Origin of the sequence: uncultured Methylovirgula sp. (genome assembly GCF_947646745.1) — a bacterium.
Taxonomy (GTDB): domain Bacteria; phylum Pseudomonadota; class Alphaproteobacteria; order Rhizobiales; family Beijerinckiaceae; genus Methylovirgula.
In genome coordinates, this window is record NZ_CANSHK010000031.1 from 1 (window position 1) to 41,790 (window position 41,790).

Sequence of the window (41,790 nt, forward strand, 5' to 3'; positions counted from 1 at the left end):
CCGCGCCAAGACGGCGATCAATGAACTTTTGAGAGATTGATGCCGCAGCCAAAGCATCGGACCGAAAAGTGCGAAGCGGTTTTCGGAATAAATCCGCTGTGATTTAAGAAAGTAAAGGTGTTGAGCAATTGATATGAGCATCCACCGCTCCGACCTCTCCTTTCTCTATCGCTCGGACGAAGGCGAGATCGGTGTCGCGACCTGGTGGCGCGGCGCATTGATCCTCGCGACTATTTTCGCAGTGCTGACGCTCGGCTGGGTCGCGATCGAGCCCTATGCCGACAAGAGTCTCGCCACAACGGTCGTGAGCACGATCGTCGTGCTGACCGCCAATCTCTATCGCCTGGCGTATGGCTTCATTTGCCTGATGCTGCTGATCAGCCTTTATAATCTCAGCGCCAAACGGTGGCGCAATCTCGGCCGGCCGTCGAGCTTCGCCGGGATTCTGCCGGTAGCCCTCGCGATCGCCGGCGCATTGAATTGGCTCGAGCCGCGCGTTGGCGGGGCACTGCCGCACGCGCTCATCATCGTGGCCGACGTCCTTCTGGTCGTCATCTTTCTTTGGACGCTGGGAGAGCTCGGCGGTTTGCGCGCCTACTTCGGTCCGCTGCGGCGTTGAGCGACCGTCCCAATCGCTAAGATCCGGTTTGAGGCTGACCCCAGGTGACGCGGCGACGCGAAAGATCCGGCGCGGGGATTTCTCAAAGTCGCACCGGCACCGAAGCCGCCGGCCAATGCGGTCGCGGCTCTCCGTGCGCCCTATTTTCCAGCGGCGATCCGCATCGTCCGCGCCGCATGGCGCGCAAACCGATTGGCGAAGCTGAGATCCTGACCTGAGCCGGATTTCCAAGGGCGGACGGTTTCCTGTAGAATGAGCGGTCCGCCATTCATCGTCTCGCAATGTCCAGTTCCAGCAAAGCCGTCGATCTCTGCCGCGCGCTCATCCGCTGCCCGTCGGTTACGCCCGAGGACGGCGGCGCGCTCGGCATCCTCGAAGACCGTCTGAAGGCCGCCGGCTTTAGCACGCACCGGCTGCGCTTCTCTGAGCCGGGCACGCCCGATATCGACAATCTTTACGCGCGAATCGGCAGCGGCGCGCCTTGCCTCGTCTTCGCCGGCCACACCGATGTCGTGCCGCCGGGCGACACGGCTGCCTGGCGTTTCGATCCGTTTTCAGGAGAGATCGCCGATGGCGCGCTCTGGGGCCGTGGCGCCAGCGACATGAAAGGCGGCATCGCCGCCTTCGCTGCCGCGGCGCTCGATTATGTCGCTGCCAATCCGGGCTTCAAAGGCTCGATCGGGCTGCTTATCACGGGCGACGAGGAAGGCCCCGCCGTCAACGGCACGGTGAAGCTCCTCGAATGGGCGGCCGCGCAGGGCGAGCATTTCGATCATTGCCTCGTGGGCGAGCCGACCAATGTCGAAGCGCTCGGCGATACGATCAAGATCGGCCGGCGTGGCTCGCTCACCGGGACGCTGCAAGTCCACGGCACGCAAGGCCACGTCGCCTATCCGCAGCGTGCCGACAATCCCATCCCGCACCTGCTGCGCCTGCTGACCGCGCTGATCGAGACGCCGCTCGACGCGGGCTCGGCGCGCTTCGACCCGAGCCATCTTGAAATCCTGAGCGTCGATGTCGGCAATCCGGCGACTAATATCATTCCGGCCTCGGCGCGGGCGCGCTTCAACATCCGCTTCAATGATCGTTGGACGCCGCAGACGCTGCAGGACGAAATCAAGCGGCGCTGCGCCGGCGCGGATAGCGGCCGCACCGATCTGAGCTTCGATCCCTGCAATGCCTTGGCCTTCGTGACCGAGGCCGACCATTTCACCGATCTCGTCGTCGAGGCGATCGCCGCGCACACCGGCCGGATCGCGCATTTTTCGACCTCCGGCGGCACCTCCGACGCGCGCTTCATCCGCGCCTATTGCCCGGTCATCGAATTCGGCCTCGTCGGCGCGACGATGCATAAGGTCGACGAGTGCGTGCCGCTCGCCGATATCGATCGGCTCACGACGATCTATCGGGAGATTTTGACGCGTTATTTCGCTTAGAGCGGGATGCGAAAAAGTGTCAGCCGTTTTCCGCAAAAAATCCCGCTCTAAACTATGAGAATCGATCACGTTTATGATTTCGGGTCGATCCGATCCGAAATCATCGTGATCTAAAGCCTAAAGCTTTCGCCGAGATAGAAGCGGCGCACGTCGGCATTGGCGACGATCTCTTCGGGCCGGCCTTCGGTCAAGATACCGCCGCTGTGGACGATATAGGCGCGGTCGATCAGATCGAGCGTCTCGCGCACATTATGGTCGGTGATCAGCACGCCGATGCCGCGCCGCTTCAGATGCTGAACGAGCTGGCGGATGTCGCCGATGGCAATCGGATCGATGCCGGCGAAAGGCTCGTCGAGCAGCATGAAGGATGGATGGCCGGCGAGCGAGCGGGCGATTTCGCAGCGCCGGCGCTCGCCACCGGAGAGGGCGATCGCCGGCAATTTGCGCAGCCGCGCGATGTCGAATTCCTCAAGCAGGGCTTCCAGTTCGTCGGCGCGCTTGGCCTTATCCGGTTGAGTGATTTCGAGAACCGCGCGGATGTTCTCTTCGACGGAGAGGCCGCGGAAGATCGACGGCTCTTGCGGCAAATAGCCGATGCCGAGGCGGGCGCGGCGGTACATCGGCAGCGATGTCACGTCGTAGTCATCGAGCATGATCATGCCGGAATCGGGCCGGATGAGACCGGTGACCATGTAAAACAGCGTCGTCTTGCCGGCGCCGTTTGGCCCGAGCAGGCCGACGGCCTCGCCGCGATGGACGCGCAAGCTCACGTCTTTGATGATCTGGCGTTTGCGATAGGACTTGCTGAGCGATTGGACGATCAGCGATCCACCCGGCTGGCCCGCCTCGTCCACGGCGCCATCGCCGGGCGCCGGTCGTGCCTCGACGGGCTGGCCGGGCGCGGCGGCCGCTTTGGGCCGTGCTGTGGGACGCGGTGATGCCTTGCCTGGTAAAGCCGGGCGGCCATCGTGCAGCACCGGCGCAGGCGGCTCGGACAGTTTCGTCCCCCAGTCTTCGAGATCCTGCGGCAGCCATTCGGGCCCCAGCGCCTCTTGCGCCTCGGCGCCTTCGGCACTCTCGAAAAGCCAAGCCTCGGCGCTTTGCGGGCGCTCGCCGGCGCCGCTCTGCCGACGGCCGAAAAGACCGCGCAGCCATGTCATGACGCCCGCCCCTTGTTGCAATTGGCTGGACGGCGTTGCCGTGGCCATATCGGAAGCATTGGCGCGAAAGTCGCCCTCCGAACCTCTTGTCATCGCGCCGCAGACTCCGACCGGCGCGCGCTCGACCGATGCGTTTTTTTCGGCTTTGGCTCCTCGCCCGTCGTGTTGCCGCCGCTGCTGTTGCTGTTGTCGTTGTCCGGAATGAACAGGCTGCGTACGTGCCCGGTGACGACCGCCTGCGTCGTCTTCAGATCATAGACGATATGGTCGCCGAGGGTAACGTTCGGCCCCTGGGTCAGGCTCACATTGCCGTCAAGATAAACCTTGTCGAGGGATTTTTCATAGATGCCGGAATCGCCCGTCGCGACCTGATCCTTGGAGATCAATGTCACCGGTCCCACCGCTTCCATGCGCCGCACGCGGTCCGACGAGGACGCCTTGGGGGCGTTCGGCGCGTTTTTCTGCTTCGGGGTCAGAAAGACCGTGAGCTTCGGTGTTTTGAGGACGGTGTCGCCGCGCGTCGCCACCACATGGCCGGTGTAAACGAGCTTCTGCTCCTTGTCGTAATAATCAAGCTGACCCGCGACGATGTTGATCGGCGTCTGATCGCTGCTGGCGCCGGCCGCGGAGACACCGTTTGGCGCAACAGCGCAGAACCACAAAAGACCGAGGGGCGCGGCGAGCCAGACTTGGCTGCGGCGCGAATGTGACGGCTTCGTCATGGCTGCGCCTCCGCAGGAGGCGTCGCACCGGTATTGGCGTCGCTCGGGTCGATAAGCGAATGCACATGGCCGAGGAAGGAGATTTTATGACCATTGTCCGAAATCGTCATGTGGTCGGCATTGACCACGCTGCCGCCGGACAGGAGAAGTTTCACCGGCGTATCGGTAATCATCTTGCCCGACGCGAAGTCCATCTCGGCCTTTTGGGTAAACATGTCATAGCCGGCATCGTCATTCTTGATTCGCACATTGTGGTTCAGCCAGACATAATTGCGGGTGCTATCATAGATGCCGGACAGCGAGGTAATGCGCGCCGTCGTGCGATCGTCGAGCCCGACTTTGGCATCGACACCGGCAAGATTGACGATCGACGGATTCAAGATGTCCTGCGTGCCCGATGCGCCGGTGAGTTCGAAAGGGGCACCGTTCTGGCGGATGCCCCGCATTTTCGGCGTTGAAAGCGTGACCACGGTGCCTTTCAGGCCGACGGCCGTGCTTGAAAGATTTTTTTGGAGCTGGCGGAACGGATTGAAGAAAATCAGGAAGCCGACGGCGAGAACGACGAGCGTGCATCCGGCGATGATGAAATGGCGCAGGTAGCGCACAAAGACGGAATGCCAGCGCGCGTGACGCACCGCATGGCGCGCCGTTCCGGCCTTCAGGTCGAGCCGGCTCGCCCCAGGCGCGCGCGTGAGATCCGTCATCCGCAAATCCATAACCAGAGGGTAAGCGGCAATTTTGCCGAATTCGCGACCCCTCCCAGGCGCGGCGGCGCGGCGGGAGAACTCATCACAAATCTTATCCTATTCTATCCTATGGCATGGCTATGGCGCCACGCCCTTTCACGTCCTGTGAGGGCTTTGATCAGCCTTTTGAGGGCGCTATCCGAACCCAGGGCTTGCACCGGTAAGGCGCTATTCGTGCGAAAAAATATCCGAATCGGGCCAGCCGGCGAGATCGAGCCTGGCACGCGTCGGCAAAAACTCGAAACAGGCCGAAGCCAGCCCGGTACGGTTCTCCCGCGCCAGCATGGCGTCGAGTTTGCCGCGCAGGGCGTGGAGATGCAGCACATCGGACGCGGCGTAGGCGAGCTGAGCCTCGCTCAAGCTCTCCGCCGCCCAATCCGAGGATTGCTGCTGCTTCGACAATTCGACGCCCAAAAGCTCGCGCACGAGGTCCTTGAGGCCGTGCCGGTCCGTATAGGTACGGGCCAGTTTCGAGGCGATCTTGGTGCAATAAAGCGGCGCTGCCATCACGCCGAAGGCGCGATAGAGCACGGCGATGTCGAACCGGGCATAATGGAAAATCTTGGTGACGTTGGGATCAGCCAGCAGGCGCACGAGATTCGGCGCCGCAGTCTGCCCGGCGGCGATCTGGACAACCTCCGCGGAGCCATTGCCGCGCGAAAGCTGCACCACGCAGAGCCGGTCGCGATAAGGCACGAGACCGAGCGTCTCGGTATCGATCGCAACGCTGTCGCCGAAGGAGAGGCCGTCGGGCAGATCGCCCTTGTGGAAGTTGATCGTCATCAGGCCGGGCAAATCAAAAGGGTCTGCGCCGGGTAGCATCCGGCGGCGCGCTTAGCAAGCGCGGCGGCTCATCCCGTCTCGGCCGCGCTTTCGTGCCAGCGCCGCAATGCCCAACGCGACAAAGCCGCGAGCGCGACATAAATCGCGATGCCGGTCAATGCGACGAGGGCAAGAGCCGCGAACATGCGCGGGATGTTCAGTCGATAGCCGGCCTCGACGATGCGGAAGGCCAGGCCGGTTCGACCGCCCTGCGTCCCGGCGGTCAATTCGGCGGCGATGGCGCCGATCAACGCCAAGCCACCGCCGATCCGCAGCCCGGCAAGAAAGAGCGGCAGCGCGGCAGGCATTTTCAGCAGCCACAGGGTTTGCCCGGGTGTCGCGCCGTAGAGCGCGAAGAGATCACTCAGATTGCGCCCCGCCGAAGCGAGGCCTAGGGCGGTATTGGCGAGAATCGGAAAGAAGGCGACCAGAAAGGCGCAGAGCAGCACCGCCACCGGCGGCGTGCAATAGATCAGCAGCAGCGGCGCAATGGCGATGATCGGCGTCACCTGCAGGATCACCGCGAAGGGCAGAAAGGCACGCTCCAGCCAGCGCCATTGCGTAAACAGGATAGCGATAACCACCCCGCCGAAGGTCGCGGCGAGCAGGCCTTCAAGCGTGATCGACAAAGTCACCCATAGCGCCGGCAGCAGTGTCGCCCGATCGGCGATGAGCGTCGCGCCGATGCAGCTCGGCGCCGGCAGGATATAAGGCGGAATATGCCCATGACGGACAATCGCTTCCCAGACGAGCAAAAAGCCGAGGAAGGCGAGCACGGGCGGCACGGCGCGCCGCAAAGCCTTCATGGTTGGGCCTCCGTCACCTGCGCCAACGCCTTCGCAACGCGGCTGCAATGTTCGAGATAAGCGGCGCTTGCGCGCGGCTCCGGAGCCTGGCGAAAGCCCGGATCGATGGCGATCGCGCCGGCGATGCGCCCCGGCTGCGCCGCCATCACCACAATGCGGCTGGCAAGATAGACGGCCTCATAGATCGAATGAGTCACGAAAACGACCGTCGTGCCGAGCTCTTTCTTCAAGCGCAGTAAATCGTCGTTCAAGCGGAAGCGGCCGATCTCATCGATCGCGGCGAACGGCTCGTCCATCAAGAGAAGCTTCGGCCGCGAGACCAGCGCCCGCGCGATCGAAACGCGCATCTGCATGCCGCCCGACAATTCGCGCGGATAGGCCTTGGCAAAGGGCGCGAGGCCGACGAGCGCCAGCGCCGCCTCGCTACGCTTGGCGATCTCCGCCCGAGGAAGCTTCTGCAGGCGCAGCGGCAAGCGCACGTTGGCGCCGACATCGGCCCAGGGCATCAGCGTCGCCGCCTGGAACACGAAACCGATCTCGCCCGGGCGCCAGACCGCGCCTTCGATCGCGCCCGACGAAGGCCGCTCGAGCCCGGCGATCAACCGCAGCAGCGTCGATTTCCCGCAGCCCGAGGGGCCGAGCAGCGTCAGCAATTCGCCGTCGCGGACGACGAGGTCGATGCCTTCGAGCGCGCGGGTACCGCTCGGATAGATCTTCGTGAGGCTCTTGAGCGCGACGAGCGTTTCGCTCATGGCTTCGGGCGCAGGCTAAGCCCGACGCCATGATCGACGAAGGTGAGCGTATAGGCGCGCTTGTAATCGAGGTCCGGCTTGAACAATTTCGCCGCCGCCATCTGTTTGAAGAAGGCCGCCATCCGCGCGTCGGTCATCGCGCCGATGCCGCGTTTCAGCGCGTCGCCGGAATCGACGATGCCATATTTGCGCATCGCGGCGATCGAATAGGCGATCTGGCCATCGGTGATATCGGGATTGTCCTCCCGGATCAGCGCATTGGCCTTGGCATTGTCGCCATAGAGGTAATGATACCAGCCGATGATCGAGGCCTCGACGAAGCGGCGGACGAGATCGGGATTTTTTTCGATCATAGCGCGGCGCGTCTCGATCGTCGTCGAATAGGATTGATAGCCGTAGTCGGCAGCGAGGAAGACATTTGGCGTGAAGCCGCCCTGCTGCGCAATCGCATAAGGCTCGGAAGTCACATAGCCCTGCTCGATCGAGTTCTTGTCGGCGAGGAAGGGCGCCGAATTGAACGTGTAGATCTTCACTTTGTCTTCACTGAAGCCATAGCTCAGCTTCAGCCATTGATAAACGGTCACGAGGCCGTCATTGCCGATGAAAGCCGTCGCCTTAGGCAGATCCCTGAAATGATCGTAGCCGGCGTGCGGGTGCGACATCAGGATGAAGGGATCCTTCTGGAACATCGCCGCGACGGCGACGATCGGCACGTTTTCGGCGACCGAGTCGAAAGCCTGGATCATGTTCGCGCCCATGTCGAAATCGATCCGTCCGGCGGCGAGCAGCAAGCGGTTGTTGCTTTGCGGGCCACCTTGCAAGATCGTCACGTCGAGGCCGTATTTGCGATAGGTGCCGTCGGCGAGGGCCTGGTAGAAACCGCCGTGCTCGGCCTCGGCACGCCAATTGGTGCCGAAGGTGACTTTATCGAGCGCCAGCGCGGGCGCGGCGAAGCCCAGAAGCGCGCCGAGCGCCGCAAAAAATCGCATCATGTCTAAACTGCCGCGGCCGCCCCTCTGCCCGATGCCTATTTCACCCGTGGGGCGCCGCGACGCAAGGGCTTGCCCCGCGCCCGGCCTTCGGGCCTATTACGGCAAACGCAGCTCAAGGCGGGCCGAGGAAAAAATGCTGCCAACGCGATTTTGGGCGGAAATGACCTGGCGCGATTTCCAATCGCCGGGGATCGAGGAGGCCATCGCCGTGCTGCCCGTCGCCGCCGTCGAGCAGCACGGACCGCACCTGCCGCTCGGCGTCGATCTTCTCCTGATGCAGGGCTATATCGAACGCGTCGTCGCCCGGCTGCCGGACGAATTGCCGGTTTTGTTCCTGCCGATCCAGGCCATCGGCACCTCGACCGAACATGAGGATTTTCCCGGCACATTGAGCCTTTCGGCAGCGAGCCTCATCGCCGTGCTCGGCGAGATCGGCACGAGCGTCGCTCGCGCCGGGCTCGGCAAGCTGGTGCTGCTCAATTCGCATGGCGGCAACGTGCCTCTGCTCGACCTCGTCGCGCAGGATCTGCGGGCCCAGCACGGGCTTCTGGTGGCGAAGGCGACTTGGCATCGTTTCGGCTATCCGGACGGTCTCTTTTCCGAAGACGAGCTCAAACACGGCATCCACGCCGGCGATGTCGAGACCTCGCTGATGCTGAGCTTCCGGCCCGAGCTCGTCCGCGACGCCGAGCGCGAGAATTTCACCTCGGCGGCAGCAGCGATCGAGAGCGATTTCACCTGGCTGCGCACCGGCCGCCCGACCGGCTTCGGCTGGATGGCGCAGGATCTTTCCGCCTCCGGCGCGATGGGCAATGCCACCGCCGCCACGGCGGAAAAGGGCGAAGCCTCGGCCGATTACGGCGTCACCGCCTTCATCGAGCTGCTGCAGGACGTCGAGGCCTTCGACCTCGACCGGCTGCGCGATGGGCCGGAGTCCGACTGAGCCTCAAAGCTTGCCGTAGACGACGCGGGTGCCGCAGATGATGTCGTGCAGGCCGGTCTTCTCGCGCGTCCAGCCGATCATCAGAAATCCGATGTAGAGCGTCAAGCCGTCGAGGATGTAGCCGGCCCAGCGGGCAAACGCGAGCCAAGGACCGACGGGCTCGCCGGTCAGGGTGATGAGGTGGAGCCCGAGCAGGCGCTTGCCCGGCGTCGCCTGCCAAGCGCCGCTGTTGAAAGAGACGTTGTAACCGATCGTCACGGCGAGACCGACCAGGCCGGCGATCCAGAACAGCACGATATAGCCCGGCGGAAGCGGCTCGCCGGTCGCGAGCGGCTGAAGCTTTCCCACGACGCCGCTGACAACCACGACCACGCCCACGATACCCCCAGCGATGGCGGCAAAAAACTCGAGGACGATGACGTCGATGATATAGGCCAAGAGCCGGATCCAGAAACCGGCATATTGGACGCTTGCAAGCGCGGCCGCGCCTTGCTGCGGCGGCGGGGCCGGCAGCAAGGGCGCGAAGGCCGCAACATCGGCGAGCCGCGTCCACACCGTCGCGCCGACTTCGGCGACATTGGTATCGCCGCCGATCTGGCGCTTGGCGATCATATCCTTGAGCGTATAGCCGGTGAACGGTCCTTCGGCCTGCACCGGGCCCTGCACATACCAGTTCGATTCGAACGGGTGCTTCGGCGGTTGCGGCGGCAGCATGTCGGACGCCATGAACGTCTCCTCGAGGCTTGGCCGCCTGATTAGCCGGCGACGGCGGCGCGAAGTCAACGCCCGGCAGGGTTGCCATGATACATTGCACTAATGCGACACGGCCCGACGGGATGGCACACTCTGCCCACTTGGCGGGGTGCGCCGCCAAGCTGAGCGAGGCGCCTGGCGCAATCGCGATGCACGCTCCGGCATGCTTAAGAGAACGTGAACGATGCGGTGCGCAAGCGCGACTTGTTCATGGCAAGTGTCCTTGGCGAGCGCTCTTGGCAAGCGCTCTTGGCAAGCGCGAGCAGCGCACGCAGCGCGGCGCGCCGCATCGGACGTGTGCATGAGCACGCGCCGGCATTTCTTGGCGCTGCGGGTGAAAAAGTTCTTGTAAAGCGCGCGAATCCTCTTATTTGTCTCCTTGCCCAAATCGCACGTGCCTGTGGTCGTGTGTCGATCGGCGGGGATCCGGACAAGAGGCCGGTTAACCGCCGCTAAAAATCGGCAGCCGGAGGCGAACCGGCGAACCCCGCCAAACGGGGGACGCGACTTAAAGCAACGACGGACCGGGCTTTTTCGTCTCTGCCAGCTTCCAAACCTGGCTTACCGAAGAGGCTTGTCTTTCTTGCCGGGCGTGCGGAGGGGAGTCCATCCCATCTCCAAGCGAAGGCCATGAAGGTTTCAAACGGCAGTTTTGCCGTGCGAGCCGGCATAGCCGACGGCGCAGCATCTGGCTTTCCGCAGCACGCGTATCCGCGCGTCTCGGCGGCCAGCGATGACGGGAGCGGTGAACGGCGGCGTCTCCACAATGCGCCGGAATCCACCTTCGTCATCATCCCAAGCTTGTTTCGCTTCTGCGCGGGCAACCGCGCTTCGAGGGGATGCCGCGATGACCGATCGTATCCTTGAATTCCTGCGTAACCGACGTGAAGACGGGCCGTGCCTCGTGCTCGATCTCGACGTGGTGCGCGACAATTACACCGCCTTCAGCAAGGCCCTGCCCGACACGCGCATCTTCTATGCCGTGAAGGCGAACCCCGACGCGCAGGTGCTCTCGCTCCTGGCGAGCCTCGGCTCGTGCTTCGACACGGCCTCCGTGGTCGAGATCGAGCAAGTGCTCGCGGCCGGCGCGACGCCCGACCGGATCAGCTTCGGCAACACGATCAAGAAGGAGCGTGACATCGCCCGCGCCTATGCGCTGGGCGTGCGCCTCTTCGCGGTCGATTCAGAAGCCGAGGTCGAGAAGATCGCCCGTGCCGCCCCCGGCGCCAAGGTCTTCTGCCGCATTCTCTGCGACGGCAACGGCGCCGAATGGCCGCTGTCGCGCAAGTTCGGCTGCGTGCCGGAGATGGCGGCGCGGGTGCTCGAGCACGCGCATCGGCTGGGCCTCAACGCCTACGGCCTGTCGTTCCATGTCGGCTCGCAGCAGCGCAACCCGAAGAGCTGGGACGCGGCGCTGAAGGCCTCGGCGACGATCTTCCGCGATCTGGCGGAGCGCGGCATCGCGTTGCAGATGGTCAACCTCGGCGGCGGCTTCCCGACGAAATATCTGAAGGACGTGCCGGCGGTGAAGGCCTATGGCCAAGCGATCTTCCGGGCTTTGCGCAAGCACTTCGGCAACCGCATTCCCGAGACGATCATCGAGCCGGGCCGCGGCATGGTCGGCAATGCCGGCATGATCGAGGCCGAGGTCGTGCTGATCTCGAAGAAAGCGGACGACGACAAGACGCGCTGGGTCTATCTCGACATCGGCAAGTTCAACGGGCTGGCCGAAACCATGGATGAGATGATCCGCTATCCGATCCGCACCGCCTTCGACGACGATGCGATGGAGCCGTGCGTCATCGCGGGACCCTCCTGCGATTCCGTCGATGTGCTCTACGAAAAGGAGCCTTACCCGCTCCCGCTTAGCCTGGAGATCGGCGCCAAAGTGCTGATCGAAGGAACAGGCGCTTATACGACGACTTATTCGTCGGTCGGCTTCAATGGTTTCCCGCCTTTGAAGTCCTACGTCATCTGAGACGTTACCTGGGCGGAGAGCGATCTCCGCCCTTTTTGCTGGCATCGCGCCCGATGCGATCCGGGCCTAGGCCTCAGGTGCGGCAAGCAGAGCCGCCCGCGGCCGGGCGCCGCGTTCCGGCGCGCCGTCGGCAAGATGGAAGAACCGCGGCCGCACAAACAGGAATTTGAGGCGCGTGTTGCGCAGCAGCGCATGCAGCAGCAAGGGCCCGGTGACGCCCGCGAAGGTGACGAGCGTCGCGGCAAGGCCGATGTCCTTGATGACCCCCGTATGGACGATGGCCGTGCGCGTTGCCGCCATCGGCAGGAAGAACGCCAGATAGATGACGATCGAATTGCGGCCGCAATAGCGCAACCATTGCGTGCCGGCGCGTCCCGAGAGCAAGACCGCGCCGACCACGACCGCACTTGCGCCGGCAAAGCCCGCGATGAGACTCACGAGCGGCATGGCGGCGACGTTCGGATAGGCGGGAAAGGGTGCCGGCACGAAGGTGGCGAGCGCCTCCACCACCGCCCAGAGGGCGAGTCCGAGCGTTGCCGGCTTTTGATGGGCGCCCACCCAGGCGGCGAGCGCGAACACACGATCTGAGAACATGTAGCCCGCATAGAAATAGACGTAGCGCGAGCAGAATTCGTCGACGACGGTCGAGCCGGTGTTGACGCGCGCCGTCTCGAGCAGACAGGCGGCGACGAAGACGAGCGGCCAGGGCACCTTCCGCAATATTTTCGTCGTCAGGAAGAAGATCGGCAGCAGATAGATGAACCAGAGCGTCCCGAGCGGCTCGACAAGGCCAAAAGCGAATTCGCGCGCCACCGCCGCGGGCCCGGACGGACCGTCCTTGAGCGCGACCTGGATCGCCAGCCACAAGACGAAAAAATAAGCGAAATGGATGACCTTGCGGTCGATGAAGGTGAGCCAATCGCGGCCGATCGTGCGCGGCAGGAAAAGCCCGGCGATCAGGAAGAAATCCGGCATGCGGAACGGTTTGGCGAAGGTGACGAGCGTATGCAGAAAGCCGGTGCCGCCCATCGCATTGCCGGTGCCGATGGTCGAATGCATCATCACCACCATGATGATGCAGAAGCCTTTGGCGTAATCGACCCAAGCGACGCGTTCCTTGACGCGTTCCTTGACGGCGCCTGTCTGCAGCTCCTGTCCCATTCTCGCCCACAGCCCTCGCGCGTATTAAGCGAGCTGTTCCAAATCGATATAAAATGATCGATTGAACGCTCCCACTTACCCGAACGGGCAACATCCATACCGCGCGGGGATCGCGAGCGCCGCAAAAGGGCGCAAGGCCTTCAGAGGTGTTCGGTCTCGCTCAGCGTCATCCGCAATTCGAAGCTCTTGAATTGCGAAAAGATGCGCCAGATCCAGTCGCGCAGGGCGGCGCGCAGCACGATCGACATATCGGGCGGCGGCGCCAGCATGAAGCGCGAGAGCGAAAAGCCGGGCAGCTCGATCGTCGCGCACAGCACCGGGTCGAGCTTGCCGATGCGAAAGCTGCGCAAAGTCTGCGGCGCGCCCGGCTCGGCGGCAGGCTCCTGGCTCGTCGCTTCGTTTTTCACCACGATCACCTGAAGGTCGGGATAGCGCGCCTCGATCCGCGCGACGACCTCGGCGGCGCGGGGCGGCCCGTCATCGACATAGAGAAGGATCGGCTCGACGCCGCGCGCCCGCGCCTCGGCAATGAAGCCCGTGTTATCGACGAGCGTGAAGAAACCTTCGAGCGCGCGGTGCCAAAGATCGATGATCTTCGGCACGCCGTCGTCGGCGAGGAGCGGATCGATCAACGCCATCTGGCCCTGGATCGTATTGAGATCGGCGATGACGACCTCTTCGGGAAACCGGGTGGCGAAATCCGGCTCGTGCGCGTCCGTGTCGAAGCCGCGGAAGGCGCGTCGGCTGGCGAGGAAATAATCGCCGAGAAGGCGCGCCACCGTCGTCTTGCCGACACGCCCGGAAAGCGAACAGACGATATAGACAAAAGTCCTGGCGGTCATTGCAAGGAGACCGCCGGATCGGGCCGCAGCGCCGCAGCGGCGAAGGTCAGGCCCGACCGTTCACGAGATCGAGCAGGCGGATGCGGTTGAACTCGTCCGCGTTCTTGTTTTGCCATGTACGCACGTAGCCACGCAGAGTAAAGGAATGGTTCGCCGGATCCCCCGATGCGGTCTTGTCGGCGACGAAGGTCGACAGAGGCGTGCCCGCGAGCTCAACCTGCTCATAGGCCATGGCGTTGAGCTTGGGAATGGTCACCTCGCTCGCGTTCTTCACCTTGCCGAAATAGGTCTGCAGCGTCGCCGGGTCCCAATCGAAGAAAGTCGAATCGTTGACGTAGTTCTTGACAAGGAAATAATGCGCATCGGTGACAAAGGGCGCCGTCTCGTTGATCTCCGACAGCGAAGCAATCGACGGCCCCAGGATGTGAAAGAGGACGAAATTGAAGTCGCCGGCTTTCGCCGCTTCGAGAAAGCCGACGTCGCGCAGCGCCGCAAGGCTCGAAGCCAAGGCCCCGGCGCGGGTGTCGATCAGCGTCACCTTCACTTGTGATGTGTTGAGCGTATCGAGAATGCGCATCTGGTCGGGCGTCTGGTTGATGTCGACGACCTCGGTGATCCCCGGATGGAAACGCTGCAGCGTGCCGCGCGGCGTCTCGGTATCGAAGGCACGCACGATGACATTATGGCTCGCGAGGTAATCGAGAAGCGCGCGCGCGACCGTCGTCTTGCCGACGCCGCCCTTGTCCGCTCCGACCATGATCAGCGTTGGCTTCATCTGATTGTGCCCCATCCCCGTTGTCCGCGCAGAGGTCTGCGCCTGCGATGCGGATTTCGGCGGCGCGGATTGCTCTGTCCGGGCCGCCGCTTTCACATGTTTGATGTCGCGAGCCATGCGTCCGATATAGCGCACTTTCGCGGGGGCGCAAAACAGAGTGTAATTTTAGTTAATGGCGTAGCTTCCGCGGCTTAGCCGATGCCTGAGGCCAATCCTTATCTGTCCTCGCGGGCAGCAAAAGTGGCGCCGTTCGGGGCCTTGGCGATCAAGGTGTCGATCCGGTCGCGTTCGCGGCTGAAGAGGGTCAGCATCTTGCCGTCGAATTCGCGCGTCTGGGCGAGGCGGACCCGCATCGGATCGACGAAATGGCCGTTGATCAAAACTTCATAATGCAGATGCGGGCCGGTCGCGAGGCCGCTCTCGCCCAGATAGCCGATCACCTGGCCCTGATGCACGCGCGCCCCGTCCGCAATGCCGCGGGCGAAGCCGGACATGTGATTATAGGTCGTCATATAACCGTTGGCATGCTGGATGACGACGCGCCGGCCATAGCCCGAATCCCAGCCGGCTGAAACGATGACGCCATTACCGGCGGAAAAGATCGGCGTACCGATCGGCGCCGCCCAATCGACGCCGCTGTGCAGCCGCGTATAGCCGAGGATCGGATGAAAGCGCATGCCATAAGGCGAGGTCATGCGCGCCCCGACAATCGGCGTGCGGATCAGGAATTTGCGCGAAGACTTGCCGTGCGGGTCGTAGAAATCGACCTGACCGTCGTCCGGCGTCTGGAAGCGGTAATAGCGGAAGGTTTCGTTGCGGGCGACGATCGAGGCATAGAGCAGTTCGTTGCGATGCTCGCCTTCTTCGCCGTTGTCGTAGAAGGCTTCGAAGGAATCGCCGCCGGTCACCGGGCGCTGGAAATCGACGTCATTGGCGAAAATGCGCACCAGGTCGTCGATAATGGGCTTGGGAATATTCTGTTTGAGGGCGGTCTCGTAAAGTGAATCGTAGAGCCGCATGCCGCCTTCTTCGTCGTCGCCATTGTTGTTGGCGGCGGGCTTTTCGTCGGCCTCTTCGTCATCGTTGTCGGTGACGCGGACATAATCGCCGCGGTCGGTAATGGCGACGGTCGATTCCAGCGTTTCGTCGTTGTAGACCGAAAGCCGGGCCAGCGTCAGCGTCTTGCCGGAACCGTCGAGATCGGCCAGCAGCAATTTCAAGCGCCGGCCTTCCGGTACCGTCGGCGTGCCGGGCTTCGGCGCAAAAGCATTGGCGACGGCAACGATCGTCGCCTCGTCGATACCGGCACCGCGCAGCGCCTCCTCCAGCGTCTGGCCGTGGCGGATGACGATCAGCCGCTCTTCCATCTCCGTCGGCTGCTGCAGCGACGAGGCGCGTGGCACGACGGTCACGTTTTCCGGCACCATCCGCACCTGGATCTGCGAGAACGGAGACGAGGAAAGGGGATCGTTGGGATTGGCATAAGGCAGGGCGTCGAGCGCTTCGGCGCGGCTCGTCCGCATCAGAAGGAGTTGCGGCGGCAGGGACAATTGCTCGCCGCCGGCGGTCTGCTCCGATTTGACCGCCTCGTCGACCTGGGCCTCGACCTCGGGCAAGGACAGGACCGCGGTTTGCGACAGTTTGTCGGTCGGCAGATCGTGCACCGAGAAAGCGACATCCGCGTCACCCTGATCGGTAATGACCGGCTCGTTGACCGGACTGCGCGCATCAGCGAGGAGCTTCAGCGGATCATAGGGCGGGACTTCATCGGCAAAGCCCGCCTCGGTCGTGACCAGGGTCGTCGCCACATGGGTGAAGGAATGGACGCGGACGACTTCCTTGTCGCCGACCTTGATCGTCGTCGGCTCCTTGAAGGTTTGCTTATCGGCGACGATGTCGATCGTCTTGACCAGCCGGTCGCCCTTGCTCGGGTTGATGCCGGTTTCCGCCTCTTTGTGGGTGATCAGCGCCGGCACCGGCGCCTCGGCGAAATTCGATTGCCAATCGAGCGCGGCGTAGATGGCCGCGCCGATCAGGGCCGCGCCGGCAAAGGCGGTCAGGATCGTGCCGCCGAACCAGCGGATCGAGACGCGCCGCCGGTCGAGCGGACTCTGGCGATGGCCGCCGACCTCGATCGCGGGCTCGAGCCCGAGGTCGCCGACCGTCTGCGATAGATCGAGACGATTATGCGCGGTCAGCGTATCCATACGCCCGACAAGTTCCCCTCATACTGGCGAGCCGGCGGCACTTTAGGCTCTACCGGCCATCCGGCCAATTGCCTTGCAACGTGGCGCATTATTGTGCGGCAGTGGTTTCGCCGCCGCGATGGCGGCCGAGCGAAACGCGCGATTTGCTTGATTGGCTCACGAAGCCCCCGGAAAATGGCTCAAATGCGGCGCTGGCGCTTGGCAATCGCCTTGGCGGACAAGCTTGGGGGCGATCTGGGGGCGATCTTGGCGGCGAGCTGGGCAATGGCGGTTGACAGATTGGGCCGCCGCCGCTAATCCTGCCCCCGACGCGCGGCTAATGCCGCGTTTTTTCATTGGAATCGGGCGACCAGCCCGGATTTCCGTGAACCAAGCCCCATAAACTGCCAAAAAGCCGGCCGGGGATCGCTCCGAGCCGGGTCGAACACGAGGCAAAAGATGTTCGCAGTGATCAAGACCGGCGGCAAGCAATATAGCGTCGCTGCCGACGATGAAATCGTGGTCATGACCCTCGCCGGCGCGCCGGGCGATGCGGTGACCTTCGACAATGTTCTGCTGCTCGTTGATGGCGAGACGACCAAGTTCGGCGCGCCCTTTGTCGAGGGCGCGAAAGTGACCGGCACGATCGTCGCGCATGAACGCGGCCCGAAGGTTCTGGCCTTCAAGAAGCGCCGCCGGCAGAACTCGAAGCGCAAGCGTGGCCATCGTCAGGATCTGACGCGGGTGAAGATCACCAGCGTCGCCTGAGCCGCATAATCGCGAAAGGTTGCAGACCTTTCGGCCAGAGATTATGTCGGACTTAGCCAAAAGTAGCGGTTCCGCCGCGGGCGGAAAGGTTTTAGAATCCAAAGGTCTTCGGATGCGGCCGGCAGGCGGTCCAAGGCTGGAATATCGGAGCCAGAAGAATGGCGCATAAAAAGGCAGGCGGCTCGTCCCGCAATGGTCGCGACTCGGAAGGCCGACGTCTCGGCGTCAAGAAGTTCGGCGGCGAATCGGTCGTCGGCGGCAACATTATCGTGCGCCAGCGCGGCACCAAGTGGCACGCGGGCGCCAATGTCGGCATGGGCAAGGACCATACCTTGTTCGCGCTCACCGACGGCACGGTAGAATTTAAATCGAGCGCGACCTGTCGGGCCAGCGTGTCGGTCATTCCGGCCCAAGGCGCCGAAGCCCAAGAATAACGGTGGTTTTCGCAAGGACTCCACCGGCTCCCAGCGAACCCGGTGGACACGTCCGCAGCCCCGTCAGGCTAACGTCAGGTCCCGAAAAACCCGGCAGGGTTTTTGAATAGGGGGAGGTGGGAGACCACTTTCCCCTTTATTTTTGGACCCGGCAGGGTCCCCGGAGATCAAAATGTTCCCGGACCTGACTCGCGACGATGTTTTCCGCCTCGAAACCCGGCGCCTGTGGCTGCGCTGGCCGCGCACCGCCGATGCGGCGGCGATCACCGCCTTTGCATCGCTGCCGGAAGTGGCGCAGATGACGGCGGCGATCCCGCATCCCTATCCGGCGCAGGAAGCCGACCGCTTCATCTTCCAGGCGCGGGCGGATAATGCCGCCGGCCGGGCGCTGCATCTCGCTCTCACCCGCAAGAATAGCCCGCGCGCCGTCTTCGGCCTCATCTCGGCCATTGCTGACGGGCCGCAGGAGGTCGAACTCGGCTATGCCGTCGCGCCGGAAATGTGGGACCAGGGCTATGCCACCGAGGCAGGGCGGATCGTCATCGACACAATCTTCGCGCTGACCCCGGCAACGCGAATCGTCGCCAACACCCGCGTCAACAACCCGGCCTCGCGCGCGGTGCTGGAGAAGCTCGGCTTCGCCTATCTCAATACCGGCCTCGATCCGCTGCCGGCGCGCGGCGGGCTGCATCCCTGCGACCGGTTCCGGCTCGAGCGGGCGGCCTGGCGCGCCGCATGCGGCCTGCGCGCCTTGCCCGCCATGGTGCACCAGCGCGACGGCGAGCGCCTCGCCGATCCCAAAGCAGCCGTGCACGAATATTGACCAGCGGCGGGATTTGGCTGAAAGCCAAGTCCCGCTGGTAAGTCCCGTTGGTCAAGCTCCCCATGAAATTTCTCGACGAAGCCAAGATTTATGTCAGGTCCGGCGCCGGCGGCGCCGGCTCCGTCTCGTTCCGGCGCGAGAAATTCATCGAATTCGGCGGTCCGGACGGCGGCGACGGCGGCCGCGGCGGCGATGTCGTCGCACTCTGCGTCGCGGGCCTCAACACCCTGCTCGACTATCGCTATCAGCAGCATTTCAAGGCCAAGACGGGCGGCCACGGCATGGGCAAGAACCGGGCGGGCGCCAAGGGCGGCGATGCCGTGCTGAAAGTGCCGGTCGGCACCGAAATCTACGATGCCGACGACGGCCAATTGATCGCCGACCTGACCGAGGTCGGCCAGAGCGTGCGCATCCTCAAGGGCGGCAATGGCGGCTTCGGCAATACGCATTTCAAATCTTCGACCAATCGCGCGCCGCGCCGCGCCAATCCCGGCGAGCCGGCGCAAGAACGTACGCTGATCCTGCGGCTGAAGCTCATCGCCGATGCCGGGCTCGTCGGCCTGCCCAATGCCGGCAAATCGACCTTTCTCGCCACCGTCTCGGCGGCGAAACCCAAGATCGCCGATTATCCCTTCACGACGCTCGCGCCGCAGCTCGGCGTCGTCGCCTGCGACGGGCGCGAATTCGTCCTCGCCGACATTCCCGGCCTCATCGAAGGCGCGCATGAAGGCGCTGGCCTCGGCGATCGCTTCCTCGGCCATGTCGAGCGCTGCGAAGTGCTGCTGCATCTCGTCGATGCCGGCAGCGAACACGCCGGCAAAGCCTATAAGATCGTGCGCCACGAGATCGAAGCCTATGAAGCGGGGCTTGCCGAAAAGCCGGAGATCGTTGCCCTCTCCAAGGCCGAGACGGTCGATGCCGAGACCTTGAAGACGCAGATGGATCGGCTCAAGCGCGCAGCAAAGCGCAAGCCGATCGCGCTCTCCTCCGCCACCGGCCAGAACGTGCAGGAGGTTTTGCGCGCTCTGCTGAAAGAGATCGAATCGACGCGCCAAGGCGAACCCGCGCCGGCGCAAGAGTGGCACGCATGACGCTCGCCGAGACGTCGCAATTGACCCCCAAGCTCGTCCAGTTCCGCCGCATCGCGATCAAGGTCGGCTCGTCGCTGCTCGTCGATCCCGGCGCCGGCGAAGTGAAGCGCGACTGGCTCGCGGCGCTCGCCGCCGACATTGCCGGGCTGCACAAGATCGGCGCCGACGTGCTCGTCGTCTCTTCCGGCTCGATCGCGCTCGGGCGCAGCGTGCTGGGGCTTCCGGGTGGCGCGCTAAAACTCGAAGACAGCCAGGCCGCCGCCGCCGTCGGCCAGATCGCACTGGCGCGCATCTGGTCGGAGGTTCTGGGCGCGCATGGCATCAAGGCCGGCCAGATCCTCGTCACCTATCACGATACGGAAGTGCGCCGGCGCTATCTCAATGCGCGCGCGACGATCGAGCGGCTGCTCGACCTGCGCGCCGTGCCGGTCATCAACGAGAACGACACGGTCGCGACCTCCGAAATCCGCTATGGCGACAACGACCGGCTGGCGGCGCGCGTCGCCACCATGGCCTCGGCCGATCTTCTCATCCTGCTCTCCGATGTCGCCGGGCTTTACGACGCCCCGCCGGCGGAAAACCCCGGCGCCCGGCTGATCCCGGTCGTCACCCGCATCACGCCGGAGATCGAGGCGATGGCCGGCGGCGCCGCCTCCATTCTCTCGCGCGGCGGCATGCGGACGAAGATCGAGGCCGGCAAGATCGCCACCGGCGGCGGCACCCATATGCTGATCGCCGACGGGCGCATCGCCCATCCCGTCGCGCGCATCGAACAAGGCGGCCTTTGCACCTGGTTCCTCACCGGCTCGACGCCGGTGACGGCGCGCAAGAAATGGATCGCCGGCACGATCGAAGTGCGCGGCGCGCTCACCGTCGATGACGGTGCGGCGAAGGCGCTCGTCTCCGGCAAGAGCCTGCTGCCGGCCGGCGTCAGGAAAGTCGAAGGCGATTTTTCCCGCGGCGATTGCGTCATCATCCGCGACGCCGACGGCCATGAACTCGGCCGCGGCCTTGCCAATTACGATGCCGACGAAGCAGCCAAGATCGCCGGGCACAATTCAGCCGAGATCGAGACCCTGATCGGCACGCCCGGCCGCGCGGCGCTGATCCACCGCGATGATATGGTGCTGAAGGGGGATTGATAATTAGCCCCAGAGCGCTGCCCACGGCTTAACATGCGCCCACCATTCAGCCGGTGACAGAATGCGCAAGGGCAATGGCGGCAATCGATCTCGTTTTTTCAAAATCGTCTTCCTATCGCGTGTACAAAAGACGTCGCACGTCAGACCTATTGCGTGCGCAATTAGATCTCGATCGCCAACATCCGGTAATGCGGAAACGAAATGCGAATCTCGTAATCTGCGTCCAAAATCAGTCGCGAATTCCAAATCTTCGGGCACCAGATTCTGGGTTAACAACACCCCGTATTCCATCAAGTCGCGCCGAAACTCGGAGTCGTTGGTGGCCGCGAGTTCTTCTAACGTTTTTGGTGAACAAAGAATGTCCCATGGCGCTCGACCACCAACATAGAAAACATGCATTAGTGCTTCGATATCCACTGCTAGTGTCTCGTCGACCTCTACGGGAATTGGCTCCCCGTCGAAAATTTGAGAGCTGTATTTTGTCAAAGTATTTATTACGCTCGTATCGAGAAATATTCGCAGTGGAACCGCTTTAAACGGATAGCGCTTACAATCCGCTGCGTGTTGCAGCTCGCTACGATACAATACGTACTTCTTTCGTGCAGGGTCCCAAGATTCGATTCTCATATTTATAACATATCTAAAATTTGCAGATGCAAATAGCCCACCGCGCGTCATGGCCGGGCTTGTCCCGGCCATCTACGCCGCGCGGCATCAAATCAGATCGTCATAAAGATCGCGCCAGTCTGGATTGAGATCGAGAATAAGCCGCACTTTCCAAGCGCGCGGCCAATGCTTCATGGTGCGCTCGCGTTGAATCGCGTCGCGAATATCCTCATAGCGCTCCATGAAGACGAGCCGCTTTAAGCTGTACCGCTTCGTGAAACCTGCATATAAACCTTCGCGGTGTTCGAAGGTGCGGCGTGTCAGGTCGCTCGTCACGCCGATATAGAGCGTGCCGTTTGGCCTGTTCGTCATGATGTAAATCCAGCCGCCCCGCATCGCACCAGGTTGAACCGCGTGGATGGCCGGGACAAGCCCGGCCATGACGGCGCCCAGGTTCGAGGCTTTCGCAATGCGACACCTGATCCGCCTTCTGCAGCGCGCGGCGATTTTGGCGCTTGGCGCCTTGACGGTCTGGCTGATCGTCTTCGTCATCTTCCGCTTCGCGGATCAAAAACTGCCGCTGATCCTCGCGTTCAGCGCGACCTATCTCGCGGCGGCCTATGTCGTGCTGCCCTATGCGGTGCGCATGGGCCTCAAAATCCTCAACCGCAAGCATGTGCCGGCCTATACGATGACCGGCGACGGCCTGCCGGGCGATCCGGTCAATCTCGCGCTCGTGGGCGACCTCGCGCAACTCACCGCGGCCTTTGCCGCCGCCGGCTGGTCGGGCGCCGACCCGCTCGGCCCCAAAAGCGCATGGGGCATGGTCCGGGCCTTCGTGTTCAACACGCCCTATCCGACCGCGCCCTTCAGCCCGCTCTATCTCTTCGGCCGCAGCCAGGACATCGGCTTCCAGCAGGCGATCGGCGACAGTCCGCGCCAGCGCCATCACGTGCGCTTCTGGGCGAAGAGCTTGGCGCAGACGCAAGTCGACGTCACGAACCCGCGCTTCTGGCTCAACAAAGACAGGCCGGACGAGAGCGAGCGCGTCGTCTGGCTCGGCGCCGGAACGCGCGACACCGGATTTTCGCTGACGCGGCTGACGTTCCAAGTCACGCATGCGACGGATTCCGACACCGATCTGGAGCGGACCCATATCATCGATGCCTTGACGGCCTGCGGCATGATCGGCGCGGCGGCGCTCTACAAGGCCGGCCATCACCTGCCGGCCAACGTCAACCATTACGTCACGGATGGCGATGTCGCGGTGGCGGAACTTGCGGGTGTCAGCTCCAGGCGCACGTGAAGCGTCGGCGGCTCCCGCCGCAGCACCATCGGCAGGCCGCTGTGCTGGAAGACATGCAGCATCGGGATATTGTCGGCGAGGATTTCGGCTTCGAGGTAAGTGAGCCCGTTGGCGCGGGCGATCGCGGCGATATGCTTCATCAGAAGATTGCCGATGCCGTGCCCCTGATAGCCGTCGACGATGGTGAAGGCGAGTTCGGCCGAGAGCGGCGGGTCGGAGCCGTCGAGCGCGAAATAGCTGACGCCGCCGATGATCATCTCGTCCGCGCCCGCGCCGATCGTGACCAGCAGCGCCGCATCGCGGCGGAAATCGACGCCGGTGATCTGCGCCAATTCCGCGTCGGTGACCTCGGCGCGATATTCGAAGAAGCGCGCATGGACCGTCTCCGGCCCGAGCCTATGGAAGGCGCGGCGGATTTTTGCGCCGTCGTCGCGGCGCACCGCGCGCAGGGTGACGGGCGTGCCGTCGTCGAGCGTGACGGGCAGCGCGAAGGTCGAAAAATCGGGCCGTTTGGCGGGCATGCGCCTTGAATATAAGCATGGGCTGCGGCGGACGATTGGGCAAATCGCACGAGGCCGCGGCCCATGTTAAGCTCAGTGGCCATGCCGGATGACCCCGCCCTGCCCCGCGCCTGCGGCGCCTGCTCGCTCTGCTGCAAGCTGCTGCCGATCGCGGCGCTCGATAAGCCGCACGACCGCTGGTGCATGCATTGCCGGCCGGGCGCCGGCGGCTGCACGATCTATGACAGCCGGCCGCAGACCTGCCGCAGCTTTTCCTGCCATTGGCTGGCGGATGCGTCGTTCGGCGACCATTGGGCGCCGCTGAAAGCGAAAATGCTGGTGCAGGTCGCGCGTGTCGACGACGCCGCCTATGAATGTTTCGTCGATGTGCATGTCGATCGCGGCGGCGCCGATGGCTGGCGCGAAGAGCCTTATGCCGGGGATCTGCGCCGCTTCGCCGCCGCGCCGCGCACTTTGGTCCGCGTCTTCCAGGGCAGCCGTACGTTCATCGTGCGGCCGCATGAGACGCTCGAAGTCCGGCGCGGCTGAAAGCCTCAGCTCTTCTTCACATAAAGCGCGCACCAGCCGGACGGGCTGATCGTGCCGTCGACGACCTGGCAGGAGCTTGGTGCCTGGAAATGCGCGCAGCCATCGCAGCGCTGGTCGCCCTTGGGCGAATTCTGATATTGCGCCGCCGCCTGTGTGATTTTCTGCTGCGCCCGCGCCCGCATCGGCATCAGCCCGACAGCGGCGGCACTGGCGACAAAGGCCGCGCCGCTGAGCAGCATCCGGCGCGACAGCGCCTCGCTCTCGAGCGCCTGAGCTTGAACGCGACACGAACTGGGTCTGGAAGTTTTCATCGGCTGGCTCCTCCGCGTTTCCGTCGGCGGCGAGGAACGATGCTTTTAGAACAGCTATAAATTCCCCTCGCGCGGGCGTTAACGCGGCAGGAGGCGTCCGGTTCCGCCATCGCGCCGGTTACGCCGGCGCCTGCACCCGTTCGCGCAGATGCTTGCGCCAGACATAAACGGCAAGGACCGCGACGGGCGCGCCGATGAGCGCGGTCGCGACGAAGAAATTGGTGAAGCCGAGCCGTTCGATGAGAAAGCCGGACGTGCCGGCGAGGAAACTCCCCGGCAGCGCGCAGAGCGACGTGAGCAGCGCATATTGGCTCGCGGCATACTCCGTCGCGGTCAGCGTCGACATATAGGTGATCAGCACGATCGAGGCGAAGGCATAGGCGAAACTGTCGATGCTGACCGTTGTCGCGAACAGCCAGAATTCATGCCCGTGGCCGCCGTGGGCGGCAAGATAGGCCAGCGCCAGATGCGAGGCCGAGGCGAAGACCGTCCCGATGATCAGCGTCGCCATGAGGCCGATGCGGGTGATGACGAGACCGGCGAGAAAGGTGCCGCCGAGCGCGACCCAGAAGCCGAAGATCTTTGTCACCGTGGCAATGTCGGAATCGGAATAGTGCAAATGCTTGAACAAAGGCATCGCCATCGCGCTCGACACATAGCCCGGCATGCGGAAACCGGCGACGAGCAGCAGGATCGGTATGCCCATCGGGCCGAGACGGGTGACGAGTTCCTTGATCGGCGCGATGATCGTCTCGATGATGTTGCCCGCCGCGGCATGGGCCTTGAGATCCGAGGGCGGCTCGGGCGCGGCGAGTGCGGCGATCATGCCGGGCGCCATGCAGGCCGCCATGCAGAGATAGGCGGCGCGCCAGCCATAGGCATCGGCGAGATAGAGCACGCCGGCGCCGGAGACGAGATTGCCGATGCGCCAGCCGATCTCCGACCAGGACGACATGAGGCCGGCGCGCTCGGCCGGTGCCACGGTGATGCGCCAGCCGTCGATGACGATATCCTGGGTTGCGCCGGCAAAGCCGAGCGCCAGCGAAAAGACGACGGTCCAGGCGAGCCAATGCGCGGGATTGCCGAAGGCGACACCGGCCAAGGCCAGCGTAACGCCGATCTGCGACACCACGATCCAGCCGCGGCGGCGCCCGAGCAGCCGGCTGAAGAGCGGCGCGTCATATTGGTCGAGAAACGGCGCCCAGACGAATTTGAACTTATAGGCAAGCGTCAGCTCGCTCATCAGGCCGAGAATGCCGAGCGGCACTTTGGCTTCCGAGAGCCAGGCCGATTGCGTGACATAGACGAGCAGGAACGGAATGCCGGAGCTGAAGCCGAGGCCGAGCATGGCGCGGATGCGCGCGTCCGCGACGAGATCGCGCAGCGACAGCGCGTCCTTCGGCTTCGAGGCTGAGATTTGCTCCTGCATGAAGGTTTCCGGCTTCTCGCCGCATCGTTAGCGGGTTTTTCTGACAATTGCCCGTTCTTCGCCGCAGGCCGCGCGTTGGCGACGCCCGGCGGACGCACCGGTGCCGTTCGGTTTGGGATTTTCCATTTTGCGGAGGCGGCCGGCCATGCGGATCGCTTGAACCTGCGATCCGCGTGTATGCGGCGCTATGCGTTAGGCTGCAGCGGCCATGCGCCGGAGATGCGCCGTCACGCCGCCGCTCAGTTCATCCCGGCGACGACCACCAGCCGCTTGACCTCGCCGGCGCGATAGGCGTCGAGAAAGGCTTGGTAATTGCGGAACGAGATGCAGCCGTTGGAATCGCCGCGCGGCCCGAGCATGAATCGATGGGCAAGGAGGCCGACGCGGCCGTAGGGGTCGCCGCCGACGGGGATCAACCTGAGTGCGGCAACACCGTGGAAGAGTTGTTCGCGCGGCCGCAGATCGTAGATGCCGGGCGGCGTCGGGCCGCGCATTTTCTCGCGGACATAGTGCGGATCGTCGAAAGCTTCGCCAAGTCCGGAATGGGCCTCAAGCCGGCGCCCGTTCGGCAGGTAGACCGTGTGGGTCGAGATATTATAGACGGCGGTAAATTGGTCGTAGGGAACGACGGCGGCCGACGGCCGGGTTCCTTCGACGACGCCATCTTCCGATTCCGCGTAAGCCAGCGCCTGGCCGCTTGGATGGTTGATGCCGCCGAAAAGCTTGTCGAAGAAGGAATTATGCCCCGGCGGCGGCTCGGGGGTGGCGGCGGCGACTTGGGTCGTTTGCCTCGGTTGCGGCGCTTGGCGTACGGCGACGCGGGCATGATCTTCGGCTTCGGGCACGACCAGTCCCGAGGGACGCGGCGCCGGCAGCGGAACACTCGAAACCGTGTGCGAGGACGGCGGCAGCGGTGCATTGGCAGCGAGATCCTGATCGGGAAGGACATTGTCCTTCGCCGGCGTCTCGTCTTCGGCCGAAGCCACTTCATCGCCCGGCAGATGCGTTGTGGTCAAAGATTGCGGCATTACCGGCGGCAGCGGCACGGAGGCGACTTGCGCCGGCGCCGGGGCCGCCGCGATTTGCGGCGCCGAGACGGCTTCCGGATCGGGACCGAAGGTCGGCGCTAAGGGCGCGCTCTGCGCGAACGAGGCGCGCGCCGCCTTCAGCGAAAACGTCGGATCGATAAAGGGGCTGTAGACATTGGCCGCGACACGTTCGGGCGCAGCAGGCGTTTCAACGGCTTGGGCGACTTGCGGCTTGACGAACTGCGGCGCTTCGACCGTCGGCGCCTCGACGGGGAGTTCGACCACGCGGAACTGCGCATCGGGATGGACGTAGATGATCCAGGCGCCCGCCAGAATCGCAAGGCCAAGGACAATCGCGCCCGGCGCGGCCTCGGAGATAACCCTGCGGAAAAGCCCCCGTCGATTATAGGAGGCAAAATCCTGCGGTGCGTAAGTCCAGTATGTCATCCACCCCGCGTCCTGTACAACTTCACTCTGCGCCTTCTTGCTTGCCTGGACGTGACCCCCTCGCGGTGGTGTCCAGGTTGCCGAGGCCTTATTTGAGGACGTTTTTAGTTAAATGCCGATTAAAGACCTTCCCTTCACGATACGTCTGATTACGGCATTGGCAGGGCAAAGCCGCCAGCAAGTCCGGAGGGCGGGCAAATAAGCTCTCTCAATTGATCTGCGCCCCCGTACGCCAGCCTTCCAAAAAACCGCCAAGCGGACAAGCGGGGAAGCCGCCGAAAGACGGGTCTGCCGGCCACGGGAGGGCGGAAAGCCGGTCACCGCGGCAGCGATGCAACAGTTAGACAAGGAATCTGACGTTTTTGGCCCCGTGCGCCGGCTTAAAACTCGACTTCGAGTTCGGCCATTTCCTCGGGTTCGGCCTGGGCCGCCGCGATCCAGGCCTGCATCGGCGGCCAATCCATGATCGTCGCGCAATAGGCCTTGGCTGCGGGATCGAGCGGGACGTTGTAGGTGATGAAGCGCGTCGCGACCGGCGCATACATCGCATCGGCAATCGTCGGCGTCGGGCCGTAGAGGAACGGACCGCCCCAGCGCGTCAGGCATTCCCGCCAGATCGTCTGGACACGATCGATGTCCGGCTGCGCACCGGCGAAGATTTTGAAATTCTGATGCCGCGCCTTCAGATTCATCGGCAGCGCCGAACGCAGATTGTGGAAGCCGGAATGGATCTCGCCGGAGATCGAGCGGCAATGCGCCCGCGCCGCCTGATCTTTGGGCAACATGCCTGCTTCGGGATGGCGCTCCGCGAGATATTCGGCGATGGCCAGCGTATCCCAGACGCTCACATCGCCTTCGGACAGGCGCGGCACCAGCACCGACGGCGCCAGAAGCAGCAATTCCGCCCGGTTCGACGGATCGTCGAGCGCGACAGGCCGTTCCTCCACCTCCAATCCGGCGAGCTGGCACAGCAGCCAGCCGCGCAACGACCAAGAGGAGTAGTTCTTGCTTGAGATGGTGAGGACAGGCGCCATGACCGCTCCTGAACGCGAACGGGTGAATCTTTGAGCACACGCCGATGTTGCGGCGCAAAATGAAAGACCCTAGCCTTGAAGCACATGTTGTACCGCGCTTATCAAGCCTACACGGAGGCCTCTGAACCCTTCCGCATGATGGCCCGCGCCGGCTTGAGCTTAGGGCCGCTGTTCACCGGCATCAGCGAGGCCGGCTTCGGCAAGCATTATACGGCGGCGCTCGAATTGATCGCCCGCACCCGGCTCTCGCACGCGCGGCCCGACTATCGGGTCGAAAGCGTTCTCGTCGATGGCCGGCCGGTGCCGGTCGACGAGAAGATCGTCGCCTCGCTGCCCTTCTGCGATCTCGTCCGCTTCACCAAAGAGAGCGCTGCAACGCTGCCGAAAATGCTGGTGGTGGCGCCGCTCTCCGGCCATTTCGCCACGCTCCTGCGCGAGACGGTACGCACGCTCGTGCGCGATCACGAGGTCTATATCACCGATTGGAAGAACGCTCGCGACGTGCCGCTTTCAGAAGGACCGTTCGGCTTCGACGATTATGTCGATTACGTTATCGACTGCCTGGAGCTCATCGGGCCGGGCGCGCATGTGCTTGCCGTCTGTCAGCCTTGCGTGCAGACGCTGGCGGCGGTGGCGGTGATGGCCGAGCAGCGCCATCCCGCGGAGCCGCGCAGCATGACGCTGATGGCCGGCCCCATCGATGTGCGGGTCAACCCGTCGAAGGTCAACGAGCTTGCGACCGCGAGGCCGATCCAATGGTTCGAAGACAATCTGATCGCGCATGTGCCGGGCCATCTGCCCGGCGGCGGGCGCCGCGTCTATCCGGGCTTTGTCCAGCTCACCGCCTTCATGTCGATGAACATGGATCGCCACATCAAGGCGCATCGCGATCTCTACGAGCATTTGAGCGCCGGCCGCGAGGCGGAAGCCAAAGCGATCATGACGTTCTACGACGAATATTTCGCCGTGCTCGATCTGCCGGCCGAATTCTATCTCGAGACCGTCAAGACGGTGTTTCAGGACGCGGCGCTGGCGAAGGGCGAACTCACTTATCGCGGCCAGAAGGTCAATCCGCGCGCTATCCGCCGCACCGCGCTGCTCACCGTCGAAGGCGAGCGCGACGACATCTGCTCCGTCGGCCAGACGGCGGCGGCGCATCGCCTCTGTGATGGGCTGCGGCCGCATTTGAAGCGGCATCATTACCAGGTCGGCGTCGGCCATTACGGCACATTCAGCGGCCGGCGTTGGAACGGGCAAATCTATCCGGTGATCCGCAATCTGGTGCTCGCGATGGCCTGAAGCGGCCACTCCGCGCGCCGATCGAACTGAAGGAGGTTGGACATGACAGAAGGACATGCCGCGGTTTTGGAAAAAGATTTCACCCCGCCGAAAGAGCACGAAACACAATTCTCACATGTCAAACCCGGCGACACCGAATTCAAAGGCGAGGGCTTGCGCGACTTCTTCCTCTATCGCGACCTCGGCATCGCCAAAGCGACCAACGGCAAGGTGATCGCGCATCTCGTCAAGGCCAATCTGCCGCCGACCACGGGCACCGGCTGGCACAAGCACATCGCCGAGTTCCAGATCGTCATCATGACCAAAGGCTGGGCGAAGTTCATGTATGAAGACAAAGTGACGCTCGTTTCCGCCGGCGATGTCGTGCATCAGCGGCCCGGGATCACGCATTATCTCTTCGATTATTCGCCGGACATGGAATATCTGGAAATCGTCAGCCCGGCGGACTTCGGCACGGTCGAGGCCGAAGCGCCTTGCGCGGTTCCCGCACCGACGCCTTGGGAATGAGCCGCGAGAATTTCACGCGATACATGCGGTTGGCCGGCAGCGATGCGCCGGCCGGCCCAGGCGCGGATTTTTTGGTTTTTTTGAATCGCGGTTAACGCGACCATCCACACTTTTCTGCGGCGTCTTTTTGCGCCGCAAGCATGCGCGCTCACGGTAGGCCCGGGGCGCTGGCGGCCATGTTTTCCAATCTCCGAGCGTAGGCAGGGCCGCAAGTTGAAGCCTGCGCGACTCGACTTCGCCGGGAGCGCGACGCACACTCCGCGCCGGCGAGCGCAGATTCGGCGCTTCGTTCCCAAACGCCCGTCACCGGAGTCCTTCCGGCCAAGAGGCGATCTTCCAGCGACTGTCTTTCCAGCGACTCATGAGGTGGCTTATGCAAAACGATCTCGTCAGGCGCGTCGCCGCCGAGTTTTTCGGTACGTTTTGGCTCGTGTTCGGCGGCTGCGGTGCTGCCGTTCTCGCCGCGACCTTCCCGCATACCGGCATCGGCTTTGTCGGTGTCGCCTTTGCATTCGGCCTCACGGTTTTGACCATGGCTTATGCCGTCGGCCATATTTCCGGCGGCCATTTCAATCCGGCGGTGACGGTGGGTCTTTGGTCGGCCGGCCGTCATGTCTCGGAACTCGTGGTTCCCTATATCATCGCCCAGGTCGTCGGCGCGATCGTCGCCGCGGCGGTTCTGCATGTGATCGCGTCCGGCCAACCGGGCTGGGTCGCGGGCGGCTTCGCCTCCAACGGCTATGGCGATCTGAGCCCGGGCAAATATAGCCTCGGCGCCGCGGCGCTGACGGAATTCCTGGCGACCTTCTTCTTCCTCTTCATCATCATCGGTTCGACCTCGAAGGGCGCCGCGGCGGGTTTTGCCGGCATTCCGATCGGCCTCGGCCTGACGCTCATTCACCTCATCACCATTCCGGTGACCAATACGTCGGTCAATCCGGCGCGCAGCACCGGCCCTGCGCTCTTCGCCGGCGGCGCGTATATTTCGCAACTCTGGCTGTTCTGGCTGGCGCCGCTCGCGGGCGCGGTCATCGCGGGCCTGCTTGCCCGCTGGCTCTATGAGCCGGAAAGCATCGCCGGCACGATTGTGGTCGAAGAGCGCCGCGTCGCGTAATAATATGTCTTGTGCGGGGGACGTCATGGCCGGGGATCGCGGCCATGGCTCCCCCTGTGTCCGATCGGGGGAAGTAAAATGGGTTGGCACGTTCGATATATCGACCAAGCGCTCAAGCACGAATTGCTGTCACAGGAATGGGGTACCGAGGAGGAAGCCCTGGAAGACGCATGGAATCTGGCGCAGCAGGACGGGATCGAAATCACCGCCGTCGAAGGGCCGGACGAAGAGATCGTCCCGATGGAAGACGTGCAGGCCTGGTTCGATCACCGGATGAAAAAAGAGGCCGGCCCGGCTTGAGCGTCGCTGCCTGCGAGGAAATGACTGATGTTGCCGCTTTACCGTTCTCTGGCCTTGCCCTTGCTGCTCGCAGCGACGCCCGTCCTGGCGGCGGAGCCGCTCGGTTGTGGCCATTTCAAATGGTCGCTGGATCATGAGAAGGAATTGCTTGCCAAGCCGAGCGCCACGACGTCCGGCGGCGCTGCCACGCTCGGCACCGGCGAAAGTCTGACGCTTGCGCCGCAAAAGACCGCCAAACTGCCGCACGATCCGTCACGGCCGCCGAAATTTCCCGATACCTATGCCGGCTTCGTTACTCTCGCCGCGCCCGCCAGCGCCGGCACCTATCGCGTCACGCTCTCGCATGGCGCCTGGATTGATGTCGTCCAGGACGGACATGTCCTGAAAACGATCGATCACACGAGTGCGAGGGGCTGTGCCGGCCTCGCCAAGAGCGTGAAGTTCAATCTTGCCGCGACACCCTTTACCGTCGAAATCAGCAGCAGCACGGTGCCGTCGCTCGCGCTGGTCGTCACGCCGGATTGAACAGGCCTGCGGAAACGAGGCCCGGCGAAAAAAGGCGGACGATATCGGTCGGCTCGCGCAGATCCGTTCCGCGGAGGCAGAGGCGCGGCACGCTAACTCTGTAGATGCGCAATGCGCTCCGGCACCGGCGGATGCGAATAATTGAACAAAGTGTAGAGCCAATCCGGTGTCAGCGTCGCGAGATTGTCGCGGGTCAGCTTGGTGAGCGCCGAGATCATCGGCGCCGCACCGGTCATCGATTTGGCAAAAGCATCGGCCTGAAACTCAGCCCGGCGCGACAGATAATTCGTCACCGGCGCAAAGAGGCTGGCAAACGGGCCAATGGCGGTCATGACGATCATCAGCACGAGGCTCGGATCGTTGGGCAGATGGAAGGCCGCCGGCAATGTGCCGGCGGCAAAGGCCCAGTGCAGCACGGCAAAGACGACGAGCGCCAGCGCCGCGCTCTCGCCGATCTTCTGAATCACATGGCCGAATTTGTAATGGCCGAGCTCATGCGCCAGAACCGAAAGGATTTCGTCGCCCGTATGCTTCTCGAGCAAAGTGTCGAAGAAGACGATGCGTTTGGCTTTGCCGAACCCGGTGAAATAGGCATTGCCATGCGCCGAGCGTTTCGACGCATCCATGATGAAAAGGCCGTTCGATTCGAAGCCGCATTTTCTGAGCAGCGCCTCGATGCCTGACTTCATCGGTCCGTCCGCCATCGGCGTGAATTTGTTGAATAGCGGCGCGATGAAGGCCGGATAGATGACGATCATCGCTACCATGATCGCCATGAGCCCGATCCAGGCGAAAATCCACCAGAGATTCGGCAACGCCCGCAGCAGCGCGAAAAGCCCATAGAGCAGCGGCACGCCGAGCGCGAGCTGCAAGGCGGCGGCTTTCACCTGATCGAGCGCGAATGTCGCAGCAGTCGTGCGGTTGAAGCCGAACTTGGCCTCGAGCTTGAAGGTTTTGTAGATCGCGAACGGCAATGTCAGCAGATAGGAGAGCGCCGCGACGAGGACCATTGTCGCGACGCTGCGCGTCAGCCCGGCGGGAACATGGGCGGCGACGAAATCAAAAAGCGGACGCAAGAGAAAGCCGAGCCACAGCAGCGCGAGCCCCGTGTCGTAGATCGTCTCGATGGCGGAGAGCCGCGTTCGCGCGACGGTATAATCGGCGGCGCGCTGGTGCTCTTCCAAAGTGACAGTCGATGCGAAGGCAGCCGGCACGCTGCCGCGATGCGCGAGCACCGCGGCGGCCTGGCGGCGGTCGAGATAGATGTTCAAAAGTCCCGACAGGACGATGGCGGCGAAGATCAGAGCGGCAATGGCGGTCATGCCGCCTATTTAGGACATCTGCGAAGCAGAGGCGAGGCCCCGATGCGCCGATCCGAGCCAAGGGAAGCGGATTGGGAAACGGATTGAACGGAACCCGGCCGCGATATACCGTGCCACGATATATCGAGGCAGCGGAACGCGATGACGAGCGAAAAAAGGCGCGAAGAGAAGAACCATCCGGCGTTGCATCCGTCGCAAGAAGATTACGAAGCGCTTTCGGATTTCCGCTACTCGATCCGCTGTTTTCTGGAGTTCAGCGAGAATGCCGCGCGCAACGCCGGGCTGACGCCGCAGCAGCACCAAGCCTTGCTCGCCGTCAGGGGTTTCCCGCACGGCACTGCGGTGACGATCGGCGATTTGGCCGAGCGGCTGCGCATTCGCCACAACAGCGCGGTCGAGCTTACCGACCGACTGGTCGAGGCCGACCTCATCGTGCGCAGTCCCGACGCGCTCGACAACCGCCGCGTGCTTTTGAGCCTCAGCGACACCGCCATCGCCATTCTGTCGGAGCTTTCAGCCGTCCATCTCGATGAACTCTCGCGCTTGCGGCCGGTGCTGAAGGGCATCCTGCGGCGAATTTAGCCGGCCTCCCAGGCGCTGCCGTCATAAGCTGCGAATATCACTGGCAAATCGAGATCGATTTGCCAATCTTGGCGGCGCCCCTGGGCGCGCCGGTCAAATTGTTTATATTAGGCGTGCCAATGGCCGCGATGAAGAAAGATATGGACCTCAAACTCGTACGCAAGAACGAGCCCGGCGACATCCGGGCCCTGATGCTGTCGCTCGGCCAAGCCGCGCGCGAAGCCGCGCATGGGCTCGCCCTGGCGCCGACCGAGGCCAAGAACAAAGCGCTGCGGGCCGCGGCGGAGCAAATTCGCGCCATGGCGGCGGACATTCTCATCGCCAATGCCCGCGACATCGCCGAAGCGGATGCGAATAATACGGCCGATTCCTTCCTTGAGCGGCTTGCGCTCGACGAAAAGCGCGTCGAGGGCATGGCCAAGGGTCTCGAAGAGATCGCCGCTTTGCCCGACCCGGTCGGACGCGTGCTCGCGCGCATCGAGCGGCCGAACGGCTTGCTGATCGAGCGCGTCGCAACGCCGCTCGGCGTCATCGGCGTCATCTTCGAAAGCCGTCCTTCGGTCGCGGTCGATGCCGGCGCGCTCTGCCTCAAGTCCGGCAATGCCGCCATCCTGCGCGGCGGTTCGGAGAGCTTCCATTCCGTCTCGCTGATCCACCAATGTCTGCAGGCGGGCCTCAAAACCGCCGGTCTGCCGGCGGCGGCGATCACGCTCGTTCCGGTTAAGGATCGCGCCGCCGTGGGCGAAATGCTCGCCGGTCTCGACGGCAATATCGATGTCATCGTGCCGCGCGGCGGCAAGAGCCTCGTCGCGCGTGTCGAGGCCGAAGCGCGCGTGCCGGTGTTCGCCCATCTCGAAGGGCTGGTGCATATCTTTGTCGATCGCGACGCCGATCTCACCAAAGCGCTCACCATCCTGCGCAATTCCAAGCTGCGGCGGACCAGCGTCTGCGGCGCGGCGGAAACGCTGCTCGTCGATCGCGCCGGCGCGACGACACATCTTGCGCCGCTCGTCACGATGCTGCTCGATGCCGGCTGTGCGGTGCGCGGCGATGCCGCGACCCAGGTCGTCGATCCGCGCGTGACCGCCGCCACGGACGAGGATTGGCGGCGCGAATATCTCGATGCGATCATTTCGGTGCGCGTCGTTGACGGGCTCGACGCGGCGCTGGCGCATATCGCGCATTACGGCTCGCATCATACCGATTGCATCATCACCGAAAACGGCAAAGCCGCAGAGCGTTTCCTCAACGAAGTCGATTCGGCGATCGTCATCCACAATGCCTCGACCCAATTCGCCGATGGCGGCGAATTCGGCTTTGGCGGCGAGATCGGCATCGCCACCGGGCGCATGCATGCGCGCGGCCCCGTGGGCCTCGATCAATTGACGACCTTCAAATATCGCGTCCACGGCAACGGCCAGATCCGGCCCTGAGCGTTAGGCCGTGAGAGCCTTTGCCGCCCTGCCGCCGCACGCCCCCGGCCTCAAGATCGGGCTGTTCGGCGGCAGCTTCAATCCGGTTCATGAGGGTCACCGCGCCGCCAGTCTCCTCGCCTTGCGGCGGCTGGGCCTCGATCGCGTCTGGTGGCTGGTCAGTCCCGGCAATCCCTTGAAAGATACGCGCGACCTGCCGGCGCTCGACCTGCGCATGGCGGCGGCCGAGACATTCGCGCATGACGCGCGCATCGTCGTGACCGGCTTCGAGGCGGTGATCGGCGCGCGCTATACCTATCAGACGATTCTCTATCTCAAGACCCGCTGCCGCGGCGTGCATTTCGTCTGGATCATGGGGGCGGACAATCTCATGAGCTTCGAGCGCTGGAAACACTGGCGCACCATCGCCGCCAATGTGCCGATCGCCATCATCGATCGGCCCGGTTCGACGCTATCGGCAACGCATACGAGCGCTGCCCTGGCCCTCGGCCGTCATCGCTACGATGAGAGCGATGGGTTGATCTTTCCGCTGGTGCGGCCGCCGGCGCTCATCTTCCTGCACGGCCCGCGCTCGGAATTGTCGTCGACGGCACTGCGCGGCGAAGCGCGCTAGGTTCAGATATATTGCGCGAAAAATTCGAGCGTCCGCTGCCGCGCGAGCGTCGCGCTCGCCGGATCGTAGGAGGGACGGTCCGTGCAATTGAAGCCGTGATCGGCGGGATAGATATGAATCGTGATGTCGGGATGGGCGCGGCGGATTTTCTCGACGTCGGCGAGCGGAATGCTTTTGTCCCGGTCGCCGAAATGCAACATGACCGGACAGCGCAATTGCTCCGGCGGCAAAGCCGCAATGCCGGAACCGTAATAGCCGACCGCCGCCGCCAGGCCCTCGACGTGCTGCGCGGCGGCGAAGGCAAGCGTGCCGCCCCAGCAATAGCCGACGATGCCGACCCGCCCCGCGGGCTTCGCCGCTTCGACCGCGGCGGCTATGTCGGCGAGCGATTGCTCCAATTTGACCTTGGCGCGGATGGCGACGCCCTTGGCCGCGTCTTCCCCGCTGTAGCCGAGTTCGACATCGGGCTCGGCGCGATCGAAAAGCGCCGGGGCAATCACATGGTAGCCTTGCGTGGCGAAATCGTCGGCAACATTGCGGATATGCCGGTTGACGCCGAAAATCTCCTGCAGGACGACGAGGCCGCCGCGCGTCTCGCCGGCAGGAACGGCCTCGTAGGCGCCGATCGTCACTCCGTCCTTGGCGGTCAATTTAATCAGCTTGCCCATGTCGGTCGTCCCATTTCTCGATGTCGTCGTGCGCGATCGTCGCCGCCGCCTCGGCAACCGGGCGCCCGCCCAGCACCAAGCCCGGCGCAATCTCGGCCAATGGGACGAGAACGAAAGCGCGGTTGAACAGTTCCTTATGCGGCAGAACGAGCGCCTCCGACACAAGCGATTGCGTGCCGTAGAACAAAATGTCGATATCGATCAGCCGCGGCCCCCAGCGCACGGTTTTCGTGCGGCCCATTTCGGTCTCGATTTTTTTCACCGCCGCGAGAAGATGTTCCGGGTCGAGTTCCGTGCGCGCCAGGGCAGCGGCATTGGCGAAAGGCGCCTGGTCCTTGTAACCCCACGGAGCTGTTCGATAGATCGATGAAACCTTAGTAATCTCGACCGCGCCGCTTTCGCGCAACAGGCGCAGGGCCTCGCCGATATGCGCGCGCGCATCGCCGATATTGCTGCCAAGGCCGAGACCGATCTCGGTCATGCTACGCATGCCGGACGGCGTTCGATCGCATCGAACACTTTGAATGCCGCGACATGTTCGGCGACATCATGCACACGGAAGACCGAGGCGCCGCGCGTCGCGGCAATGATGTTGGTCGCGATCGTACCGATCATGCGCTCATCGACCCCGGCGCCGAGGATCGGCGCGAACAAGCTCTTGCGCGAAACGCCGACGAGCAGCGGCAATGCGTAATCCCTGAAATGATCGAGGCCGCGCAACGCGATCAAATTCTGGTCCTTGGTTTTGCCGAAGCCGATGCCAGGATCGAGGATAAGATGGCGGCGCGGAATGCCGGCTTTTTCAGCGAGCGCAAGCGAGCGGTCGAAGAAACGGCGCATGTCGCTCAGAATATCGAGGGCCGGATCGACGCTGTCGCGATTGTGCATGATGACGGCAGCCGCGCCGCCTTCGGCGACGACATCGGGCATGGCCGGGTCGCGCTGCAAGCCCCAGACGTCGTTGACCACGGCGACGCCGTCGGCGATAGCGGCGCGCGCCACCGCTGCCTTCGAGGTATCGATCGAGACCGGCAAGGGCGTCGCCCGGACGATGTCGGCAAGCAGCGGCTTGAGCCGCGCGAGTTCCTCAGCCTCCGGCACCGGCACATGGCCGGGCCGCGTCGATTCGGCGCCCACGTCGAGGATGTCGGCGCCCTCTTCGGTGAGCTTGCGCGTTTGCGCCAAGGCGGCATCGTGCGACTGGAACTTCCCGCCGTCAGAAAAGGAATCCGGGGTGACATTCAGAATGCCCATGATCGCCGATCTCTCGGCGAGCAAGGCGAGGAATTGGTCGCGTTTCTGTTGCATCGCGCTTCAATAAGCGAGCCCGGCGCCGGCGTCGAGCCTCCGGCACCTTGCCCTCGCCCCGCGCGGGGCCTATTTCGACGGCGCCGCCGCCGATGGGCCCGCTGCCCCGCCCAAGTCCCAGACGCGCGCCGTCGTGTCGAAAGAGGCGGTCAGCACATGCTGCCCGTCCGGGCTGAATTTCGCCCGCACCACTTCGCCGCCCTGGCCGGCGAGAACCAGCAGCGAGGCGCCGGTCGCCGTATCCCAGATCCGGGCCGTCGAATCATAGGAGGCGGTCGCGATCTTCTTGTCGTCCGGGCTGAAGCTTGCCGACACGATCGCCCGATGATGGCCGAGGAGCGTGGCGAGCTTGGCGCCCGTCTTGGCGTCCCACAAGACGCCGGACTTGTCGGTCGAACCAGTCAAGATTTTCGTGCCGTCGTGGCTGAAGATGGCGAATTCCACCGCCCGCGTATGGCCGAGAAGCGCCTCGATGAGCGCGCCGGTGCGCGCGTTCCAGATGCGCGCCGTCTTGTCGCTCGAGGAGGTCGCAATCAGCTTTCCGTCGGGACTGTAGGTGACACCCGTGACAATGCCATTGTGGCCCGTCAGCGTATAAAGCGGCGTGCCGCTGTTGGCGTCCCAGACGCGGGCCGTGTGATCGGCGGAGCCGGTGACCACGCGCATGCCGTCCGGACTGAAGATCGCGTGCATGACGGCGCCGGTATGGCCGGTGAGCGTCGCGACGAGCGCGCCGGTCGAGGCGTCCCAGACCTTCGCTGTGTTGTCGCGCGAAGCGGTGACGACCAATTTACCGTCGCGGCTGAATTCCGCGTCCTCGAGCGGATCGGTATGGCCCTTGAACGTCAAGAGCAGCTTGCCGGTCGCGACATCCCAGAGCTTTGCCGTCGCATCTTGCGCTGCGGTCAGCACATGCGCGCCGTCGGGACTGAAGCGCGCCGTCCGCACGCCCGCGGTATGGCCGCTCAGTGTTTGCAGCAGCACACCGCTGTCGGCATTCCAAATCCGCGCCGTCTTGTCGCTCGACGCCGTGACGATCTTTTTGCCGTCGGGACTGTATTCGGCATCGGTGAGATCGGCGGTATGGCCGACGAGCTGGATGAAGCGCAGCCGCGGCGACGGCGGCGGATCGGCCCAGCTTGACTCGATCGGCAATGCAACGCTCCAAGCCAACGCGCAGGCGCAGAGCGACAGGATCAGACCTAAAACTCCGGGCATTTTGAACGGCCCCCGTTGGCCGCCGACAGATTTTATACAGGCCATTGGCTTGGTCCTTTTTATGTGGGACCGCTTGGTCACCCCGCCCTCCACACCGATTAGGGCTTGGTGCAATTCGTCAGATCTTTCTTCTCGATCGAGAAAATCTTGCCTTCATCGACCTTGACGGACTTCGCCTGGCAGACGCTGCCGTCCTTGTAGGTCATGCGCGCATCGTAGGTCCCGGTCGGCACGCCCACGATCGCCAGACGCTCGTCGTCATCAACCGAATCGTCGCGATCGTTCTTGCACTGGTCGGGACCCCATTTGCCGGTGCCCGCCGGGGCCAGCTCGAATTTGACGATGGTGTCGCCGGTGATGTTCCAGAATTTCGTCTTCGGCGCCGCATCGGCGGACGCGATGCAGAGGCTGCCGATGCAGGCAAGGCTGAGGGCCGCCAGATAGGGCTTTGCCCACAATTTCGATGTCTGCCGCGGCATGTTTCCTCCCAATCTTCGTTTTATTGTTCACGCTAGGGCCGGATCGCCAAGCCCCAGGGCAAGCGGCCGACGGGCACCGATTTCGTCGGCCGCAGCGAGGCGACGTCGACGACCGTGATGTCATTGGTCTCGCCATTGGCCGAATAGAGTGTCGAACCGTCCGGACTCAGGGCCGTGTGCCATGGGCGCTGGCCGACCAGCACGTAATCGATGACGTTGTAATTCGATGTATCGACGACGGCGAGGCGGTTCGCCTTGCCCAGGGAGATGAAGGCGCGCTTGCCGTCCTTCGTGAACGTGATGCCGACCGGCGAGATCAGCTCGGGCCGGACGCCCGGAATGGCGAAATGGATGACATTCAGGATTTTGTAGGTCTTGGCATCGATGACCGAGACCGTGCCGCCGACCTCGGACGTCACCCAGACCTTGGATCCGTCGGCGGTAAACTCGGCATAACGCGGCCGCGAATCGACCAGGATATTGGCGAGCACCTTATAGGTCTTGGTATCGATGAAATGCGCCATGCTGGTCGATTCGGACGTCGCGACGACGATGCGACCATCGGGGCTCACCGCCATACCTTCCGGCTCGACGCCGATCGGCACTTCCTCGATCGTATTGCCGGTCTTGAAGTCCATGATCGTGACAAGACTGTCGTCCTCGTTGGCAACATAGAGAATCTTGCCGTCGGGTGAGATATTGAGAAGTTCCGGATCGGAGCCGGAATCGAACTTGCGCGTCACCTGGAACGTATTGGCGTCGATCATGGCGATCTGGCCATCATCGCCGAGGCAGACGACGATCGTCTTATGATCCGGCGTGATGATGATGCCGCGCGGGCGATGGCCGACGGCGATGGTCTTGACGACTTTCAGGCTGGCGCTGTCGACGACCGAAACCGTGTCGTCCTTCTCGTTCGAGACGAAGATCACATAGGCATTGGCCTCAGCCGCTGCGGCAATCGAAAACAAAAGAACAGCGACGCCGAAGAGAAGGATTTTGCGGAGTTTCGTCATCGCCTGCTTACGCCCTCACTTGAAATGGCATTTGCTTTCCGGCTGATCGAAGCCGAGCGTGTCGGTCAGATAATTCGGATTGAGGAAGCCTTCCTGCGGCGAGACCGAGACAAGATCGCGCGCGCTCGCCAGAATGATCGGCTGGCGCAATTGCAAATCCCATTTACGGAAATTCATCGTTTCGCCTTTGTAGCCGGCGACGCCGAAATGGTCCGACAAGAGGTAGGCGCGCAAAGGCGCCGGCTGAATGGTATTCGAGCGCAGGATTGCCTCGCCGAAGGCGCGGATGCCGAGCCAGGCGGAATAATCGCGTTCGGTCATGATCCGCCCGACTTCGCGCTCGAAACGATTCTGCAATTGCGTGCCGCCATATTCCTCGAATGAACGATGCCAAGCGACGGCGATCAAGCCCTGCGTGCCGACGACGGGGCGCGGATCCCAGGTGCGATAGGGCATGTATTCGCCGAAAACCTGGCTCTCGTCGGCGACGAAAGCCACGTCATAGGGCGGCGCATTCTGGGTGACGAGCGGCAATTGCTGCTGCACTTGTTGATGGCCGGTATCGGTGCGGCGCGAGCCGGCGGCGTAGGTATAGAAACGCTCGTCAACGACCTTGGCGCCGAATTTTCGCGCAGACTGCTTCACGTCATCGGCATAGGCGAGATCGGCCGCATGCTTGCCCGAGACGAGCAGCCAATTGGTCCAATGCTTCCAGACGAGATATTGCGCCAAGGCATCGGTGCGCATCGCCGTCTCGGGAAGGAAATGGAAGACGTTCGCGCGGCACTGCTCCTGCCGCAAACTGTCATCGCTGGTGCGGATGTCGAAAATGATCGCATCCTTGGCCTCGGGCATGTCGGCCAGTGCGAGAAGGTCGTCCTTTTCGAGATCGGCGATGATGAGCTTATGAGTCGCCAGCGCGGCGCGTGCCTTGGCTTTGAAATCCGCGTCGAGCGGCAGGATCATCTCGGTGAGATGATAGGTCTGGTTGACGAAACGGCCGGTCTGCGCATTTTCCTGCAATGCGATCCGGGCGCCCTGGATGCCCTCATCGGTGACGATCTTGTCGAGAAGCGAGAGCGGCGGCGGCTCTTCATATTGCCGGCCGAGGTAAAGAATATCGACATTGAGCGGCGCGGGCTGCGCCGGCGCGGCTTGCGCTGACGGAGCGGCGGCGGGTGCTGGCTGCCCAATAGCCGCCCCGGCGGCGGCAAAGGGGAGAATGCCGGCCGTAAGCCACAGAAC

At 63.4% G+C, this 41,790-nt stretch carries 47 protein-coding genes; 20 read left to right on the top strand and 27 right to left on the bottom strand.

Translation table 11 applies throughout. The features are described from left to right. The first annotated feature begins 133 nt into the window (after positions 1 to 133). Both Q0025_RS10255 and dapE read left to right on the top strand, forming a co-directional pair. The gene (locus tag Q0025_RS10255) at positions 134 to 619 is read left to right on the top strand and encodes a hypothetical protein (RefSeq protein WP_297298657.1); all 486 of its coding nucleotides are present in this window, start codon (positions 134 to 136) and stop codon (positions 617 to 619) included. A 281-nt stretch (positions 620 to 900) separates the two neighbouring features. Further along, positions 901 to 2,055, top strand: coding sequence for a succinyl-diaminopimelate desuccinylase (gene dapE / locus Q0025_RS10260; RefSeq protein ID WP_297298659.1), 1,155 nt, complete (start codon positions 901 to 903; stop codon positions 2,053 to 2,055). A gap of 110 nt (positions 2,056 to 2,165) precedes the next feature. Here dapE and lptB read toward each other — a convergent pair whose 3' ends face one another. The 7 genes from lptB to Q0025_RS10295 all read right to left on the bottom strand — a co-directional run bounded on the left by lptB (position 2,166) and on the right by Q0025_RS10295 (position 8,055). After that, a complete protein-coding gene (gene lptB / locus Q0025_RS10265; protein WP_366939448.1) occupies positions 2,166 to 3,029 on the bottom strand; it encodes an LPS export ABC transporter ATP-binding protein in 864 nt (287 codons plus the stop codon). A gap of 275 nt (positions 3,030 to 3,304) precedes the next feature. Then, positions 3,305 to 3,937 carry an LptA/OstA family protein gene (locus Q0025_RS10270; protein WP_297298663.1) on the bottom strand — a complete coding sequence of 211 codons (633 nt, stop codon included), beginning with the start codon at positions 3,935 to 3,937 and terminating at the stop codon, positions 3,305 to 3,307. After that, on the bottom strand, positions 3,934 to 4,641 hold the full coding sequence (gene lptC, locus Q0025_RS10275) for an LPS export ABC transporter periplasmic protein LptC (RefSeq protein ID WP_297298665.1): 708 nt from the start codon (positions 4,639 to 4,641) through the stop codon (positions 3,934 to 3,936). Before lptC ends, Q0025_RS10270 begins: the two co-directional genes overlap by 4 nt. Positions 4,642 to 4,851: 210 nt before the next feature. After that, positions 4,852 to 5,466 carry a ribonuclease D gene (locus Q0025_RS10280; protein WP_297298667.1) on the bottom strand — a complete coding sequence of 205 codons (615 nt, stop codon included), beginning with the start codon at positions 5,464 to 5,466 and terminating at the stop codon, positions 4,852 to 4,854. Positions 5,467 to 5,534: 68 nt separating this feature from the next. Next, the gene (locus Q0025_RS10285) at positions 5,535 to 6,311 is read right to left on the bottom strand and encodes an ABC transporter permease (protein WP_297298669.1); all 777 of its coding nucleotides are present in this window, start codon (positions 6,309 to 6,311) and stop codon (positions 5,535 to 5,537) included. Further along, complete coding sequence (locus Q0025_RS10290; protein WP_297298671.1) at positions 6,308 to 7,063, bottom strand: ABC transporter ATP-binding protein; 756 nt, start codon at positions 7,061 to 7,063, stop codon at positions 6,308 to 6,310. Before Q0025_RS10290 ends, Q0025_RS10285 begins: the two co-directional genes overlap by 4 nt. Next, a complete protein-coding gene (locus Q0025_RS10295) occupies positions 7,060 to 8,055 on the bottom strand; it encodes an ABC transporter substrate-binding protein (RefSeq protein WP_297298673.1) in 996 nt (331 codons plus the stop codon). Before Q0025_RS10295 ends, Q0025_RS10290 begins: the two co-directional genes overlap by 4 nt. Before the next feature lie 133 nt (positions 8,056 to 8,188). On the opposite strand from Q0025_RS10295, the gene Q0025_RS10300 reads away from it, so the two are divergent. Continuing rightward, positions 8,189 to 8,998: a creatininase family protein gene (locus Q0025_RS10300; protein WP_297298674.1), complete on the top strand. Its 810-nt coding sequence runs from the start codon at positions 8,189 to 8,191 to the stop codon at positions 8,996 to 8,998. A 3-nt stretch (positions 8,999 to 9,001) separates the two neighbouring features. Here Q0025_RS10300 and Q0025_RS10305 read toward each other — a convergent pair whose 3' ends face one another. After that, positions 9,002 to 9,724 (bottom strand): RDD family protein, encoded by a 723-nt coding sequence (locus Q0025_RS10305; RefSeq protein WP_297298676.1) that lies wholly within the window; start codon positions 9,722 to 9,724, stop codon positions 9,002 to 9,004. 204 nt (positions 9,725 to 9,928) lie between these two features. Here Q0025_RS10305 and Q0025_RS10310 point away from each other — a divergent pair, with 204 nt between their 5' ends. After that, positions 9,929 to 10,207 carry a hypothetical protein gene (locus Q0025_RS10310; RefSeq protein ID WP_297298678.1) on the top strand — a complete coding sequence of 93 codons (279 nt, stop codon included), beginning with the start codon at positions 9,929 to 9,931 and terminating at the stop codon, positions 10,205 to 10,207. 391 nt (positions 10,208 to 10,598) lie between these two features. Beyond that, positions 10,599 to 11,729: a type III PLP-dependent enzyme gene (locus tag Q0025_RS10315; protein WP_297298680.1), complete on the top strand. Its 1,131-nt coding sequence runs from the start codon at positions 10,599 to 10,601 to the stop codon at positions 11,727 to 11,729. Between the two features lie 66 nt (positions 11,730 to 11,795). On the opposite strand, the gene Q0025_RS10320 is transcribed toward Q0025_RS10315, so the two are convergent. The 4 genes from Q0025_RS10320 to Q0025_RS10335 all read right to left on the bottom strand — a co-directional run bounded on the left by Q0025_RS10320 (position 11,796) and on the right by Q0025_RS10335 (position 16,714). Further along, positions 11,796 to 12,890: an acyltransferase family protein gene (locus Q0025_RS10320; RefSeq protein WP_297298681.1), complete on the bottom strand. Its 1,095-nt coding sequence runs from the start codon at positions 12,888 to 12,890 to the stop codon at positions 11,796 to 11,798. A 140-nt stretch (positions 12,891 to 13,030) separates the two neighbouring features. Then, entirely contained in the window at positions 13,031 to 13,732 is a 702-nt protein-coding gene (locus tag Q0025_RS10325) for a hypothetical protein (RefSeq protein ID WP_297298684.1), read from the bottom strand. A gap of 46 nt (positions 13,733 to 13,778) precedes the next feature. Continuing rightward, positions 13,779 to 14,507, bottom strand: a complete 729-nt coding sequence (locus Q0025_RS10330) for a hypothetical protein (protein WP_297298686.1) — start codon at positions 14,505 to 14,507, stop codon at positions 13,779 to 13,781. A gap of 215 nt (positions 14,508 to 14,722) precedes the next feature. Further along, positions 14,723 to 16,714, bottom strand: a complete 1,992-nt coding sequence (locus Q0025_RS10335) for a M23 family metallopeptidase (RefSeq protein ID WP_297298688.1) — start codon at positions 16,712 to 16,714, stop codon at positions 14,723 to 14,725. 438 nt (positions 16,715 to 17,152) lie between these two features. On the opposite strand from Q0025_RS10335, the gene rplU reads away from it, so the two are divergent. From rplU to proB, 5 genes are all read left to right on the top strand, one after another. Next, positions 17,153 to 17,461 carry a 50S ribosomal protein L21 gene (gene rplU, locus Q0025_RS10340; RefSeq protein WP_297298690.1) on the top strand — a complete coding sequence of 103 codons (309 nt, stop codon included), beginning with the start codon at positions 17,153 to 17,155 and terminating at the stop codon, positions 17,459 to 17,461. A gap of 158 nt (positions 17,462 to 17,619) precedes the next feature. Continuing rightward, entirely contained in the window at positions 17,620 to 17,895 is a 276-nt protein-coding gene (gene rpmA / locus Q0025_RS10345) for a 50S ribosomal protein L27 (RefSeq protein ID WP_297298692.1), read from the top strand. Between the two features lie 172 nt (positions 17,896 to 18,067). Continuing rightward, on the top strand, positions 18,068 to 18,718 hold the full coding sequence (locus tag Q0025_RS10350) for a GNAT family N-acetyltransferase (protein ID WP_297298695.1): 651 nt from the start codon (positions 18,068 to 18,070) through the stop codon (positions 18,716 to 18,718). Positions 18,719 to 18,780: 62 nt separating this feature from the next. Further along, positions 18,781 to 19,809, top strand: coding sequence for a GTPase ObgE (obgE, locus tag Q0025_RS10355; RefSeq protein WP_297298697.1), 1,029 nt, complete (start codon positions 18,781 to 18,783; stop codon positions 19,807 to 19,809). After that, on the top strand, positions 19,806 to 20,951 hold the full coding sequence (gene proB / locus Q0025_RS10360; RefSeq protein ID WP_297298699.1) for a glutamate 5-kinase: 1,146 nt from the start codon (positions 19,806 to 19,808) through the stop codon (positions 20,949 to 20,951). Before obgE ends, proB begins: the two co-directional genes overlap by 4 nt. Before the next feature lie 3 nt (positions 20,952 to 20,954). Here proB and Q0025_RS10365 read toward each other — a convergent pair whose 3' ends face one another. After that, positions 20,955 to 21,536, bottom strand: a complete 582-nt coding sequence (locus Q0025_RS10365; protein ID WP_297298702.1) for a hypothetical protein — start codon at positions 21,534 to 21,536, stop codon at positions 20,955 to 20,957. A 129-nt stretch (positions 21,537 to 21,665) separates the two neighbouring features. Beyond that, positions 21,666 to 21,998, bottom strand: coding sequence for a GIY-YIG nuclease family protein (locus tag Q0025_RS10370; RefSeq protein WP_297298704.1), 333 nt, complete (start codon positions 21,996 to 21,998; stop codon positions 21,666 to 21,668). Here Q0025_RS10370 and Q0025_RS10375 point away from each other — a divergent pair. Next, positions 21,997 to 22,863, top strand: coding sequence for an LssY C-terminal domain-containing protein (locus Q0025_RS10375; protein ID WP_366939445.1), 867 nt, complete (start codon positions 21,997 to 21,999; stop codon positions 22,861 to 22,863). The two genes, Q0025_RS10370 and Q0025_RS10375, sit on opposite strands and share 2 nt — an antisense overlap. Here the strand turns inward: Q0025_RS10375 and Q0025_RS10380 are convergent. After that, positions 22,800 to 23,384: a GNAT family N-acetyltransferase gene (locus Q0025_RS10380; RefSeq protein WP_297298706.1), complete on the bottom strand. Its 585-nt coding sequence runs from the start codon at positions 23,382 to 23,384 to the stop codon at positions 22,800 to 22,802. The two genes, Q0025_RS10375 and Q0025_RS10380, sit on opposite strands and share 64 nt — an antisense overlap. 63 nt (positions 23,385 to 23,447) lie before the next feature. Here Q0025_RS10380 and Q0025_RS10385 point away from each other — a divergent pair, with 63 nt between their 5' ends. Beyond that, positions 23,448 to 23,912 carry a hypothetical protein gene (locus Q0025_RS10385; protein WP_297298708.1) on the top strand — a complete coding sequence of 155 codons (465 nt, stop codon included), beginning with the start codon at positions 23,448 to 23,450 and terminating at the stop codon, positions 23,910 to 23,912. 5 nt (positions 23,913 to 23,917) lie between these two features. Here Q0025_RS10385 and Q0025_RS10390 read toward each other — a convergent pair whose 3' ends face one another. The 4 genes from Q0025_RS10390 to Q0025_RS10405 form a co-directional block, all read right to left on the bottom strand. After that, complete coding sequence (locus tag Q0025_RS10390) at positions 23,918 to 24,223, bottom strand: high potential iron sulfur protein (RefSeq protein WP_297298711.1); 306 nt, start codon at positions 24,221 to 24,223, stop codon at positions 23,918 to 23,920. Between the two features lie 118 nt (positions 24,224 to 24,341). Then, a complete protein-coding gene (locus Q0025_RS10395) occupies positions 24,342 to 25,652 on the bottom strand; it encodes an MFS transporter (RefSeq protein ID WP_297298713.1) in 1,311 nt (436 codons plus the stop codon). Between the two features lie 239 nt (positions 25,653 to 25,891). After that, positions 25,892 to 27,127 carry a tlde1 domain-containing protein gene (locus Q0025_RS10400; protein ID WP_297298715.1) on the bottom strand — a complete coding sequence of 412 codons (1,236 nt, stop codon included), beginning with the start codon at positions 27,125 to 27,127 and terminating at the stop codon, positions 25,892 to 25,894. A 380-nt stretch (positions 27,128 to 27,507) separates the two neighbouring features. After that, entirely contained in the window at positions 27,508 to 28,161 is a 654-nt protein-coding gene (locus Q0025_RS10405; RefSeq protein ID WP_297298717.1) for a glutathione S-transferase family protein, read from the bottom strand. 84 nt (positions 28,162 to 28,245) lie between these two features. Between Q0025_RS10405 and phaZ the strand changes: the two genes are divergently transcribed. The 5 genes from phaZ to Q0025_RS10430 all read left to right on the top strand — a co-directional run bounded on the left by phaZ (position 28,246) and on the right by Q0025_RS10430 (position 31,906). Continuing rightward, positions 28,246 to 29,460 (top strand): polyhydroxyalkanoate depolymerase, encoded by a 1,215-nt coding sequence (gene phaZ / locus Q0025_RS10410; RefSeq protein ID WP_297298751.1) that lies wholly within the window; start codon positions 28,246 to 28,248, stop codon positions 29,458 to 29,460. Positions 29,461 to 29,502: 42 nt separating this feature from the next. Beyond that, a complete protein-coding gene (locus Q0025_RS10415) occupies positions 29,503 to 29,967 on the top strand; it encodes a cupin domain-containing protein (protein WP_297298719.1) in 465 nt (154 codons plus the stop codon). A gap of 373 nt (positions 29,968 to 30,340) precedes the next feature. Continuing rightward, on the top strand, positions 30,341 to 31,081 hold the full coding sequence (gene aqpZ, locus Q0025_RS10420; protein WP_297298721.1) for an aquaporin Z: 741 nt from the start codon (positions 30,341 to 30,343) through the stop codon (positions 31,079 to 31,081). A gap of 78 nt (positions 31,082 to 31,159) precedes the next feature. Further along, positions 31,160 to 31,381: a hypothetical protein gene (locus Q0025_RS10425; RefSeq protein WP_297298723.1), complete on the top strand. Its 222-nt coding sequence runs from the start codon at positions 31,160 to 31,162 to the stop codon at positions 31,379 to 31,381. Positions 31,382 to 31,408: 27 nt separating this feature from the next. Beyond that, entirely contained in the window at positions 31,409 to 31,906 is a 498-nt protein-coding gene (locus Q0025_RS10430; RefSeq protein WP_297298726.1) for a hypothetical protein, read from the top strand. 92 nt (positions 31,907 to 31,998) lie between these two features. On the opposite strand, the gene Q0025_RS10435 is transcribed toward Q0025_RS10430, so the two are convergent. After that, positions 31,999 to 33,228: a M48 family metallopeptidase gene (locus Q0025_RS10435; protein WP_297298728.1), complete on the bottom strand. Its 1,230-nt coding sequence runs from the start codon at positions 33,226 to 33,228 to the stop codon at positions 31,999 to 32,001. A 141-nt stretch (positions 33,229 to 33,369) separates the two neighbouring features. Here Q0025_RS10435 and Q0025_RS10440 point away from each other — a divergent pair, with 141 nt between their 5' ends. The 3 genes from Q0025_RS10440 to Q0025_RS10450 all read left to right on the top strand — a co-directional run bounded on the left by Q0025_RS10440 (position 33,370) and on the right by Q0025_RS10450 (position 35,856). Next, complete coding sequence (locus Q0025_RS10440) at positions 33,370 to 33,810, top strand: MarR family transcriptional regulator (protein ID WP_297298729.1); 441 nt, start codon at positions 33,370 to 33,372, stop codon at positions 33,808 to 33,810. Between the two features lie 140 nt (positions 33,811 to 33,950). Then, complete coding sequence (locus tag Q0025_RS10445; protein ID WP_297298731.1) at positions 33,951 to 35,243, top strand: glutamate-5-semialdehyde dehydrogenase; 1,293 nt, start codon at positions 33,951 to 33,953, stop codon at positions 35,241 to 35,243. A 10-nt stretch (positions 35,244 to 35,253) separates the two neighbouring features. Next, positions 35,254 to 35,856, top strand: a complete 603-nt coding sequence (locus Q0025_RS10450) for a nicotinate-nucleotide adenylyltransferase (protein ID WP_297298733.1) — start codon at positions 35,254 to 35,256, stop codon at positions 35,854 to 35,856. 2 nt (positions 35,857 to 35,858) lie between these two features. On the opposite strand, the gene Q0025_RS10455 is transcribed toward Q0025_RS10450, so the two are convergent. The 7 genes from Q0025_RS10455 to Q0025_RS10485 all read right to left on the bottom strand — a co-directional run. Then, positions 35,859 to 36,524 (bottom strand): dienelactone hydrolase family protein, encoded by a 666-nt coding sequence (locus Q0025_RS10455; RefSeq protein WP_297298735.1) that lies wholly within the window; start codon positions 36,522 to 36,524, stop codon positions 35,859 to 35,861. Further along, the gene (gene folK / locus Q0025_RS10460; RefSeq protein WP_297298737.1) at positions 36,508 to 37,005 is read right to left on the bottom strand and encodes a 2-amino-4-hydroxy-6-hydroxymethyldihydropteridine diphosphokinase; all 498 of its coding nucleotides are present in this window, start codon (positions 37,003 to 37,005) and stop codon (positions 36,508 to 36,510) included. The genes Q0025_RS10455 and folK overlap by 17 nt, the downstream gene beginning before the upstream one ends. Further along, complete coding sequence (gene folP / locus Q0025_RS10465) at positions 37,002 to 37,832, bottom strand: dihydropteroate synthase (RefSeq protein ID WP_297298739.1); 831 nt, start codon at positions 37,830 to 37,832, stop codon at positions 37,002 to 37,004. The genes folK and folP overlap by 4 nt, the downstream gene beginning before the upstream one ends. A 69-nt stretch (positions 37,833 to 37,901) precedes the next feature. Beyond that, on the bottom strand, positions 37,902 to 39,050 hold the full coding sequence (locus tag Q0025_RS10470; protein WP_297298741.1) for a WD40 repeat domain-containing protein: 1,149 nt from the start codon (positions 39,048 to 39,050) through the stop codon (positions 37,902 to 37,904). Between the two features lie 98 nt (positions 39,051 to 39,148). After that, positions 39,149 to 39,529, bottom strand: coding sequence for a hypothetical protein (locus tag Q0025_RS10475; RefSeq protein ID WP_297298744.1), 381 nt, complete (start codon positions 39,527 to 39,529; stop codon positions 39,149 to 39,151). Positions 39,530 to 39,561: 32 nt separating this feature from the next. Continuing rightward, positions 39,562 to 40,545, bottom strand: coding sequence for a PQQ-dependent catabolism-associated beta-propeller protein (locus tag Q0025_RS10480; protein WP_297298746.1), 984 nt, complete (start codon positions 40,543 to 40,545; stop codon positions 39,562 to 39,564). A 15-nt stretch (positions 40,546 to 40,560) separates the two neighbouring features. Continuing rightward, positions 40,561 to 41,790, bottom strand: a 1,230-nt coding sequence (locus Q0025_RS10485) for an ABC transporter substrate-binding protein (protein WP_366939447.1), incomplete at its 5' end; no start/stop codon positions are given.

Bases quoted from the DNA above. Each gene is read 5' to 3' on its own strand.
- Q0025_RS10455 (WP_297298735.1), bottom strand. From the start codon at position 36,524: ATGGGCAAGCTGATTAAATTGACCGCCAAGGACGGAGTGACGATCGGC.
- Q0025_RS10400 (WP_297298715.1), bottom strand. From the start codon at position 27,127: ATGACATACTGGACTTACGCACCGCAGGATTTTGCCTCCTATAATCGA.
- Q0025_RS10385 (WP_297298708.1), top strand. From the start codon at position 23,448: ATGTTAAGCTCAGTGGCCATGCCGGATGACCCCGCCCTGCCCCGCGCC.
- Q0025_RS10315 (WP_297298680.1), top strand. From the start codon at position 10,599: ATGACCGATCGTATCCTTGAATTCCTGCGTAACCGACGTGAAGACGGG.
- proB (WP_297298699.1), top strand. From the start codon at position 19,806: ATGACGCTCGCCGAGACGTCGCAATTGACCCCCAAGCTCGTCCAGTTC.
- Q0025_RS10405 (WP_297298717.1), bottom strand. From the start codon at position 28,161: ATGGCGCCTGTCCTCACCATCTCAAGCAAGAACTACTCCTCTTGGTCG.
- Q0025_RS10470 (WP_297298741.1), bottom strand. From the start codon at position 39,050: ATGCCCGGAGTTTTAGGTCTGATCCTGTCGCTCTGCGCCTGCGCGTTG.
- Q0025_RS10330 (WP_297298686.1), bottom strand. From the start codon at position 14,507: ATGAAGCCAACGCTGATCATGGTCGGAGCGGACAAGGGCGGCGTCGGC.
- Q0025_RS10475 (WP_297298744.1), bottom strand. From the start codon at position 39,529: ATGCCGCGGCAGACATCGAAATTGTGGGCAAAGCCCTATCTGGCGGCC.
- Q0025_RS10425 (WP_297298723.1), top strand. From the start codon at position 31,160: ATGGGTTGGCACGTTCGATATATCGACCAAGCGCTCAAGCACGAATTG.
- Q0025_RS10280 (WP_297298667.1), bottom strand. From the start codon at position 5,466: ATGACGATCAACTTCCACAAGGGCGATCTGCCCGACGGCCTCTCCTTC.
- folK (WP_297298737.1), bottom strand. From the start codon at position 37,005: ATGACCGAGATCGGTCTCGGCCTTGGCAGCAATATCGGCGATGCGCGC.
- rplU (WP_297298690.1), top strand. From the start codon at position 17,153: ATGTTCGCAGTGATCAAGACCGGCGGCAAGCAATATAGCGTCGCTGCC.
- dapE (WP_297298659.1), top strand. From the start codon at position 901: ATGTCCAGTTCCAGCAAAGCCGTCGATCTCTGCCGCGCGCTCATCCGC.
- Q0025_RS10325 (WP_297298684.1), bottom strand. From the start codon at position 13,732: ATGACCGCCAGGACTTTTGTCTATATCGTCTGTTCGCTTTCCGGGCGT.
- obgE (WP_297298697.1), top strand. From the start codon at position 18,781: ATGAAATTTCTCGACGAAGCCAAGATTTATGTCAGGTCCGGCGCCGGC.
- Q0025_RS10255 (WP_297298657.1), top strand. From the start codon at position 134: ATGAGCATCCACCGCTCCGACCTCTCCTTTCTCTATCGCTCGGACGAA.
- folP (WP_297298739.1), bottom strand. From the start codon at position 37,832: ATGCAACAGAAACGCGACCAATTCCTCGCCTTGCTCGCCGAGAGATCG.
- Q0025_RS10395 (WP_297298713.1), bottom strand. From the start codon at position 25,652: ATGCAGGAGCAAATCTCAGCCTCGAAGCCGAAGGACGCGCTGTCGCTG.
- Q0025_RS10335 (WP_297298688.1), bottom strand. From the start codon at position 16,714: ATGGATACGCTGACCGCGCATAATCGTCTCGATCTATCGCAGACGGTC.
- Q0025_RS10390 (WP_297298711.1), bottom strand. From the start codon at position 24,223: ATGAAAACTTCCAGACCCAGTTCGTGTCGCGTTCAAGCTCAGGCGCTC.
- Q0025_RS10370 (WP_297298704.1), bottom strand. From the start codon at position 21,998: ATGGCCGGGCTTGTCCCGGCCATCCACGCGGTTCAACCTGGTGCGATG.
- Q0025_RS10285 (WP_297298669.1), bottom strand. From the start codon at position 6,311: ATGAAGGCTTTGCGGCGCGCCGTGCCGCCCGTGCTCGCCTTCCTCGGC.
- Q0025_RS10430 (WP_297298726.1), top strand. From the start codon at position 31,409: ATGTTGCCGCTTTACCGTTCTCTGGCCTTGCCCTTGCTGCTCGCAGCG.
- phaZ (WP_297298751.1), top strand. From the start codon at position 28,246: ATGTTGTACCGCGCTTATCAAGCCTACACGGAGGCCTCTGAACCCTTC.
- Q0025_RS10270 (WP_297298663.1), bottom strand. From the start codon at position 3,937: ATGACGAAGCCGTCACATTCGCGCCGCAGCCAAGTCTGGCTCGCCGCG.
- Q0025_RS10290 (WP_297298671.1), bottom strand. From the start codon at position 7,063: ATGAGCGAAACGCTCGTCGCGCTCAAGAGCCTCACGAAGATCTATCCG.
- lptC (WP_297298665.1), bottom strand. From the start codon at position 4,641: ATGACGGATCTCACGCGCGCGCCTGGGGCGAGCCGGCTCGACCTGAAG.
- Q0025_RS10295 (WP_297298673.1), bottom strand. From the start codon at position 8,055: ATGATGCGATTTTTTGCGGCGCTCGGCGCGCTTCTGGGCTTCGCCGCG.
- aqpZ (WP_297298721.1), top strand. From the start codon at position 30,341: ATGCAAAACGATCTCGTCAGGCGCGTCGCCGCCGAGTTTTTCGGTACG.
- Q0025_RS10380 (WP_297298706.1), bottom strand. From the start codon at position 23,384: ATGCCCGCCAAACGGCCCGATTTTTCGACCTTCGCGCTGCCCGTCACG.
- Q0025_RS10445 (WP_297298731.1), top strand. From the start codon at position 33,951: ATGGACCTCAAACTCGTACGCAAGAACGAGCCCGGCGACATCCGGGCC.
- Q0025_RS10305 (WP_297298676.1), bottom strand. From the start codon at position 9,724: ATGGCGTCCGACATGCTGCCGCCGCAACCGCCGAAGCACCCGTTCGAA.
- Q0025_RS10300 (WP_297298674.1), top strand. From the start codon at position 8,189: ATGCTGCCAACGCGATTTTGGGCGGAAATGACCTGGCGCGATTTCCAA.
- Q0025_RS10375 (WP_366939445.1), top strand. From the start codon at position 21,997: ATGACGGCGCCCAGGTTCGAGGCTTTCGCAATGCGACACCTGATCCGC.
- Q0025_RS10350 (WP_297298695.1), top strand. From the start codon at position 18,068: ATGTTCCCGGACCTGACTCGCGACGATGTTTTCCGCCTCGAAACCCGG.
- Q0025_RS10415 (WP_297298719.1), top strand. From the start codon at position 29,503: ATGACAGAAGGACATGCCGCGGTTTTGGAAAAAGATTTCACCCCGCCG.
- Q0025_RS10435 (WP_297298728.1), bottom strand. From the start codon at position 33,228: ATGACCGCCATTGCCGCTCTGATCTTCGCCGCCATCGTCCTGTCGGGA.
- rpmA (WP_297298692.1), top strand. From the start codon at position 17,620: ATGGCGCATAAAAAGGCAGGCGGCTCGTCCCGCAATGGTCGCGACTCG.
- Q0025_RS10440 (WP_297298729.1), top strand. From the start codon at position 33,370: ATGACGAGCGAAAAAAGGCGCGAAGAGAAGAACCATCCGGCGTTGCAT.
- Q0025_RS10480 (WP_297298746.1), bottom strand. From the start codon at position 40,545: ATGACGAAACTCCGCAAAATCCTTCTCTTCGGCGTCGCTGTTCTTTTG.
- Q0025_RS10320 (WP_297298681.1), bottom strand. From the start codon at position 12,890: ATGGGACAGGAGCTGCAGACAGGCGCCGTCAAGGAACGCGTCAAGGAA.